We start from the raw sequence: 55,213 nt of genomic DNA on the forward strand, positions 1-55,213 counted from the left end.
AGGCCGTCAGCGGTCAGCTGTCCGAAGTGCTCGCGGCCGCCTGCGGCGAGGTCGAGGACGCGTTCGCGATCTCGGTGCAGCAGGTCGTCGTGGGGGAGGCGACGTTGAACGAGCCGCTGACCGCGCTGGTCCAGGCGGCGCGCGAAGCGATCGTGAACGCCGCCAAGCACGCGGGCGTCGACGAGGTCAGCGTGTACGCCGAGGTCGAGCCGACAGCCGTCACGGTGTTCGTGCGCGACCGGGGCAAGGGGTTCGACCCCGACGTCGTGCCGAGCGACCGGCACGGTCTCGCCGATTCCATCCGGGGGCGGATGGAACGGCACGGCGGGAAGCTGAAACTGCGTACCGCACCGGGTGAAGGAACCGAGGTCCAGCTGGAGATGCCGGTCAAGGCGGGGAAGGGTGCGGCGTGAGGTCGCTATGCTCACGGGACAGGGCGAGCGAGGGAGCATCGTGACGGAGAACCAGCAGACGCGGGAGCCGGTCAAGGTCTTCCTCGTCGACGACCACGCGCTCTTCCGGGCGGGTGTGCGCACCGAACTGGACTCGATCACCGACGACGTCCGCGTGGTCGGTGAGGCGGGCTCGGTGGCCGAGGCGGTCGCGGGTATCGCCCGGACCAAACCGCAGGTCGTGCTGCTCGACGTGCACATGCCGGACGGTGGCGGCGCCGAGGTGCTGCGCCGGGTCCGGCCGGAACTGCCGGACGTCGTGTTCCTCGCGCTGTCGGTCTCCGACGCCGCGGAGGACGTGATCGCCGTGATCCGCGCGGGGGCGCGGGGGTACGTCACGAAGACGATCTCGTCGAAGGAGCTCGTGCGCGCCGTCGTGCGGGTCTCGGACGGGGACGCGGTGTTCTCGCCGCGGCTGGCCGGGTTCGTGCTCGACGCGTTCGCCGACCGGCCGGGTTCCGCGCCGATCAGCGACCCGGATCTCGACCTGCTGACCCCGCGGGAGCGTGACGTGCTGCGGTTGCTGGCGCGCGGGTACGCGTACAAGGAGATCGCGTCGGAGCTGTTCATCTCGGTGAAGACCGTCGAGACCCATGTGTCGAGCGTCCTGCGGAAGACGCAGCTTTCGAATCGGTACGAGCTTTCGCGCTGGGCTTCCGACCGGCGTCTCGTCTAGGTGGCGCCTGTTCTCCTCGGCCTGGTGGCCGTGTTCTTCCTGGGCATGGGACTGCTCGGGCTCGCCGCGCCGAAGCGGCTGATCCGGCCGTTCGGCATCTCGCTGGAGTCGGCGACGGCGCGGACCGAGGTGCGGGCCGTCTACGGCGGCTTCGGGGTGGCTGTCGCGGTGCTGCTCGGGTTCGTGGCTTTCGACGTCGGCGGGATCCAGCGGGGCGTCGCGATCGCGGTGGCCGTCGCGCTCGCCGGGATGGCCTTCGGACGGCTGGTCGCGCGGTTCGCGGAACGGCCCGAGCGGTTCTACCCGAGCTGGCTCTACTTCTGGGTCGAGATCGTCCTCGCCGCCCTGCTCGTCCTCGCGGCCCTGACGCCCTGACTTGCGTTTCGCGGGCTAATCGCGATCCGGCGAGCCCCCAGGCCCCACCGCGTCGCGATCAGCCCGCGAAACGCAGGTCAGCGGAATTCGTGGGTGACCTCGATCTTCCCCACGATGTGCGTGTTGAACTCGGCGAGGTCTTCGGCCGGGACCCAGAGCTCCAGGATCGTCTTCCCGCCCGCCTGCTGGACGGGATACCGTTCGACGAACGACGTCTCGACCTCGAACCGCGTCACGAAGCCCGCGCCGTCGTGGCGCACGTTCCAGTCACGGGCGATCTTGATCGCGTAGTCCTCGTTCAGCACCGGGTAGAAGATCGGCTGCTCCGGCAGTCTCGGCGGCCACTCGCGCCAGCCCGACTCGCGGACGAGGTCGAGCTCGACGGGTCCGGTGGGGCGCCACAGCGTCGTCGTGTCCGTCATGGCGCGACCTTGTCGACGGCGGCCAAAGGGGGCTCGACCTGCGGAGTGGTAGCAAAGGTCCCTTGCTCCCTCGGGCGGAGCCGGGTCAGCGCGACCCCGCCCAGCACGACGACCATCCCCGCGATCACCCGCAGGTTCAGCGGCTCGGCCAGGAACACCGCCCCGAGCAGCACCGAGACCACCGGCAGCAGGTAGCCGACGATCGACGCCGCCACGGCGCCCTCGCTCGCGAGGAGCTGGTAGTTCAGCGCGAACGCGATCCCGGTCGACCCGATCCCCAGGATCACCACCGCGACGATCGCGCCGGCGCTCAGACGCACCGGTTCGAAACCGCCCATCGGCATCGCGAGCAGCAGGAACCCGGTCGCCAGCAGCATCTGCCCGCCGGCCAGCGACATCGGCGAGTCGCCGGTGCCGGTGAGGTACTTGCCCTCGTAGACGAACGCGAAACCGTAGCTCGCGGCCGCCGCGAGGCACGCCAGCGCACCCCAGCTGAGCAGGCCGGACGCCTCCCACGGCGCGAAGATCAGCAGGATCCCGGCGAGCCCGACGACCAGCCCGGTGACCCGCACCGCGGTCATCCTCGTCCGCGCGCCCATCATCGGAGCGGCCAGCAGCACCCACAGCGGCGTCGTCGAGTTCAGCACGCCGGTGATCCCCGAATCGACGGTCAGCTCACCCCACGCGAACAGCAGGAACGGCAGCGCGTTGTGGAAGAACGCCGCGACGGCCAGGTGCCCCCAGATCCGCCGCCCCGACGGCAGCCTGTCCCGGCCGAGATAGCAGAGCCCGATCAGCACCGCCGCGCCGAGCGCCACCCGCGCCAGCACCAGCTGCACCGGCGTGAACGCGCCGAGCCCCAGCTTGATCCAGAAGAAACTCGATCCCCACATGAGCGCCAGCGCGCCGATCCGCAGCAGGGTCTTCGTCTCGCCCACCCCAGTCCTCCTTAAATGCCTGGCCCAGCTTCGCCGGACCGACGCGTAAGGACAAGCGAAAATAACTGCAGGGAGCCTTAAGAAGAACTGTACGATCGGAGCATGCTGGACGTCCGCCGCATGCAGGTCCTCCGAGCCGTGATCAGCAGCGGCTCGATCACCGCCGCCGCCCGGAACCTCGGCTACACACCATCCGCGATCAGCCAGCAATTGTCCACCCTGGAAAGGGAAGCGGGCGTCGAACTGCTCGAACGCGTCGGCCGCGGCGTGCGCCCGACGCCCGCCGGTTCGCTGCTGTCCGAACACGCGGAAACGCTGAGCACGCAGCTCGCCAAGGCCGAAGCCGCGCTAACCGAACTCAAGGAAGGCCGCACGGGCAGGCTCGCGATCCGCTATTTCGCCACCGCCGGCGCGTCACTGGTGCCCTTGGCCGTCGCCGCGCTGCGCCGGGACTTCCCGGGTGTCCGCCTCGACCTCAAACTGGTCGAGCCCGACGATTCGATGCCCGAGATCGAGTCGGGCAAGGCCGACGTCGCGATGATCGTGCTCCCCAGCAGCGCTCCCCGGATCAAGGGCGTCGAGTACATCCACCTCCTCGACGACCCGTACCGCGCGATCCTGCCGAGGAACCACCGGCTCGCCCGCAAACGCGTCCTCGATCTCGCCGAACTCGCGGAGGACCCGTGGGTCGGCGTCGACGGTCTCCCAGGCGCCTGCCGCGACATCCTGCTCGACGCCTGCGGTGCGGCCGGTTTCGCCCCGAACCACGTCGTCGAATCCGAGGATTACCAGACGGCACAAGGGTTCGTGGCCGCCGGGCTCGGCGTCGCGCTGATCCCGGAACTCGGTCTCGGCGCCCCGCATCCCGGTGTCGCCATCCGCAAGGTCCGCCGTCCGGATCCGGTGCGGTCCATCCACGCGGCCGTCGCCGCGCACGCCAGGGAACATCCCGCGGTGCGGCGATTCCTCGGCGCGATCCGCGAAGGGGCCGTACAGACAAGCGGGAATGGCCGAGTGGGCACGAAAACCGGCTGAGCTTGAACAGCCGCGCGGGCGGTCGACAACCTGGCGGGGAAGCCACATTCCCGCCGGCGAAAGGACTTCCGTGCGTCCCCTGATCGTCCTGCACGGCTCATGGCACCAGCCCGCCCATTTCGACGACGTCGTCGAACGCCTCCGCCGGGACGGCGCCGAGGTCACCGTCCCCGACCTCGGCGCGCGCCCGATCGCCGAAACCACCCGGACCGTCCAGGAAATCGTCGACAAGGCGGCCGAGCCGCCGGTGGTGCTCGCGCATTCCTTCGGCGGCCTGACCGCCAGCGGGCTGCGGGGGACCTCGCATCTGATCTATCTGGCCGCGATCGTCAGCGAGCCGGGTGAAACCGCCCAGTACTGGATCGAGCGGACCAGAGAGGAAACCGGCCGCGAACCCCAGCCGCTGCCCTTGATCTTCGACGATGAAGGCTGGACCCATCTCGATCTCGCCGTCGTCCGCGAGGCCATGTACGCCGACTGCACGGACGCCGTCGCCGAGCGCGCCACGACCCTGCTGCGCCCTGAACCCGTCACGATCTTCGACGAGTCGCCGGAAGGCTCGGCGTGGAAGGACACCCCGACCACGTACGTCACCTGCACCGAAGACCGGGCGCTCGTCCCGGAAATGGTCGTCCACTTCGCCGCCCGGTGCGACACGACGGTGACCTGGCGCGCGAGCCACAGCCCGTACCTCAGCCGTCCCGTCGAACTGGCGACGCTGGTCCGCGAGCGGCTCTAAATCAGGAACAGCTCCGCGAACAGCACGCCGATCAGGATCGCCGCCACCACGGCACCCGCCGTGATCAGCCACTTCCGGGTGTCCGGCGACTTCGTGGCCGCCGGCGCGGCGGGAGCGGGAGCGTACTGCCGCGTCGGCGGCGCGTACTGCGGCTGCGGCGGCTGATACTGCTGCGGTTGGTGCTGGGGGAACTGCGGAACCGGCTGCTGCGACGGCTGATGCGTCGGGATCGGCATCGAGGCCGGAACCGTCGGCATCGCCGGGGCGGTCGGCGGGATGAACGCCGTCTGCCGCCCTTCGGTGATCGCGTTCAGCGAGCGGACGGTGTCCGCCATCGTCGGCCGCGCGTCCGGCTCCGCCCGCAGCATCTTGCGCAGCGCGCCGGCCAGTGGCCCGGCGGTCTGCGGCGGCCGTTCCGAGGACTCGCCGTCCTCCCCGAACGGCGGCACCCCCTCGACGGCCGTGTACAGCGTCGCGCCCAGCGAGAACACGTCGGACGCCGAAGTCGCCGGTTCACCGCGCGCCACCTCGGGCGCGCGGTACGCCGGACTCGGCCCGCCACCGGTGATGCCGATGTCGGTGAGCTTCACGCCGCCGTCGTCGGCCAGCAGGACCGTGCCCGGCTCGACCGTCCGGTGCACCACCCCGGCCTCGTGCATCGCGGCCAGCGCGCGGCCGAGCACGATGCCCAGCCCGGCCGCCTGCTCCGCGGTGAGCCTGCCGTGCTCGGCGAGGAAGGTCGCCATCCCGCGGGACGGGATGTACTCCATCACCAGCCACACGTCCGGCCCGTCTGGCAGCACGTCGTACACCTTGATGGCGGTGGCGTGCTCGAACTTGGCCGCGTCCTTGCCTTCCTGGACGACGACGGCCTTGGCCTGCTCCGCCCGGTCCGGCGGCAGGCCGACGGGCAGATACATGCGCTTCATCGCGACCGTGCGCAGCAGACGGGTGTCGAACGCCAGCCACACGATGCCCGCCCGGCCACGCCCGATGGGCTGGTCGAGGCGGTATCGGCCGCCGATGATGGAACCTTCAGAACTCAAGGCAATCCTCGGATCACGCGCCAGCCGGGGTCGAACTCGCTGGAGGAGTCGGCGTGGTGCTCGGTGGTGGGTCGTCTGACGACGTCGGCGGCTTCGGACTCGACGTCTTCGTCGGTTTCGAACTGGTCGGCCGCTCCGGCTCATCCGTCTGGCTCGCCTTGCTCGACGTCTTCTTCGACGAGGTCGGCGTCTCCTTGGGCGGCTCGGCCGACTGCGTCTCCGTCGGCGTTTCCGTCGTCTCCGGAGCCGAAGACGTCGCCGAAGGAGTCGGCTTCGTCGACGAGTTCCCCACCTGCGCGGGCGTCTCCGGGTTGTTCGGGCTCAGCAGCCAGAAGCCCAGCGCGGCCAGCGCCACGACCACGACACCGCCGATGATCGCGGGTTTCTTCCAGGCGCCCGGCTTCTCGTCGTCGTCCTCGTCCACCGGGCTGGTCTGCGCGCGGGTGGGCGGCGGCGGAGGGGGCGGGTCGTCGTAGTCGTCGTCGTACGGATCGTCGTCGTAGTCGCCCGCGGGGATCGGGACGGCGCGCGTGGGCGCGGGGCCGGCGCCCGGGTGGCCGCGTTCGGCCAGCAACGCCGTCTCGTCGTAGTTGTCGTACCCGTCGTAGTCGTCTTCCGGGTATCCCGACGCGGGCGGCTGGTGGTAGTCGTCCTCGTCGTCGTAGTACGAACCGGCCGCGGCCTGATCGTCGAGGAGCGAACCCGAGTGGCCGGCGGCCTCGCTGTCGAGCGCCTGGGTCACGCCGCCACCGGCGAGCGCGCCCGCGATCGGCGCGGCGAGCACGGTGTCGTCGGCGGGGCCGCCCAGCGGCGTTTCACCCCGCGCGACGGCGGCGAGGAGCTCTTCGCACTCTTCGGCGGTGGGCCGGTGCCGCACCTCCGGGTGCAGCAGCACGGCCAGCACGCTGGCGAGCGGGCCGGACTGGCGCGGCGGGATGATCTGCCCGGCCGCGACGGCGTGCAGGAGGCTCAGCGTGTTCTCGCTGAGGCCGAACGGCGGCTGGCCCTCGCAGGCCGCGTAGAGCGTCGAGCCGAGCGAGAAGACGTCGGACTCCGGGCCGGGGTCGCCGCCGATGGCCACCTCGGGCGCCAGATAGGCGGGGGTTCCGGCGATCATCCCGGTCTTCGTGACCGTGACGTCGTCCTTGGCCCGCGAGATGCCGAAGTCGGTGATCTTCACGGTGCCGTTGGGCGCCAGCAGGATGTTGCCGGGTTTGATGTCGCGGTGCACGATGCCGACCGCGTGCGCCTCGGTCAGCGCCGCCGCGACCTGCGCGCCGATCCGCGCGACCTCGGTCGGCGGCAGCGTCCGCTCCTCCTGCAGCACCTGGGCGAGGCTCGTGGAGTTCAGGTACTCCATGATCAGGCAGGGCTGGCCGTTGTCGTCGGTGACGACGTCGAACACCGAGATGGCGTTCGGGTGGTGCAGTCGCGCGGCGATCCGTCCTTCGCGCATCGTGCGCTGGCGGGCGTCTTCGGCGTCGTGAGCCTCAAGACCCGGCTGCAGCAGCAACTGCTTGATCGCCACCGTGCGGCCGAGTACCTCGTCGTGCGCTTGCCACACGGCCCCCATCGCGCCCGTGCCGATCCGCCCGGCGATGCGATATCGACCGGCGACCAGGCGACCCTCGTCGCTCACGCGACCTCCCTTTGGGCTCCGTCTTCACGTCGCGGAGTCGTCCGCGCACGCGGTGCGGCCTTCAGCACGCCACAGCGTTGGAGCGTATGCACATGTAGTGGTCTGTGTGCCGGCTTTTCCGAGACCGACTCGTGACAAGGCTAGGCGCTCACTCTGCGCACACACACGCGGCACACTCTGATCGCCCTGGGTGGAGGGCCGTTACACGCGGGGTGTTCGTCACATGTGCTGCGCGGACAACAGCCGCGCGTCGGTGATCAGGCCGGTCGTCTCGTCGGCGAATTCCAGTACCTGGGTGACCCGGAGCAGGCCGCCGTCCGGGTTGCGCATGGTCACCACGGCGAGGATGGTGCCGTCGGCCTGTTCGCGGATGTCCTGGATCTGGATGGCGTCCATCGAGCTCCAGGCCTCGATCAGCCTGCCGGCTTCGGACTCGGCCAGCACCGGTGTGATCAGCGACATCGCGCCGTACGGATCGGCGTCGACGGTCCGGTAGAACTTCCGGACCGCTTCGATCTTGTCCTCGACCGTGCTGACCGCGGCCGGTTTGGTGGCAGGCTGAGAACTCGTGCTGCCCGCCGGGGAACTCGGCCGGGGGAGCGAGCCCGAACCGGTGCCCGAGGAGGGCTGGGCCTTCGAGCTGGTGCCCGACGTCGACGGCGTCTCCTGCTTCCGCTGCGGCTCCGTGGCGTCCGGGACGGCGAGTCCGCCGAGCGCGGCGGCTCCGCTCATCGTTTCCGGCGCGGTGGCGCGCGGCACCGTGCCTTCCCGCTGGGCGCCCGCGAGCACGCCCGCGGTGACGACGGCGCCTGCGACCAGCAGTCCGGCGGCGACCAGTCCGGCGAGCTTGGCCCGCCGCGCGGCGCGGCTCTCCGGCTCGTCCTCTTCGGGCTCGGGCCGGGGTGCGGGCTCTTCACGGGTGCGCGCGGGCACGAACTTCTGCGGCTCGCGGAAGACCTGCTCGAGATACTCGCGGTCGACGCGGGTGTCGTTCAGGATCTCTTCCGGGATGACGTCCTCGACACGTACGGCGTCCTCACGCCGTATGCGCTGTCGATCAAGCACGAAATTCCTCGCTCTGGTCCGGGGCAGGCACTGGGCCGTTCGGCCGGTGCCTTTGGTCCGCGCGGCCGTCTTCTGAACGGTGCGGACCCTGCAGTCGTCAGGTAACCCTGTGCGGACGGTGCACGGCCAGGCTCTATCGCCGGAATGCCGTCGCGATACGACGAACGGCAGCTTAGGTCACCCACCCGGACCAGGGATGACCGCTCAACGCACCGCACGTGCAGAGGAACAGGACACTTGCACGTGCGTGGTCGCCTACATGCCGTCGTCGACGATCTTGTCGTCGTCACCGAAGGTGAACGTGCGCTGCTCCATGGTCTTCGTACCGTCTTTGTGAGTGACTTCGACGGTGTTGACGGTGACGCCCCGGCGCTGGTCGATGCTGACCTTCTTCACCTCGAAGTAGGCGACATCGGCATAGCGCTCTCGGAGGCCCTGAGCACCTTCTTCGCCCAGGCTGCCCGAGGTCACCGAGGACGCCTGTTGGGGGTCGGTGGTGACGGAGTTGAGGAAGAGCTCGGTGTTGTCGCCCATCGCCTGCGGGTCCGACTGCTCCTTGTACCAAGGGGCCGTGGTCGTGGTCCGGTCGGCGGGCACGACCGGCGGCTTCTGCGGCCGGCCGCTCGACGACGGCGCGGGCCCGGAGGTGACCGGTCCGCCCGAGTCGGGCCGCGACGAGCCGGTCCCGGTGTCGTCGCTGTCCGACGACGTGCCGGAGTTGCTGGAACTCCGGTCGTCTTTTGTGGAGGAGTCGGTCTCGGATTCGGACGGGTTGCCGGCCGCGCCACCCTGCGGCGGGGTGGTCGGATTGCCGGCGAGACCGTCCTGGGACAGCGGGCTGCCGCCGCGGTAGCCGGGCCAGCCGCCCTGACTCTGCTGCTCGGGGAGGGGCTTGCCGACCAGGAACGAACCGGCGAAGAGCAGGCCGACCACGACCAGCGCGGACGCCGCGGCCGCGAACCAGGCGGCCTTGCGCCAGGTCTTGGGCGGGGTCACGGAGGCGGGCACCGAGCCGAGGTCGAAGGTGCTCAGGCCGTCGACGGGCGGGGCGACGTAGACACGGACGTCACTGTCGTCGATCTCCGCCGGCTCGGGACGGCGGGGGGCGGGGGCGGTCAGCGTCACCTTCGTGCGCTGGGCGGCTTTCGCGCGCCGCTCCTCGACGGGCGTCATGGTGGGTTCGGTCAACGAGACCTCGACGCGGGCAGGGCGCTCTACGGGAACTTCGCGAGCGGGCTGGGGGAGCGGCAGCAGGCCGCTCGATGGGGCGTAGCCGGGGCTCGGCGCCCTCCTGTTCCGCGGTGGCGGCAAGGGAAGGGAACCGGTGGAAGGCGGGGCGAACTCGCGGTGCGCGTGATGCCCGTGCCCGGTCGGGCGCTGCCGCCTCGGCGGCACGGGTGGGGTCCAGCTCTCGGTGCCGCCCGCCCGGTGACGACCTGTCTGTGTGGTGCCGTTGCGTCCCTGGTGTTCCGCCCAGCCGTTCATGTCCGAGCGACCCCCTCACAGGCCCGCCCTGACGTCGATGTGACACCGGTTAAGCCGAACGGAGCAGCGGTTTCACGGGATCCCTCGCTTGCAGACTCCCGGGCAGTCTCGTGAGCAAATGCACGCGCATACGACTGGGGGCGCGCGGGGCCGTCGCCCCCGCGCGCCATGCGGGCATCGCCCGACCCAGACGCAAGGGTCCTCACGAGGTCCACACTAAAAGTTCGACACCCGCAAGTCTTCACCCACTCTGCAAGTTGCAGATGTTTCACTCGGTCGGGCGCGGCCGAACGGGCCTCGGTGACGTAACGCTGTGCTATCGGCGCTGGTGGGGTCGCTCAGTTGCCGCTGCGGTACTTCTGCTGGGTCGATTGCAGGGCTTTCGTGGCGGTGATCCCGCTACCCGCTGCAAGCAAAATCGCGATGATGTCGAGCGGCGTTCCCCCACTCGTGAGCAGCCAGGCGAAAAGCGAAGCCGCGGTGGTACCCGCTGCGATCGGCCAGCGCGTCTTGACGTACTGGGCGACGGGAGTGCCACCGGCGCGCTTACCCGCCGCGTTGTTCAGCATGGCGAGATAACCGACATGGCCCAATGCCGCGAGGACACCGGCGATCGCGATGATCACGGCGATGAGGTTAATCATGTGTCCAGTTTGCCTGGTCCCGCGCCGTCGTGGCTCGGGGAACACCCTGAGTTCCGCCTCACGCCGCAGGATCGTGACGTGGCCGGATCGCGTTTAGCGGGCTAAACGCGATCCGGGTGCGTCGTGGGGGAGCAAGGGACCTTTGCTACCACCTACCGCCCCAGCCTGCCCCGCCCCAGGTTGAGCAGCGCCATCGCCAGCTGCCGGCCCTCCGGCCCGAGTTCGCGGTAGCGCGCGAGCACGTCCATCTCGCGGTTGTAGACGATCCTGGTGCCGCCCGCGGCCATCCTGGCCGCACCGATCGTCTTGGAGACTTCGACGCGGCGTTTGACCAGCCGCAGGATCTCGCCGTCGAGGAAGTCGATCTCCTTGCGGAGCTCGCCGATCTCTTCGGCCGTGGCGGTGGGTTCTTCGGCGTCCGGCTTCTGTGTGGTGTTCATCGGGACCTTTCTTCGGTCCGGATTCCCTGCTGGCCCCCGGAACAGCGTAAAGCCCCGGGGTCCGTGGACTCCGGGGCTTCGGGTGATGGCAATGGCGGCACTATGCGATCACGGGAGCCGGAGTCCGGGTCCCGTAAAAAAATCGCGTCGCGTGGTGCCGCATGCCGGTCATTATGCCACAGCGGCGCCGCCCTCCGGCCGGAAGCGACGGCGTGCTCCGCGGACACGCGCGTGCACGAGGACGCTCATGGCCAGCCAGAACATGGGCATCGCCGGCCAGAAGAACGGCACCCCGGAAGCGACCCAGCGGACGGTCAACAGCACCGAAAGCGCGACGGCGATCGCGAGATGGACCCGCACCGCCGGATGGCCGAGGACGATCGGCCGCCGCTTCGGGGCGGGTTTCGGCAGATCCGAGGTGAGCGCGGCGAGGTCGTCCGTGTATTTGGCGGAATACACAGCGCTCAACCGGTCTTCCACCTCTTCGAGAGTGAGCCGTCCTTCACCGCCGGCGGCCTGGATGCGGGTGGCGACCCGCTCACGGTCGGCGTCGGCGGCCCTGAGCCTGGAGGGAATTCCGTTGGTGTCCATGGCATCCGATCCTCCGCCGCGAACACCGTCCGCGCGTCGGACGGCAGGCGGCAACACCGCCTACGCCCGGCGCTGTAGCGTGGACCGGCGATGAACACCCTCTTCGATCTCCCAGCGGACGGTCCGGCCAAGCCCCGGCACTCGGATCTGCTCGACGACCTGAACCCGGCACAGCGCGAAGCCGTGACCCACGCGGGCTCGCCGCTGCTGGTCGTCGCGGGCGCGGGTTCGGGCAAGACCCGGGTGCTGACCCGCCGGATCGCGTACCTGCTGGCCGAACGGGACGTCCACCCCGGCCAGATCATGGCGATCACGTTCACCAACAAGGCGGCCGCGGAGATGCGGGAGCGGGTGAGCGACCTCGTCGGCCGCCGCGCGAACGCCATGTGGGTGTCGACGTTCCACTCCATGTGCGTGCGGATCCTGCGGCGTGAGGCCAAAACGCTGGAGATGTCGTCGAGTTTCTCCATCTACGACTCGGACGACACGAAGCGGCTCATCACCCTCGTCGCCCGGGATCTCGACATCGACCCGAAGCGGTACGCGGCGCGCACGCTGGCCGTGCACATCTCGAACCTCAAGAACGAACTGATCGATCCGGAGACGGCGGTCGCCGACGCGGGCAACGACCTCGAACGCCGCGTCGCCGAGGTGTACGTCGAGTACCAGCGGCGGCTGAACCAGGCCAACGCGTTCGACTTCGACGACCTCATCATGCGGACGGTCGAACTCCTGCAGACCTTCCCGGACGTCGCCGAGTACTACCGGCGGCGCTTCCGGCACGTGCTCGTCGACGAGTACCAGGACACGAACCACGCGCAGTACACGCTGGTCCGCGAACTGGTCGGCACCGAGACGAACGAGGCCGGGATCGAGCCCGCCGAGCTGTGCGTCGTGGGTGACGCGGACCAGTCGATCTACGCCTTCCGCGGCGCGACGATCCGCAACATCGAGGAATTCGAACGCGACTTCCCGAACGCGCGGACGGTGTTGCTGGAACAGAACTACCGCTCGACCCAGACGATCCTGAACGCGGCGAACGCGGTCATCGCGCGAAACCCGAACAGGCGCGCGAAGCGGCTGTGGACCGACTCGGGCGACGGCGAGAAGATCGTCGGCTACGTCGCGGACAACGAGCACGACGAGGCGGCGTTCGTCGCGGGCGAGATCGACGCGCTGGCGGACAAGGGCGAAGCGGACTACTCCGACGTCGCCGTCTTCTACCGCACCAACAACCAGTCCCGTGTCTTCGAAGAGATCTTCATCCGCCTCGGCCTGCCGTACAAGGTCGTCGGCGGGGTGCGGTTCTACGAGCGGCGCGAGGTCCGCGACATGCTCGCGTACCTGAGGGTGCTGGCGAACCCGGAGGACACGGTCAGCCTGCGCCGTATCCTCAACGTCCCCAAACGCGGCATCGGGGATCGCGCCGAAGCCGTCATCGCGACGTACGCCGAACGTGAGCGCATCTCGTTCGCGCAGGCGCTGCGCGGTGCCGTCAGCGGTGAGGTGCCGCTGCTGAACCCGCGTTCCGCCAAGGCGATCACCGGTTTCGTCGAGTTGATGGACGAGCTCGGCGAGGTCGTCGAGAGCGGCGCCGAAGTCGCCGACATCCTCGAAGCGGTCCTGGAACGCACGGGTTACCGCGCGGAACTCGAGGAGTCCGACGACCCGCAGGACGCGTCGCGGGTGGAGAACCTGACGGAACTCGTCACCGTCGCGCGGGAGTTCACCGAATTCACCGCGGAGGTCGCCGGTCCGGACGGTGAGCTGCCGGAGGCGGACCCGGGTGTGCCGGAGCCGGGCTCGCTGCCCGCGTTCCTGGAGCGGGTTTCGCTGGTGGCCGACGCGGATTCGGTCCCGTCGCCCGACGGCGGCGACGACGGCGACGGGCACGACGCGGGCGTGGTCACGTTGATGACCGTGCACACCGCGAAGGGCCTGGAGTACCCGGTCGTCTTCGGAACGGGCTGGGAGGACGGGATCTTCCCGCATATGCGCGCGCTCGGTGACCCGACGGAGCTGGCCGAAGAGCGCCGGCTCGCCTATGTGGCGATCACGCGGGCGAGGAAGCGGCTGTACGTCTCCCGTTCGATGGTGCGCTCGGCCTGGGGCCAGCCGCAGATGAACCCGGCTTCGCGGTTCCTCGACGAGCTTCCCGCCGATCTGGTGGATTGGCGCAGGCTCGCGCCTTCCTCTTCCTCCGGTGGTTTCGGTTCGTCGGGCGGATCGCCGCGTGCCGCGACGACCTGGGGCAGCCGGGGCGGTGGCGGCGGTTCGTCGTCACGGGCGGCGAGCACGAGTCCGTTCGGCAAGGGCTGGAAGGACACCGTCGCGCTCAAACTCGACGTCGGCGACAGGGTCAGCCACGACAAGTACGGGCTCGGCACGGTCGTCGCCTGCGACGGCGCGGGCCCGCGTGCCACGGCGACGATCGATTTCGGCGCCGCCGGCAAGGTCCGGCTGATGCTGATCGGCAGCGTCCCGATGGTCAAACTCTAGCCCTGACCTGCGGTTTTCCCCACGCGCCCGAAAACTGTCGGACCCTTCCCGTATACCTGTGTCGTCGAACACGAGTTCGATGCGCTGGGGTATGCTGGACAAGCCGGTATGCCCCGAACCGGGGAGGGGGCGCACGGTGTGGACGGGGTGCTGTTTCAGGTTCTCTCGAGTGGGGTACTCGAGTACTTGCGGGGTGTTGAAGAAGGGGCGGGACCGGATCGGGGTCCGGAACCGCCGGAAGTGCTCAGGCTGGTCGCGGCCTGGCGCGCGTTACTGCGGACACACGAACCGGACGGGGCCGGACGGTGTGTCGTATGCGGGCACGCGCGGCGATGGCTGTTCGGGCCGCGGCCAGCCGGGTGCCGATCTCCGTCTTGGAGACTTTTCGCCGGATGGCGGCCGATCGAACGGCGCCCGGCCGGTCTCTGCACGGTCTGGCAGATCGCCGTGGGGTACTTCGTCCGGAAACTGCCGGACGGCGTCGCCTGAGGCCTCTGAGGGCCCGGAAAATCACTCGGGCTCCGCGCCGGAGGACCTACGACGCTTCGTGATGCCCGCGATGGGGGAAGCGGAGGTCCTGGAGGCGCGCCTGAGCGTCATTGCCCGGCGCGCCCTCGTCGCGGACGGGATCACCGGTGTGGTGCGGAAAGGTGATGCGGGGAAGGGCGGGGCTCGATCAGCCGACGTTCACGCCACGGGCGGCGAGCCACGGGCGCGGGTCGATCTTCTTCGTGCCGTTCTGCCACACCTCGAAGTGCAGGTGCGGGCCGGTGCTCTGGCCGCGGTTGCCGACCTCGGCGATCTCCTCGCCGCACTTGACCTTCTGGCCTTCGCGGACGGAGAACGAGTTCATGTGGCCGTAGACGTGGACGGTGCCGTCGGCGAGCTGGACCTTGACCCAGAGGCCGAAACCGCTGGCGGGGCCCGCTTCGATGACCGTGCCGTCGGAGGCCGCGACGATCGGCGTGCCGATCGGGGCCGCGAGGTCGATGCCGAGGTGGCTCGTGCCCCACCGGGCACCGAAGCCCGAGGTGAAGGTGCCCTTGGTCGGCATGCAGGTCTTGGGGCGCTTGGCCTCTTCTTCGGCCTTGCGGGCCGCTTCGGCCTCACGCTTCACGCGGGCCTGGGTGATGCTGTTGTTGTCCGAGAGCTTCTGGGCCTCGGCGGAGGCGTTCGTCGACTGGCTCGTCGGCAGCAGTTCGGGGGCGCCACCACCGGCTCCGCCACCGAGGGCGAACGAGGCGCTCGCGTCCTGGGTGCTGGCCAGCGGGGTGACGGCGGCGTCGGAGGATTCCGAAACGGACTTCAGGGTCTGCCCGGCAGCGGCGGCCGCGAAGGCGCCGGCAGCGACGGCTGCGACCACGACACGGCCACGAAGGGCCGAGGACGGGGGCGACAGGCGGTGCGAGCCCCGGACGCGGACGACCGCACCATCGAGTGCGTTCTCGAGCGCCGGGGAAGGAGCTTGGCCGCCGGGGGAGCGGTGTGAAGCCAAGACGGGGCCTTCCATAGTTCGGGGAGTCGGATCAAGAGCCCGGGCGGGGGATCCCGGTGAACGACCTCGGGGGTGGTTCGTTCGGTGCTCTCATTCGTGATCTGACTGTAATGGGGACCCCGGGACAGTAACGAAGCGGCACCCCGGTCAGCAAGATCTGACGGCGCTCTCGGCCGATCGGGCGACGGAGATCTGGCCGTTGTCCAGTGGGGATTACCCAAAGTTAAACCAGGTTTACTCACAACCGTGTGACTTGTGTTACAGGTTCGAAGGGCCGTTCGGGGGTACCGGGCGGCCGGAAAGGGGGCGAACGAGGGAAATAACCGGTTGCCCGACGGTGTTGAAGGCTCCTTGCCCGGAGCCAGGCCAAGCCAGTCACGGCGAGAAGGCGTTCGGCCACGCTGGTGCCCTGCTGCCGGGCCCGGCCGAGCCCGGCTTGCTAGCGTCGCCGTCGATGACTTCGCGCTCACGGCACCCTGGTGACGAAACCACCGGGCAAGCCGTCCCCGGGACCGCGTCCGCCGAACTTCTCCGGAGCGAACCGGGCGCTCGCCCGCGAGCGCTCCTGCTGTCGGCTGGGCTGGTGTCGGCCGGTGCGGTCGCGCTGGCCGCCGGCGCGCTGATGCCCGTCGTCCGGGGTGGTTCGCCCGGGTTCACCGCCGCTCCCTTGCTGGTCGTGCTGGCCTTGGCGCCCGCGGCGGCCGTGCTCTACGCACTGGTCTCCGGGCGTCCGGGGCTCACGGCGGGCCTGGTGCTCGGGCTCACCGCGCTCGCGCCCGGGCGGCTGCTGCTGGATCTGCAGCTGCTCGCGGACGGTTCCCTGGCCGCGCGTCCGGAGTTGTTCCTCGCCGACAGGCTGCTCGCGATGCCGCAGGCCGGGCCGGGACTGTGGCCGCTGGTGGCGGGGCACCTGCTCACCCTCGCGGCCGGGGCCTTCGCCGCCGGGACCGCCCGCGACGAGGCGGAACTGGCGGGTGAACTCGACGGACGGCGCCGCTGGCGGTTGCTCGGGCCCGTGCTCGGCGTGGCGGGCGGGGTCGGTCTGCTGCTCGCTCCGTTCGGTTCGGGCAACGCGTACCTCCTGGCCAAGAACGCCTTCGAAGGCCCGACGGTCGCGATGGCCGGGTACCTGCTGCTCGCGGCCTTGCTTCCGCTGACGGTGCTCGTGGCCGTGAGCTCGCCCTCGGCCGGGGTCGGCAAGGGCGGCTTCGCGGGCGCGGGGCTGGCGGCGCTCGCGGTCGGTGTCCCGCCGGTGGTCGCGGGGCTGGTCGTGGACCGGCTTTCGGTCGCGCCGGGTTCGGTGGTGGTGACCGTCGCCGGTCTGGCGCTGGTCGGGCTGGCCTTCACCCGGTTCGACGTCGCGGAAGAGGACGAGGCCGTCACCGGTGACCTGGCGGGCGAAGCCAGGCTGCCCGGACTGTTCTGGTGGCGGCTGGCCACCGGAGGCCTGGCGTTGCTGGCCGCCGGTGCCGCGGCCGCGGGTGCGCTTGCACCGGTGCTGAAGGCCAACGGTCCGACGCCGGTCCCCGAGACGCCCGCGCGCTGGCTGCTGCTCGGTGCCGCCGTCGTGCTCGCCGTGCCGGCGCTGTTCGTCTTCGTGCCGCGGCTCTCGGCGTTCGCCAGGGGCGTCGTCGCGGCCACGTGGGCGGGCGTCGTCCTCGCGGGCGCGGCGGTGCTGAGCGCGGCCTTGTCCGTGACCGAGGACAAGGCGGTGGACCCGGCATTGTTCGGGGTCGACCTCCCGGTGCCGTTGCCGGACAAGGTCGGCTACTCGGCGGGCGCCGGGGTCACCTGGACGTTCATCGCGCTCGTGCTGGCGGCGCTGGCCGCGCTCGCCGCGGTGATCACCGGCGTCGTGGAACGCGACGACTCCGAAGAAGAGACCGACGAAACGCGCGTGAGCGGGACCGTGCTCACCCCGGTCGTCGCGGCCGCGGTGCTGGCGATCGCCGCGTTCGGCACCCCGGTGTTCGGCGCGCCCGGCTACACCGCCCCGGGACTGTGGTCGAACTTCGGCGCGGCGTCGTGGGGCCTGCTCGGCGCGCTGGCCGTCGTTCTCGGCTTGTACGCACTCGTCCCGCGTTCGCGGCCGGTCGCCGCGGCGTCCGCGCTGGCCGGGGCCGCGCTGGTGCTCGGCCTGCGCGCGGCGGAACTGCCGCTCGTCGGCTCGGAGTACGACGGCTCGTCGGCAGGGGTGGGGTTCTGGCTCGCGCTGGGCGGCGCCGTCGTCACCCTCGTCGCGGCCGGGATGGCCGTCGCGGGTTCACGGCGGGCCGGATGACCCGGCCCCTTCTTCGGGTCGTGCTGGCCGAGTTCGGTGTCGAGGAAGGTTCGGCGGTCGCGCTCGGCAGGTTGCTACGCGATGAAGGTGTCGAGGTCGTCTACGCCGGATGTCTCGACACCGTCGAACAACTCGTCCGGACGGTCGAACAGGAGGATCCGGACATCCTCGGGATCCTGCGTGGCGCGAGCGAACCGGAAGGGCTCGCCGAAACCCTCCCGGGCGTTCTGCTCTTCGCGGTCGGTAACGGCCCGAGCGGGTTCGACAACGCCTTCGAAAGCCAGGAAGACGCGGCGAACTGGGTCTCCGGTGTGCGGTCTCACACCGTGGAAACACCGTCTGACCGCGTACGGTGACCGACTTCACCAGGTGCGGAGTCCCCTGCTTCTGCGCAGGTCGCTAACCTCGACTGGTCCGACAGCGCGGTCCGGCAACGGACCACCACAGTGGCGTGTCGTCAGGAGACTGGAGTAGTGGACCTCTACGAATACCAGGCGAGGGATCTCTTCGCCGCCCACGGAGTACCGGTTCTGCCGGGTGCCGTGGCAAACACCCCCGAAGAAGCCAAGGCCACCGCCGAGAAGATCGGCAACCAGGTCGTCATCAAGGCGCAGGTCAAGACCGGCGGCCGCGGCAAGGCCGGCGGCGTCAAGCTGGCCCAGACGCCGGATGAGGCCGCCGAGAAGGCCGAGGCGATCCTCGGTCTCGACATCAAGGGCCACATCACGCGTCGCGTGCTGGTGGCCGAAGCCTCGGACATCGCCGAGGAGTACTACTTCTCCTTCCTGCTGGACCGTGCGAACCGCACCTTCCTCGCGATGGCTTCGGCCGAAGGTGGCGTGGAGATCGAGCAGCTGGCCGTCGAGCGCCCCGAAGCGCTCGCGAAGATCCCGGTCGACGCGATCGCCGGTGTCGACAAGGCGAAGGCCGTCGAGATCCTGACCGCGGGCAAGTTCCCGGAGAAGGTCGTCGACGAGGCCGCCGACGTCGTCGTGAAGCTCTGGGAGACCTTCGTCTCCGAGGACGCCACGCTGGTCGAGGTCAACCCGCTGGTCCGTGACCCGCAGGACAAGATCATCGCCCTCGACGGCAAGGTCACCCTCGACGAGAACGCCTCGTTCCGTCAGCCGGGCCACGAGGCCCTGGTCGACAAGGACGCGGAGAACCCGCTCGAGGCGAAGGCCAAGGCCAAGGACCTCAACTACGTCAAGCTCGACGGCGAGGTCGGCATCATCGGCAACGGCGCGGGCCTCGTGATGTCCACGCTGGACGTCGTGGCCTACGCGGGCGAGAAGCACGGCGGCGTCAAGCCCGCCAACTTCCTCGACATCGGCGGCGGCGCTTCGGCCGAGGTCATGGCGGCCGGTCTGGACGTCATCCTCAACGACACCGACGTGAAGAGCGTCTTCGTCAACGTCTTCGGTGGCATCACCGCTTGCGACGCGGTCGCGAACGGCATCGTCGAGGCGCTGAAGATCCTGGGCGACGAGGCCACCAAGCCGCTCGTCGTGCGGCTGGACGGCAACAACGTCGTCGAGGGTCGCCAGATCCTGGCCGACGCGAACCACCCGCTGGTCACCGTGGTGGACACAATGGACAACGCGGCCGACAAGGCCGCCGAGCTCGCCGCGGCAGGTGCGTGAGATGTCGATCTTCATCAACGAGAACAGCAAGGTCATCGTCCAGGGGCTCACCGGCTCCGAGGGCATGAAGCACGCGACCAAGATGCTGAAGTCCGGCACGAACATCGTGGGTGGCGTCAACGCCCGCAAGGCAGGCCAGACCGTCACCATCGAGGGCAAGGACCTCACCGTGTTCGGCACGGTCGAGGAGGCCATCAAGGAGACCGGCGCCGACGTTTCGGTCATCTTCGTGCCGCCGAAGTTCGCCAAGGACGCGGTCATCGAGGCGATCGACGCCGAGATCCCGCTCGCCGTGGTGATCACCGAGGGCATCCCGGTGCACGACTCCGCCTACTTCTGGGCGCACGCCGTCGCGACCGGCAACAAGACCCGCGTCATCGGGCCGAACTGCCCCGGCGTGATCAGCCCCGGCAAGTCGAACGCCGGCATCATCCCGGCCGACATCACCGGCGCGGGCCCGATCGGCCTCGTGTCGAAGTCGGGCACGCTGACCTACCAGATGATGTACGAGCTGCGTGACATCGGTTTCTCGACCGGTGTCGGCATCGGCGGCGACCCGGTCATCGGCACGACGCACATCGACGCCCTCGAGGCGTTCGAGGCCGACCCCGAGACCAAGGTCATCGTGATGATCGGCGAGATCGGCGGCGACGCCGAAGAGCGCGCCGCGGCCTACATCAAGGACAACGTGACGAAGCCGGTCGTCGGCTACGTCGCCGGCTTCACCGCGCCCGAGGGCAAGACCATGGGCCACGCCGGCGCCATCGTCTCCGGCTCCTCCGGCACGGCCGCCGCGAAGAAGGAGGCCCTCGAGGCCGCCGGCGTCAAGGTCGGGAAGACCCCGAGCGAGACCGCCGTCCTGGCGCGCGAGCTGTACAACAGCCTCTGATCCTTCGGAGACTGAGCTTCCCCCGGCGGGCCGGGCACCCTCACCGGTGCCCGGCCCGCCTCCTTTCACCTCGGATCACGTTTAGCCCGCGAAACGCACGTCCGCGGCCGACCTGCGTTTCGCGGGCTAATCGCGATCCGACGGTCGGGAAGGGGTTCCGCCGGGAACCTGATCGGGTGTACAGACGTCTCAGAGCCCGAGGCGTGGGGTGTCCGCGTGTGCGCTAGCGTTCGAGCATCACAGCCGCCTCGTTTGTCCCGGGAGTCCCGCGCGCCCCGGGGTGCCGGTCGAACGACAGGAGAGCATTCGGATGTCCTATCCCAGCGGTGGGCCCGGCTACCCCCAGCAGGGTGGCGGCCAGCAACACCCCAACCCCGCCTCGGGGGCCTTCCCTCAGCAGCAGGCGCCGTCACCGGCCGCCCCGCTGAACCTGGCGTTGCTGCTCGCGCTCGCCGTCACCGTCCTCGGCCTGGTGCAGTTCTTCATCGGTTTCTCCGACGAGGCCGACGCCGCCGGGCAGGTCTCGGTCTTCCTCCTGGTCAGCGGTCTGCTCGCGGCCCTGCACGCGCTGCCGCGCGGCCCGAAGACGCTGCCGTTCGCCGCGTTGTTCAGCGTCATCGGCGCTTTCGGCGCGCTGGACCTGGTCATCGGTTACGGAAGCGGTCGTGAGGACGTCTCGGTCCCTGGCATCCTCACCGTGGTGCTGATCCTCGGCATCCTGCAGATGCTGGTCGCGGTCGCCGCGCTGCTCTTCGAACACGACGTCATCAAGCTGCCCGCCGCGAAGCCGCAGCAGCAGGCGCCGCAGGCCCCGTACAGCCAGCAGTTCCCGCAGCAGGGCCCGCAGGGTCCGTTCGGCCAGCAGGGTCAGCAGGGCCCGGCCGCCACGCAGGTCCAGCCGTTCCCCGGCGCTGGCCAGCAGGGGCAGCAGCCGGGCGAGCAGTCCGGTCCGTTCTCGCAGCCGGGCGGGTTCCAGCCGCCGGTGACGCAGCCGCCGGGCCAGCAGGCCACGACGTACGCGCCGCAGCAGGGCCAGTTCTTCCAGCAGCCGCCGTCCTCGTCGTCGGAGCCCGGCCAGAACCCGGGCACGCCGCCCGGTGGTTTCGGCCAGCAGAGCTGACCTGCCGAACGCGAAAACACCCGCTGTGACTCTCCGTGTCACAGCGGGTGTTTTTCTTTCCCGGGGTACCCGACCGGGTGGGTTGGGCCACGTGCCCCGACCGGCGGCGGCGTGCCTCACCCGGACGGCCCAGTCCGGATGTCATGGTGCGGTTCATGAAGCTGCTCACCCGCGACGAACGCCCGCCGGGCGAAGAGCCGGTGAGTGACCTCGTCCCCGAGCTGGAGGTCTCCAGGGCGAAGCGGGTTCGTGTGTTGCTCGCCGCCGCCTGCGCGCCCCTGCTCTTCTCCTATACCGCCATCGCGGCGGTGCTCGCGGTGGTCTCGTTCGCCGCCGACCGGACCCGGTTCTCCGCCACCGGCGCCCTGCTCGCCGCCGGCCCCGGCTGGCTCGCCTCGTGGCAGGTGGAACTCGACCTCGGCGGACATCCGCTCGGCGTGCTGCCGCTGCTGCCGACGCTTGCCGTCGGCTGGCTCGTGGCGAGGGCGGCCGCGCGCGCCGCCCGCCGTGTCGGCGGCCGGACCCCCGCGGACGCCGTCCCGGTGGTGACGGTGATCGCCGGGGCGCACGCGCTGTTCGGCGTGCTGATCGCGCTGGCGGCCGGTGGATCGCCGATCGACGTGAACCCGCTGACCGCTTTCTGCGTGCCGGGACTCCTGGCCGGGCTCGCTGCCGTCGCCGGGGTCGCCAAGGTCTGCGGGCTTCCGGCCGTGGTCCGGGACCGGTTCGACCCGGTGGCCGTCCACGGCCTGCGGGCGGGCGCACTCGGCCTGGCCGCCCTCATCGCCTGCGGCGCCGTCGTCTTCACCGCGGCCACCGCGCTCTCGTGGTCCACTGTGGACAGTCTGTTCGAGCCGGGCTTCGGTGCGAGTTTCGGCCTGTTCGTGCTCTCCGTGGCCTACCTGCCGAACGCGGTCGTCGCCGCGCTGTCGTTCACCACCGGGCCCGGTTTCTCGGTCGGCTCGCTGACCGTCGGCATGTTCGGCTACCAGGAAGGACAGGTGCCCGGGGTGCCGGTGCTGGCGGGGATCCCGTCGCACCACGCCGTCTGGTGGCCCGCGTTGCTGCTCCTGCCCGCGTTGGTCGGTGCGCTGGTCGGCTGGCGGATCCGCGCGATCGACGAGGATCCGATGCTGCGGATGCGGGCGGTCGCCGTCGCGGGCGCGCTGGTCGCGTTCGGCTGCGTCATCCTCGGGACCGTCTCCGGCGGCAGGCTCGGCGACGGGCCGTTCGACCCGGTCAGCGTGCCGGTCGGCGTCGCGTCCGTGATCGCGTTCTGCTGGATCGTCGTCCCCGGCGGGTTCGTCGCGTTCTTCGCCGGAGCGCACGAGGCCCCCGAACCGCCGGGTGAACCCGACGTCGAAGAGATCACCGAAGTCGAAGAAGAAGCCGAACCGGCCGAGGAACCCGAAGCACTCGAAGACGAAGCACTCGACGAAGAGGCCGAAGCGGAACTCGCCGGGGAGCTGGGCGAGGACACCGACGAAGTCCCGGAGGAACCGGAGCCCGAAACCGAGCCCGAGCAGGACGACGCTGTGACCGAGTCCACCGACGGGTCCGGCGACGAAAGCGCCCCCGGCGACGACCGTTAGGGTTGTCGCGACCAGGTGAAGCGCCGTACGCCCGAGTGCGTACCGCCGTGGCAAGGAGCCCGTTCTGGCTAGTCGGTTGGACCTGCCCACTCCGGTGAAGCTCGTCGTCCTCGCGTCCGGTTCCGGCACGCTGCTGCAAGCCGTGCTCGACGCCGTCGAAAAGCCGAACTTCCCGGCGAAGGTGGTCGCCGTCGGGGCGGACCGCACCGGGGTCGCGGCGCTGACCAGGGCCGAACGCGCCGGCGTGCCGTCGTTCACCGTGCGGATGGCCGACCATCCGGATCGCGCGGCTTGGGACAAGGCGATCACCGAAGCCGTCGCCGCCTACCAGCCGGACCTGGTCGTCTCCGCGGGGTTCATGAAGATCCTCGGCGCCGAATTCCTCGCGCGGTTCCCCGGCCGCGTGATCAACACACATCCGGCCCTGCTGCCGTCGTTCCCCGGCGCGCACGCCGTGGCCGACGCGCTGGCGATGGCCGTCAAGGTCACCGGGTCGACGGTCCATTTCGTCGACGCCGGGGTCGACACCGGGCCGATCATCGCGCAGGAGCCGGTGATCGTGGAGCCCGACGACGACGAAAACGTCCTGCACGAGCGGATCAAGGCCGTGGAACGCAGGCTCCTGGTGGAAACGATCGAGAAACTTGGCCGGAGCGGGTGCTCGGTCGAGGGACGAAAGGTGAGGTTTTCGTGAGTACCGCACAGGGACAGCGTCCCGTCCGGCGTGCGCTGATCGGCGTCTCGGACAAGGCCGGCCTGCTCGAACTCGCCACCGGGCTGCACGCGGCGGGTGTCGAGATCGTGTCGACCGGCGGCACGGCGAAGGTCATCGCGAACGCCGGGGTGCCGGTGACGCCGGTCGAGGAGGTCACCGGGTTCCCCGAGTCCCTCGACGGCCGGGTCAAGACGCTGCACCCGCGCGTGCACGCCGGTCTGCTGGCCGACCGTGACCGTCCGGAGCACGTCGAGCAGCTCAAGCAGCTCGACATCGCGCCGTTCGACCTGCTCGTGGTCAACCTGTACCCGTTCACGCAGACCGTCGCCTCGGGCGCGAGCCTCCAGGACTGTGTCGAGAACATCGACATCGGCGGTCCGGCGATGGTGCGTGCCGCGGCGAAGAACCACAACAGCGTCGCCGTCGTGGTCGACCCGTCGCGCTACGAGTGGGTGCTGGAGCGCGTCGCGGCGGGCGGTTTCGAGCTGGCCGACCGCAAGCGGCTCGCCGCGCAGGCCTACGCGCACACGGCGGCGTACGACACCGCCGTCGCCGCGTGGTTCGCCAACGTCTACGCGCCCGCGGACGACTCCGGCTTCCCGGACTTCACCGGCGCTTCGTGGGAGCGCGGCGACGTGCTGCGCTACGGCGAGAACCCGCACCAGAAGGCCGCGCTGTACAAGCACTGGCGGCCCGGCCTCGCGCACGCGGAACAGCTGCACGGCAAGGCCATGTCGTACAACAACTACGTCGACACCGACGCCGCGCGCCGCGCCGCCTACGACTTCGATGCCCCGGCCGTCGCGATCATCAAGCACGCCAACCCGTGCGGGATCGCGGTCGGCGAGGACATCGCCGAGGCGCACCGGAAGGCGCACGCGTGCGACCCGGTTTCGGCGTACGGCGGGGTGATCGCGACCAACCGGCCGGTGAGCCGCGAGGCCGCCGAGCAGATCTCCGAGGTGTTCACCGAGGTCGTGCTGGCGCCGGACTTCGACGCCGAGGCGCTCGAGATCCTGCGGCGCAAGAAGAACGTGCGGCTGCTGAAGCTGCCCGCGATCACGTCGCCGGATCCGATCGAGTTCCGGCCGATCTCGGGCGGCATGCTGGTGCAGACCGTCGACACGATCGCCGCCGAGGGCGACGACCCGGCGAACTGGACCTTGGCGACCGGCGCGCCCGCCGACGAGCGGACGCTGGCCGACCTCGAGTTCGCGTGGCGTTCGCTGCGCGCGGTGAAGTCGAACGCGATCCTGCTGGCGAACGACGGCGCGACCGTCGGCGTCGGCATGGGCCAGGTCAACCGGGTCGACTCCTCGCGGCTCGCGGTCTCGCGGGCCGGGGATCGGGCGAAGGGCTCCGTCGCCGCTTCGGACGCCTTCTTCCCGTTCCCGGACGGGCTCGAGGTCCTGCTGGAGGCCGGCGTCCGCGCCGTGGTCCAGCCGGGCGGCTCGATCCGCGACGCCGAGGTCATCGCCGCCGCCGAGGCCGCCGGGGTCACCCTGTACCTCACCGGCACGCGGCACTTCGCCCACTGAGCCGACCTGCGTTTAGCGGGCTAAACGCGATCCGCGCGCGGACCTGCGTTTAGCCCCCTAATCGCGATCCGGGGGTGCCCGCGGGCGTTCCCGGTGCCCCGGGTCCGGGGGTTCGTGCCATGCTGGCCCCGGATCGCGTTTAGCCCGCGAAACGCAGGTCCGGGCGCATGTCGCCTTTAGCGGGCTAAACGCGACGCGGACGTACGTGAGTCGCCAGGGGAGGATCGGTGCACCAGCCGCCGCAGGGGTACGGCCAGGGGCCGGGTTACGGCCCGCCGCCTGGGCAGGGAGGTCAGCCGGGCTACGGACAGCAGCCGGGTTACGGCCCGCCCGCCGGTCCCGGATACGGTCCGCCGCCCGGCTATGGCCCGCCCGGCTACGGGCAGCCGCCCAAGAAGAAAAAGACCGGGCTGATCGTCGGCGTGATCGTGGGTGTCGTGGTCCTTCTCGGGCTGGGCATCCCCGGCGCCATCTTCGGGTCGGAGTACTACTCCTCGGTCGGCAAGGCGCCGGTCTCACAGCAGCCGCCCGCCGAGTGCGCCGTCTCCCCAGGGCTGTTGAACAAGACGTTCACCACCAGCTTCCAGGGCGTCCGCGACAACGAGATCAAAGCGGGCGAGATCGTCACCAAGCAGCAGGGCTGTTCCTGGCTGCCGCCGGAGAGCGACAACGTCCACGACCGCGCCCTCCAGGTCATGATTTACCGCCACGAGGGCCCGGACGCCGAGAAGCGCGCGGCCGAGTCGTCCACCGGATCGGCCGCGCCGTCCGAGCGCCAGCAGCAGGTGCAGGGCATCGGGGAGAAGGCGGTCCTCGTCTCTCTCGACACCGACAGCGCCTTCAGCGGCGCCGAACTGCGGGTCATCCAGGGCGTGTACGTCGTCCTCGTCACCTACAAGGGCTGGGACAAGGGGTTCTTCACGAACTCGCCGATCCCGCCCGCGGAGTCCGCTGAAGTGGCGAAATCCGTGGGCGCCGAACTCGTGAAGAACCTGCCCCGCTAGGCGTACAGGCCGTTCAGCCAGGCTGTCCACGCCTTCGCGGCCTTGTCCGCGTCGGCGTCTTCGGCGAACAGGTGGTGCCCGATGCCCACAGGCCAGCCCCAGACGTTCCGGCCGTAGAAGCGGTACAGCGCGTCTTCGGTCCGGACGCCGATGAAGGCCGGCGTCAGGTAGTCGACGACACCTTCGACGTCGGCGACTTCGAGATGCACCCGGTCGCCTACAGCTTTCGCGCCTAGAGCCGCCTTCACGGTCCCGAACGCCTCCGGAGCCTTCGACGCGTCGGGCGCATCGGCCTTGAAGTACTTCGCCTGACGCCGGTTGAAGTGCGTCAGGTACTCGCCCAGCGAGTGGTGATAGAACGCCGTGTGCTGCTCGCACGCGTCGTATTCGACGTCCCAGTCGTCGAGGACGGTGGTGTGCTCGTAGCGCAGGTACGTGCCTCCGTCTTTCGGTTCGAGGACGTATTCGAGCGTGTTGAACCAGCCGGTCTCGTCTTCCGCGTACGTGACGAAGCGCCGCGACGGCTTCCAGACGGTCACCATGCCGCCGTTGGGGGTGAGGCCGGACTCGGCGCCGCCGTCGCGGGGTTCGTACTGGATCGGCCAGAGCCAGCCGCCGCTGGCGGTGGTGATCGCGGCCCAGGTGTCGGCGGGAGTGGTGGGCATGAAGCCCTCGAAGCGGACCTCGGATTCCTTCGCCATGACTGTCCTCTCTCTTGTGCCTTCATGAGAGCGACGCCTGGCTAGGGGCGCTTTCGACAACCGGACCGCATTTAGCTCGCTACGACTACCGCCGGGAAGTGATCAGCCTTCGGTGGGGCTGCCTCTTCAGAGGCGTTCGACGCGGTCGGCCTGCGGGCCCCGGTCGCTCTGACGCACCGTGTACCGGACCCGGTCACCCTTCCGCAGCGGCTCCGACCCCATGATCACGGACGCGTGGGCGAAGAGATCGTCGCCGCCCGCGTCCGGGGTGATGAAGCCGAAGCCGCGGTCGTCGTCGTAGCGCGCGACGACGCCCTCGCCGCCTCGCACTGGCACGTCCCGCGCCGCCGCGGCAGGTGCCGACCGCCGCGGCGCCGTCTGGGGCTCGGCGCCCCGGACCAGGTGCACGTCGCGGGCCTGCGGGCCCTTGTCCCCGCTGGTCACCTCGTAGGCGACGCGGTCGCCCTCCGCGAGCCACGTCAGCCCCTCGGCCAGGGCCCGGGCGTGAACGAAGACGTCCCCGGCGCCGGAGTCGGGGTTGATGAAGCCGAAGCCCTTGTCCTCGTCGTACCAGGCCACCGTGCCGTCGGCACCGTCCGCGATACCAGCCGCAGCGGGTGAGCCGGCCCCTGGTCCCAGCGGGATCACGTGCCCGGCCTGCGGGCCGCGCTCGCCTTCGACGATCAGGAAGGCCACCCGCTGCCCCTCGGTGACCACGCCGCCGGTCACGATGGCGGAGCTGTGCACGAAGACGTCGGCGCCGCCGCCGTCCGGCGACGCGAAGCCGTACCCCTTGCCCGGCTCGTACCAGTTGACGGTGCCGAGCAGGCCCACGGCGCTGTCGGCGGCCGCATCGGCGGTGACGCGAACGCGCAGCGCCTGGGGCCCGCGGTCGTTCTCGCCGACCTCGAACACGACGGCCTGACCCTCGCGGAGCACTTTCGCGCCGCCGTCCCCGACGATCTCGGAGGCGTGCACGAACACGTCCGGCGAGCCGTCCTCGGGGGCGAGGAAGCCGAAACCCCGTTCGGCGTCGAACCAGCGGACGGTCCCTTGCGGCATAAAAGGCTCCAGGTCGAGAGGGCGGGCACTGGCCCCCAGTCTCTCTGACCGACCTCCGGTCCGTCGGGCCGGGCCCCGGACGGGCGGTGCGGAGCCAGGGCGGGCCGTTGGTTCGCCGAGTTTGAGATGGAGTGATGCGGGTCACATTTTCGCGATGTCGAAGTGCGGCGGACAGCGGCGTCCCCGGGGTGTCCGCGAAGACGGCGACCCGAGGAGAGAGACATGCAGCAGAGCACGATCGACGAGATCCTGAACCGCCCGTACGCCCAGGAACTCCTGGCCCGCGACATGGCCCGGCTGGCCTACACCGCGCTCGACGGCACGCCGCGGGCGATCCCGATCAGCATCCACTGGAACGGCACGGAGATCGTCATGTGCACTTCGACCAACGCGCCGAAGCTGGCGTCGCTGCGCCGCAACCCGGCCGTCGCGCTGACGATCGACACCGAATCGCACCCGCCGAAGATCCTGCTCCTGCGCGGCACCGTCGAGCTGGACTACGTCGACGGCATCCCCGACGAGTACATGCAGTGGAACGGCACCTACGAGATGACGCCGGAGCAGCGGGCCGAGTGGGAAGTGAACGTGAAATCGCTCTACGACAGCATGGTCCGCATCGTGATGACCCCGACCTGGGTCAAGCTCATCGACTTCGAGGAAACGCTGCCCACCGCCGTCGAAGAGCTCATCCGCCGCCAGAGCGCCTGAACGGAGGCGATCATGAAGCTGGAACACATCGGTGCCGTCGTCCACGATCTCGAAGCGGCCAAGGCGTTCTTCCTCGCGCTCGGTCTCGAATTGGAAGGCGAGGCGTCGCTCGAAGGCGACGCGGTCGATCGCATCACCGGGTTGAAAGGGGTCCGCACGGATATCGCCGTGCTGCGGCCGCCGGACGGCCACGGCGGAGTGGAGCTGATCAAGTACCACACGCCGGAAGGGCCGGAAGGTGATCCGCACGCGCCGATGAACACGCCCGGTATCAGTCACTTCGTGTTCTCGGTGGAGGACATCGACGCGACCCTCGAACGGTTGCGGCCGCACGGCGCCACGCTCGTCGGCGAGCTGGTGCGGTACGAGGACAGCTACCGGCTCTGCTACGTGCGCGGCCCGGCGGGGATCGTCGTCGAGCTGGCGGAAGCGCTCGTACGCCGGGAAGCGTAGGCGAGAAGCCGCGTCTCGACGGATTCCCGCGACGCCCCGCGCTGCCAGCATTTCCGCCATGACACTGACAGGAATCCTGGCCGCCGCGCTGATCGTCACCGGTGCGCCCGCCATCGGCACGGACGACGTCCACGTGCACACCGGAACGATCGAGGGTGCCCGGTACCGGGTCGAGGTGCCGTCGAACTGGAACGGCAAGTTGTTGCTGTACAACCACGGGATCTATCCGCCGGGCTACGTTCCCGAGGAGATCGAACTCGCCAACCGGGCGGAGGCGAAACCCGTCCTCCTCGGCGAGGGATACGCGTTGGCCGCGTCGCTCTACAGCAAGCCGAACGGCTTCTCGGCCCGTGAAGCCGTTCACGATCAGACGGCGCTGCTGTTCTGGTTCGACCGCAACGTCGGCCGCCCGGATCAGGTGCTCACCTGGGGAGCTTCCGGCGGCGGGCTCAACGCGGTCCTGCTGTCCGAGCGGCTCCCGCACCGGATCGACGGCGTGCTGGCGATGTGCGGTCCCGCCGCGGGCGGAGCCGCGTTGTTCGGCCAGGCGCTCGATCTGGGGTTCACGGTCCGGACTCTGCTGGCGCCCGAGCTGGAGATCGTCCGCATCACCGACCCGGGAGCGAATCTCGCGAAAGCCCATCAGGTGATCGCGAACGCGCTGGAATCACCCGATGGACGGGCGCGGCTCGCTCTCGCCAACGCGTTCGCCGACGTCCCCGGCTGGTCGACGGCGCATCATCCCCGTTCCACCGACGTCGCCGAGCAGATCCGTCAGCAGACGAAGTTCGTCCAAGCGGTCTACGACCAGCTGGCCTGGGGTGCGCATCGGGCCGATCTGGAGACGCAGGCCGGCGGGAATCCGACCGGGAACACCGGTGTGGATTACCGCGGCCTGCTCACCCGGTCCAGTGAACGCGGCCTCGTGGACCAGGCCTACCGAGACGCGGGCCTGGACCTCGACGCCGACTTGGCACGGCTCGCGACCGCGCCACGGGTCGAGGCCGACAAAGCCGCCGAACGATGGCTCGGCCGCGTCGGGACCCCGGCCGGGCGCGGTCGTCAGCCCGTCGTCACGCTGCATCCGATCGGCGACGGCGTCGCCCCCGAACACGAGCGGACCTACGGCGACCGCGTCGATCCCGGCCGGATCCGGCAGCTGTTCGTGAACCGCGGCGGGCACTGCCAGCACACCGCCGCGGAAGAACTGACGGCGTTGCGCGTGCTGCGGGACCGCGTCGAAACCGGTCGCTGGCCCTCGACGTCACCGGAACGCTTGAACGCCGAGGCGAACCGGTTCGGCCCGGAGTTCCGCTTCCTCTACGACTGGATGCACGGTGAGCCGGGTACTGCGGCACCCGCTTTCCGGCGGTATCACCCGGATCCGCTTCCCCGTGCCGTCTGAGACCGGTCGCCGACGGGATGGCAGGCTTGGAATGCCAGCCGACCGTCGGCGTCGGCCGCGATCCGGTCGAGGACGTCGTCCAGCCCCAAGAAGATCTCCCACGGCAGCTGTCCGGTCGCGACGGCGAGACGGTCGACGAGGGCCTGTTCGAGGTCGGTGACCCGCTTCGCTTTCCACACCTTGTCCGCGACGCTCACGAGGAGATCTTCGACACCGACGTCCGCCCTCCAAGCGGCGTGTGTCCGCGCGAAACGCGCGCGGTTCTCGGCGATCCCCCGGGAGACAAGGAGTTCGTAACCGGCCTGCTCGTGAGCGGAGCCGGGTCCGGACAACTCTTCACGGTGGATCGTCTTGCCGATGTCGTGGACGGCCGCGCCGAAGAGGGTCGCTTCGCGGTCGAAGACCACTTCCGGGTGTTGCTTCTCCAACCAGTCGGCCAGTGCACACGTCACGTCGTGAACCGCGCGCAGATGCGCGGCCAGCCGCGGGGGCGCGGCCAGCTCTTCCAGCAGTCCGCTCACCTCGTCCGGCAACGGGCGAAGCGGTGGCTCACCGGGATCGGTCAGGGCGCGGCGCAAGGCTGGCGAGGGCATGGCGTCCAGAATGACAGAAACCGCCGTTCATTCCCCCTGGTAGCGCAGGCCGGTGCGCTTCAGGACGACCCAGCGCTCACCGGGCCGGTCCGCCACGACCGGATACCACCGCGGCGCGACCGCGTCGGTCAGCTCGCCACCCCGTTCGATGAGGGAGCTCACCTCGGGTTCACCCACCACGATGAGCGCGGACCAGTCGACGTGCGCCAGCAGGTTGTCCTCGGTGACGCCGAACCGTTCCTCCAGAACCGTGACCAGGTCGTGCCCGCTGTCCGGTCCGGACCGGACTTCGCTGACGTCAGGAACTTCTTCGACGGCGACGGGTTCGTCGTAGTCCTCGTAGTCTTCATCCTCTTCTTCGTCTTCGCGTTCTTCGGACCAGACGTGGTGATCGAGCCGCGAGATGCTGTTGCTCAGGTCGAAGGCCTGTTCGTCGGTCATGACCAGCGTCACGGTGTGCCCTTCGGTCAACGTGAACGTCAGTTCGGCCTCCGGGTGGCCGCTGGTGCCGGGCTCCGCCTCGACCATGCCCGCCACGGTCCCGGCCAGCGCCGTGGGCGCCGGGCTCGTGTGCCAGTCCAGCGACGGCAGGTTCGCGGCCATCTCCAGCACGCACGTCGCGGCGGTCCAGAACGCGTCCTTGTCCCGGAAGTCCTTGCGGCTGCTGGTCAGTGTCCGGCCGCCGCCCAGCGGCTCGGTGCGGGCGTCCACCCGGCCCCGCCCGGTTCCGTTCTCCCACATCGCGGTGACCGTGACCCGGTTGGCCAGGCGTTTGCGGTAGTTCTCGATATGGCCTTCCCTGGCGAGTTCCCAGCCGTTCACCGTCTCGGGCCAAGCGTCGTCCACTGCGGTTTTCCTTTCCTGACGGGAAGACCCCCGGTCTCGGACGTGACAGGTCCGGTGATCGTTCCGGCTAGGGCGACGGATCGCGACAGCTGTCACCGCCGGCAGGGCTGATGGTGTGACGTAGCTTTTCGATCTGATCTGACCAGAGTTGCCGGGTGTCGGTGTCGTGCCACAGCTCTGTGATTTCCGAGCCGTCGGCGAGCACTCGGTCGAGTGCTCGCGTGGCGAGCGCTTGCAGGTCGGCCGGCAGCGGAGGCACGGCTTGCTTGGGTCCGTAGTGTGGGTCGACCGGCTCGCCGGCAGGACACTGAGCGGCGACCAGTGCGGCGGCGGCGACGGCGATTTCCGCGACCGCCGCAGTGAGATACCCGGTTTCCTTCGCGGCCTTGGCAAGCGCGTGCCGGATGACCTCTGGGCGTTGGGCTTCAGCTACGTCATCCAGGTCGCCTGCGAAGTCGGCGGCGGTGTCATTGTCGAACGGTCCGGTGCCCCATGCGCCCATTGTCCGGCTTTCCACTCGTGATGGTCGGTGAACAGTAATGGGACAACGGAAGCGCTCGGCCACACCGCTTGGGTGGCAGGTGACGGACTCCGGTGATCGTTCCGGCTCGCTTGACAACCGCTGCGCCACCCGGTCTACTGGAGGTATCGAACAAGCGTTCGAAGTGCCGCCTTCCCCGTGGCACGCCGGTGCCGTCCACAAAGGACGGTCTAGGTGTCGTGGGGAGGCGAGGTCCGGTGACAGCGGAGGTGGTCGAGGCGCGGGCCTTGCCGTTGGCGAGGCTGGCGGCCTTGCCAGGAGTGAGCACGGCCAGTGGCGTGGCTTCCGTGGCCGAACACGCGAGGACGACGGGAAGGGTGCTCCCGGTGTCCCCGGCGTTGTCCGGTCTGCTGCCCGCCGCGGGGCTCCGGCGCGGGAGCACCGTTTCGGTGCTGGGGTCCACGTCACTGATGCTCACCCTGCTGGCCGCCGCGACCGCCGGCGGTGCGTGGGCGGTCGCGGTCGGCCTGCCCGCGCTCGGGGTGGTCGCCGCCGCGGAACTCGGGGTCGAGGTGGGCAGGCTGGCGCTGGTCCCCCGTCCCGGTGCCGAGTTCCCGGCGGTGACCGCGGCCTTGCTGGACGGTTTCGATCTCGTGGTCGTCGGTCCGGGGCTCGCCCGGCCCGACGTGGCGAGAAGGCTGTCCGCCCGCGCGCGCAACCGCGGTTCGGTGCTGCTTTCGCTGGGTTCCTGGCCCGGCGCGGAGGTCGAGCTGAGCTGTCGTCGTTCGCGCTGGACGGGTTTCACCGGCGGCGGCGCGGGTTATCTGCGCGCCCGTGAGGTGGAAGTGCGGGCAGGCGGCCGGGGTGCGGCCGCCCGGCCGATGTCGGCCTTGCTGCGCTTTCCCGGCGAGGGCGAGGTCGAGCGGGCCGAGTTCCCCACGACCGCATGGGGGACGGCATGAACCCGCCGGTGCGCATGCTCGTCCTGTGGTGCCCGGACTGGCCCGCGGTCGCCGCCGCGGCCGTCGCGGGCGAACCCGTCGGCCGCCCGGCCGCGGTCTTCTCGGCGAACCGCGTGGTCGCCTGCACCGCGGTGGCCAGGGGCTACGGCGTCCGCCGCGGGATGCGGCGGCGCGAGGCCCAGTCCTGCTGTCCGGAGCTGGCGGTCTTCGGGGAGGACGAAGGTCGCGACGCCCGGCTCTTCGAATCCGTCGCACGGGCGGTGGAAGAGCTGGCCGTCGGGGTCGAGGTGGTGCGCCCGGGGATCGTCGCCGTCCCGGTCGACGGCGCGGCCGGTTACTTCGGCGGTGAGCACGGCCTCCTCGAAAGACTGGTGGACGAGGTGTCGGTGGCGGCGGGCGTGGAGAGTCAGGTCGGCGTGGCCGACGGCCTGTTCGCCGCGACGCTCGCCGCCCGCCGGTCGACGCTGGTCGAACCCGGTGGGACGGCGGAATTCCTGGCCCCGCTGCCCATCCGCGAACTCGATCAGCCCGAGGCCGGCCGCGCCGAGCTGGTCACCTTGCTCAAGCAGCTCGGCCTGCAGACGCTGGGCGCTTTCGCGGCGCTCGGTGAAAGTGACGTCTCCGCGCGGTTCGGAATGGAGGGGGTGCTCGCGCATCGGCTGGCACGAGGACGGTCCGAACGTCCGCCGTCGCGCCGCCGTCCGCCACCGGAGCTCTCGCTCGCGAAGGCGTTCGACCCGCCGATCGACCGGGTCGACGCCGCCGCGTTCGTGGCGAAAGGGCTCGGCGAACGCTTCCATGCCGGGCTCGCCGCGTACGGGCTGGCTTGCACCCGGCTCGGCATCTACGCCACCACCGAGACCGGCGAACAGCTCGGCCGGGTGTGGCGTTGCGCCGAACCGCTGACGCCGCTCGGCGTCGCGGACAGGGTGCGCTGGCAGTTCGAAGGCTGGCTGAAAGCCAAGGATCGTCCCCATTCCGGGGTCGTCCGGCTTCGGCTGGAACCGGAGGAGACGGTCGAAGGCCGGTCGCTGCAGCTCGGGTTGTGGCAGGCGGGTGCGGCGGGTGTCCTGCGGCCGTCCATCGAGGACGAGGACCTGTCCGGCGAGCGCGCCGGTCGTGCCCTGGTGCGGGTGCAGGGATTGCTCGGCCCGGAGAGCGTCTTCACCGCGGTGCTCGACGGCGGCCACGGCCCCGCCGAGCGGGTCCGGCTGGTGCCGTGGGGCGACAGGCGGGAGAAGACGGCGCAAGCGGACGCGAACTGGGCCGGAAGGCTTCCGTCGCCCTCCCCGGCGACGGTGTTCGCCCGGCCGGTGCCCGCCCAGGTGCTGGACGAGAACGGGCGCGTCGTGGAGATCACCGCGCGGCGCCGGGTCACCGCCGCGCCGTACCTCGTGAGCTTCGAGGGCGGTGAGCCGCGCGAGGTCCTCGCTTGGGCGGGGCCGTGGTTCGTCGGTGTCCGGGCCGGCGCGGGACACGCCCGGTCGGGGACGCGGATGCGGTTGCAGGTGTTGCTGGCCGACGGGCAGGACGCCGAGGAAGCGGTGCTGCTCCGCTTCGAGCACCACAAGAATCCGATGTGGACACTGGAAGGGAAGTACGACTGAACATGGACGAGGAGTACACGCGGCTGGTGCGGCGATGGCTGGAGGAGCCGGCCATCCCGGTGCAACGTGCCGAGCTGGATTCGGCCTGGGCGGCGTGCGTCCCGCGCGCGGAAGTGTTCGTCCCCGCGCCGAGACGCTCGACCGAGAACCGGTGACCGATGGGCTGGAACAATCCTCCGCGGCCATGGAAGGACCTCGCCCGCGAGCTCGCGGGTGAGGTACCGCCCGGCGACGGCGGTGACAGCCCCGCGTGGAGTGCGAAGCGGCAGGGATACCAGCGGCCCGCGGATCTGACCGGGCTGATCGGTGACGACGACGGCGCCACCGCGCGCCGGGTGCCGTACGCCGAACTGCACTGCCATTCGAACTTCAGCTTCCTCGACGGCGCGAGCCATCCCGAGGAACTGGTGGAGGAAGCCGCGCGGCTGGGCCTGGACGCGATCGCGCTCACCGATCACGACGGCATGTACGGCGTGGTGCGCTTCGCCGAAGCGGCGAGGGAACTGGGCGTGCACACCGTTTTCGGCACGGAGCTCAGTTTCGGGCTGTCCGGCCCGCAGAACGGGTTCGCCGATCCCGAGGGCGAGCATCTGCTCCTGCTGGCCAAGCAGAAGGACGGCTATCTGAGCCTGAACCGGGCGATCACCGCCGGCCAGCTGCACGGCTTCGACCGGCGGTCGTTGTCCCCCAAGGAAAGGGCGGAGAAGGGCAGGCCGGTCTACGACCTGCGCGCGGTCGCCGAAGAGGTGCGCGGGAAGTGCGTCGTGCTCACCGGCTGCCGCAAGGGCGCGGTGCGCAAGGCGCTCGTCACCGAAGGCCCTGCCGCGGCCGTGGTGCGGTTGAAGGAACTCATCGACTGCTTCGGCCGGGAAAACGTCTATGTCGAACTCATCGACCACAGTCTTCCCTTGGACAGCACGCACAACGACCTGCTGAGCGAGATGGCCGACGAGTTCGGCCTGCCGACGGTGGCGACCACGGCCGCGCACTACGCCCGGCCGGAGCGGGCACCGCTCGCCGACGCGCTCAGTGCCATTCGCGCCCGGCGGGGCCTGGAGGACATGGAGGGCTGGCTGCCCGCCGCCGGGACGGCGTTCCTGCGGTCGGGGGAGGAGATGGCCGAGATCTTCGCGCGGTATCCGGGCGCGGTGCAGCGGGCGGCGCTGCTCGGCCGGGAGTGCGCGTTCGAACTCCACCACATCGAACCGAAGCTGCCGCCGTTCGAGGTGCCGGAGGGACACACCGAAGCGTCCTACCTCAGGGAGCTCACCTACGAGGGCGCGAAGGAGCACGAGAAGAACAAAGACGCCGAGTACCGCGAGAAGGCCCGGAAGCTGATCGACCACGAACTGGACATCATCGAAGAACTGGGTTTCCCCGGCTACTTCCTGATCGTCTGGGACATCGTGCGGTTCTGCCGGAAGAACGACATCCTCTGCCAGGGCCGGGGTTCGGCCGCGAACTCGGCGGTCTGTTACGCGCTCGGCATCACCAAGGTCGACGCCGTGCGCTATGGCCTGCTCTTCGAACGGTTCCTCGCCCCGGAACGCGACGGCTACCCGGACATCGACCTCGACATCGAATCCGATCGCCGCGAGGAGGCGATCCAGTACGTCTACCGGAAGTACGGGCGGCTGAACACCGCGCAGGTGGCGAACGTGATCACCTACCGGGCGCGATCCGCGGTCCGCGACGCGGCGCGGGCACTGGGGTACTCGCCCGGCCAGCAGGACGCGTGGAGCAAGCAGATCGACCGCTGGGGTGCGTTGCGGGCCACGGAGAAGGACCACGATCACGACATCCCGGAGGAGGTCGTGGAGCTGGCCTGCGCGCTCGAAGACTTCCCCCGGCATCTGGGCATCCATTCCGGCGGCATGGTGATCTGCGAACAGCCGGTGAGCGAGGTGGTCCCGATCGAATGGGCCCGTATGGAGAATCGCAGTGTCGTGCAGTGGGAGAAGGACGACTGCGCCGCCGCCGGACTGGTCAAATTCGACCTGCTCGGGCTCGGAATGTTGTCGGCCCTGCACTATATGATCGATCTGGTTCGTGACCACAAAGGGGAAGAGGTCGACATCTCCGAATTGGATCTCAAGGATCAGAACATCTACGAAATGCTCTGCCGTGCCGACGCGATCGGCGTCTTCCAGGTGGAGAGCCGCGCGCAGCTGGCCACACTGCCCCGCTTGCGCCCCAAGAAGTTCTACGATCTGGCGGTCGAGGTCGCGCTCATCCGGCCCGGCCCGATCCAGGGTGGTTCGGTGCATCCCTACATCCGGCGGAAGAACGGCCAGGAGAAATGGGATTTCGACCATCCGAAACTGGCCAACGCGCTGGGGAAGACGCTCGGCGTCCCGTTGTTCCAGGAACAGATGATGCAGATCGTCCTCGATATCGCCGATTTCACCCCGGCGGAGGCGGATCAGCTGCGCCACGCCATGGGTGCCAAACGTTCCGAACACCGGATGGAAAGGCTCAAACGGCGTTTCCTCGAAGGTGCCGCGCGGAACGACGTCGACGGGGAGCTGGCGGAGAAGATCTTCGGCAAGCTCAAGGCTTTCGCGAATTTCGGCTTCCCGGAGAGCCATGCGTTGAGTTTCGCCCTGCTGGTGTTCGCGAGTTCGTACTTCAAGTACTACCACCCGGACGCGTTCCTGGCGGGTTTGCTGCGCGCACAACCGATGGGGTTCTACTCGCCGCAGTCGCTGGTCGCCGACGCGCGGCGGCACGGAGTGCGCGTGCTCGGCCCGGACATCAACGCGAGCCTCCCGCACGCGACGCTGGAACCCTTGCCGGACGGGGGAGAACTGCTCGCCGTGCGCGGCGGCCTGTCCACCGTGCGGATGATCGGCGAGAACCTGGCGCGGAAGATCGTCGAGGAGCGGGAACGGGACGGCCCGTTCGCGGATTTGGCGGAGGTCGCCCGGCGGGTGCGGCTGACCAAACCGCAGGTCGAGGCGCTGGCCGCGGCCGGAGCGTTCGGTTGTTTCGGCGAGAGCAGGCGGAGCGCGCTCTGGGCGGCGGGCGCGGTCGCCGACGAAAGCCTGGAGAAGCTGCCGGGGCTGATCACCGGGGCCAAAGCGCCGATGTTGCCGGGCATGGACGAAATCGACATCGCGGCCGCGGACGTCTGGGCCACCGGGGTGTCACCGGACAGCTTCCCGACCCAGTTCATCCGGGAACACCTCGACGAACTCGGCGTCGTCACCGCGGCGGGCCTGCGCGAGATCCCGCACGGCGCCCAGGTGCTGACCGGGGGCGCCGTGACCCATCGCCAGCGGCCGGCGACCGCGGGCGGTGTCACCTTCATGAACCTCGAAGACGAAACGGGGATGATCAACGTCATCTGCACGATGGGTGTGTGGCAGCGCTATCACCGGGTCGCCCGCGGCAGTCCCGCGCTGCTGGTCCGAGGCGTGGTCGAGCGCACCGGTGAGGTGGTGAACGTCCTCGCCGAACAGATCCGGCATCTGCCGTTGCGGATCACCGCCAAGTCCCGTGACTTCCGCTGAACCCTCTTGACGATCACTCGGGGGGTGTGCTGAAGTTGCGCCAGCGTCGCAGTGCACCCGGCAAAGAGACCGTCGCGGGCATGGAGGCGCCGGACCATGGGAAATCATGGAAACCCCTTCTCGGACGAACGGCCGGTTGACGGCGTTCGGAAATCAACTCGTTCAGGTTCACAACTGGCTGCGTAAAGAGCTGGCCCTGCTGCACGACGACCTCGGGTCGGTCGCGGAGGGGCGTGCCGAGCGGCTGCGCGATCTCCGCGCGCATTGCCTGACCTTCTGCTCGGCGCTCACGAGGCATCACACCGGCGAGGACGGTGGCGCTTTCCTTGTGCTGGCGGACAAATTCCCCGAATTGCGGCCTTCGCTCGAAGAGCTCGCGCACGACCACGGGGTGATGACCGGGATCATCGAACGGCTCGAAGAGCTGGTCGCCGGTGTCGGCCCGGGGTCGAGTCAGGACGAGATCCTCGACGTCCAACGGGAACTGGACGGCCTCACGGCGATCATGGAGACGCATTTCCGCTACGAAGAGAAGCGGATCGTCGAGGTGCTCAACTCGCTGGACATGCCGGAGTGGCAGGAATCGCAGCCGCCTTTCCTGCTGAAGACGCATTAGGACACGATCTGTCCTATACGGGTTCTAGCGTTCTTCTCATCGCTTACGACGACTGAGGAGAACTCAGATGAGCAACCCGATTCCCGCCGGCTACCACTCGGTCACCCCGTGGATCATCTCGCGTGACACCGCGGGCGTGATCGACTTCCTCAAACGCGTCTTCGACGCCGAGCCGATCGGTGAACCGGTGTACGTCGAGGGCGGGAAGATCGGGCACGCGGAGGTCCGGATCGGCGACTCGGTCGTCATGTTGTTCGACGCGCAGGACGACTGGGTCGACACTCCGGCTTATCTGAGACTCTACGTCGAGGACAGCGTGGAGACGCAGCGCCGGGCCGTCGAGGCGGGCGCCGAAGAAGTGACGAGGCAGACCGAACTCTTCTTCGGCGACCGTGTCGGCCGGGTCCTCGACCCGTTCGGCAACCTGTGGTGGATCCAGACCCGGCTGGTCGATCTCGACTATCCGGAGATGGAGCGACGGATGAACGATCCGAAGTTCATCGAGGCCATGAACTACGTGGCGAGCTCGAAGATCATCCCCAGTCGCTGAAATCGGTAGGGTGGTGGCAGCGACGCGGAGGTGAGCCGGTGGATCACCACCCACTCCGGGGCAACCCCGGGGAGCACGAAGTCAGTGGGACAAGGCGCCCCGCGCGAGCGCGGCATGCTCCGCGTGCGAGTCCGCGCGGATGACAGGAGAAAGAGTCACCCCCGCGTCGCTCCTCGAACCCATGCCGGTCTGGCGATTCCCGGTGGCCCGCTGGACGACGTTCGACGAGTGCGCCGTCGGCCTCGACCTGACACCGGGCGAACTTTCGTGGTTCGCCGACGCGAAGGGCTGGAACAGGCGCGCCGCCGGGCCGGTCCGGCACTACACCTATCGCTGGATCCCGACCGCATCGGGCGGCGTGCGGCTCATCGAGCGGCCGAAACCGCGGCTCGCCGAACTGCAGCGCCGGATCGTGCGGCACGTCGTCGGCGCGCTGCCGGTGCACGAGGCCGCGCACGGGTTCCGGCGCGGGCGTTCGCCGCTGTCGTGTGCCGCGCCGCACGCGGGCCGGGAGACCGTGGTCAGGATGGACCTCGAAGGGTTCTTCCCGGCGGTGTCCGCGCGCCGGATTTCGGCGCTGCTCGCCCTCGCCGGCTACCCGCCCGCCGTGGCGGAGGCGCTGGCGGGTGTGCTCACCACCGCCGTTCCGCACGATGTCCTCGCCACCGTGCCCGGCGGGCGGCGGGATCCGGCGCGAACGCGGCTGTTGAGCAACCTGGCGGCCACGCATTTGCCGCAGGGCGCGCCATCCTCGCCCTCGGTCGCGAACGCGGTCACGCACCATCTGGACCGTCGGATCGACGGGCTCGCGCGAGTGCTGGGTGCGACGTACACGCGGTACGCCGACGATCTGGCGTTCTCGGGGAATTCCCTGCCGCTGCACCGGTTGCTGCCCGGTGTCCGGCGGATCGTGACCGACGAGGGTTTCCGGCTCCGGGACGACAAGACCTCGATCGCCGGCGCGCACCAGCGGCAACGGGTCGCGGGGCTGGTGGTCAACAGCGCGCCCGCCGCGACGCGTGCCGACTACGACGCCCTGCGTGCCCTGCTCCACAACTGCGTCCGGACCGGCCCGGAAGCGCAGAACCGGGGCGGGCATCCGGACTTCCGCGCCCATCTGCTCGGACGGATCGGCTGGATCGCCGCGTCTTCGCAGGCACGGGCCGCGAAGCTGCGCGCTATGTTCGGCAGGATCACCTGGGGGTGAGCGGGTATGCGATCCTGGACGGGTGATCGAGACTGCCGAGGACTACCGAGAAGCCGTCCTTTCCCGGCAATGGTGGGAAAAACGCAGTTTCGTCGGCTGTGATTTCACCGAAGCCGACCTGCGCGGGCTGCGTACCCAAGGCTGCACCTTCGACCAGTGCGACTTCACCAAGACGGACTTCGAGGGCTCGCGCCACGAGGCGTCGGCGTTCCGCTCGTGCACCTTCGACCGCACCGTACTGGCCGGCACGCGGTGGAGCTCCTGCTCGATGCTCGGATCGTCCTTTGTGGACTGCCGGTTCCAGAAGATCGCCTTCACCGAATGCGATCTTTCGCTGGTCTCGCTCAGCAAGGCTCGTTTGTCCAAAGTGGACTTAGGTGGCCTGCGGCTGCGCGAGGCGAACCTGCTGGACGCGGACCTGACCGGTGCCGATCTGCGCGGCGCGGATCTCACCGGTGCCCGGCTGGCGGGCGCGAAACTCGAGGGCGCGGACCTGCGCGGCGCGCGGCTCGACGCCAACGGCCTGGTGCAGGCGAACCTCTCCGGTGTCCACGTGGACACCGAGACCGCGATCGCCTACGCCGCCGCGCACGGCCTCGTCATCCACTGACCCCGGCCCCTGGATGTCATGAAAGGGTCGTTCCTGACGAAAAACGTCAGGAACGACCCTTTCATGACATTTGAGGGGCTAGTCGATCGGCGGTTCGCCCGGGTCCAGCTCGATGAGGTCGCCCTCGGCGAGCAACTCCTCGATCGACGCGGGCAGCAGGTACGCCGACCCGCCACCCGGCTGGTTGAACCACGGGATCGCGACACCGGCGAGGGCTTCGAGCGGACGCTGCACGCGGTACACGTGGTACGGCCGGTTCACCCACTCCGGCACGAGCGAGCGCTCCTCGAACGGCGTCCCGGCCGCGTAGGTCAGGTTGCCGTTCGGGCCGCCGAAACGGTCCAGTTCGCTGCCGGCGGGCAGCTCACGCAGCTCCTTGCCGCGGAACAGCGTCAGCGGCGGCTCGCCGTTGAGCGGCGAGATCGGCCAGTTCTGCTTGGCGTCGGGCGCCCCGGCGTTCGCCGCGACCGGCGGACGGGCCGGTTCCTCGCGCCGCATCGGCGGCGGAGGCGGCGGCGTCACCGGCGGCTCACGCCGCGGCGGCGCGGGCGGCGGGCTCGCCAGCACCGGGTTCGGCCGCGACGGGGGCGCGGGCGGGACCGGAGCTGGGGCGGGCTCGTCGTCCAAATCGTCCCCGAGCAGCTCCTCGGCCGTCGTGAACGCGGTCTGCTCCTGCGCCGGGATCGACTCCCGCGGCGGCACCGGATGCGAACCGGTCGCGATCTCGGGGGACAGCGTCGCCAGCACGGGAGGCGCCGGAGCGGGCTCCTCGACAGCAGGCGGCTCTTCGGCGGCGGGCGGCTCCTCGGGAGGCGGGGCGCCGTTCGGGTTCAGCAGGACCTTGCCGAGCATGAACGCGGCCGCGTCCTCGGCGTCGCCGAACACCGCCGGATTGGTCAGCTTCCCGTCGTACCAGCCGACCCGCCAGCCGCCGCCGTCGACCTGCTCGACGCTCCAGCCGTGCTCGGCAGGGCCGCCGATGCGGTAGACGTCTTCGGGCACGTCGAGTTCGTCGAACCTGGCCTGCAGCTCGTTCAGCACCGGCACGGGGTGCTCGGCGCGGCGCGGCTGTGCTTCCTCGCGTCGCGGCTCGGGCTCCGGCACGGGGGTGGTAGCAAAGGTCCCCCGCTCCTGCGGTGGGGCGTCGACCTGCGTGACCTCGGAATCCGACGGCGGCGGTGCCACGTTCGGCTCCGCGTCGTGCGTCAGGAGAGGCAGCTCAGGACCGGCGTCGGCCTGCTCGACCGGGGTGTAGCCGGCGGTCGTCTCCTCCTCCGGAGGTGCGTACGGCTGCTCTTCCTCCTGCCGGGCGTACGCGTCCTGCTCCTCCTCGTGAGGAGGCTGCTCGTAGGCATCGGCCTGCGGAGCCCGCGCGTACGTGGTCGCCTCCGGGTCGGCGATCCGCGGTTCCGGCTCGGGCTCGGTGTCCTGCCGGGCCTCGTCGGTGTAGGCGTCCTGTTCGGACGTGTACGGGTCTTCGTAGCCCTCTTCGTACTGCTGCTCGGCGGCGGCCTCGTGGAAGTCCTGCGCCTGGTAGTCCCGGGTGTCGTAGTCGTCTTCGTACCGCTGGGCCTGCTCGGCCTGATCCGGGACGGCCGACTCGGCGGCGGGGACGGCCGCCGCCGCGGCGACCGGTGCCGCGGCCGCGGCGGCCGCCACGGCCGGATCCGGGCCCTGCTGGTGCGGCGGCGGAACGGGCGGCTGAGCGGGCGGCTGGTTCGGCCCCGGACCACCGGGACCGGGCTGTCCGGGAGCGCCCGGGCCTGCCTGCGGCGAAGGCGCCGGGCCATTCTGCGGCGGGCCCTGCGGAGGCGGTCCCGCGGGCACGCCGTTGGGTCCCCCGGGGCCGGGGCGCTGCTGCGGGGGCTGGCTCCCCCGGGTGAGGTACCCCGCGGCGGCCTGCAGCGTCGGCGCGTCGACCTCGGGCAGCGTGAAGTCGTTCTGCCGGACGTGGTCGATCAGGTCGAGCTCCGGCGAAACGCCGTACTCGCGCAGGTAGAAGTTGACGGCGGCGGGCCAGATCCACTGCCCGTCGCTGTGGAAGGCGACCGGGACGGTGGCCTCGGGCGTCTGGGCGAGCCTGTCGATGTCGTAGCCGCGCTCGGTGACCACCAGCGGCGCGTGGTCGAGGTATTCGAGCAGCCGGTCCTGCTCCTCGATCTCCAGGTCGGGCCGGTTGATCACCGGACGCCCGGCCGGGCCGATGGTGTCGAAGATGCGGGCGATGCGGAAATGCGGTCCGGGCTGCTCGGGGCCGAGGCCGGACATACGCCGGATCAGCCATTCGGGCACGTTCTCCTCGGAGCGGGGGAACATGCGCAGTTCGTCGGAGAGCGCCTGCGGAGGCGGCGCGAGGCGCCACTGGGGCTCGTCGCGGTTGTACTCGAGGTTGTAGCTGGACGGGTGGTCGAGCTGGTAACGGGCGTTGAACCAGGTGCCGCGGCCGTCGCGGTACATCCCGGCACGGAGCCTGCCGAACAGCGTCGCGATGTCGTGCGTCGCGACCCACTCGTGCGAGGTGCCGTCCTCGGTGATGATCTCGCCGGTCATCTCGTGGTACCTGCCGACGGCTCGGTACTCGGCGGTCACCTTCCGCCAATCACGCGGAGCGGCCCGCAGCAGGGCGAGGCCGATCTGTTTGACCAGGGTGTCCTGCTCGGTCGCGTTCAACTGAGTCGTCGGTTGTGCCACGGTCACATTTTGACCGTATCCGCGCTCCTGTGCACCCCGCATGTGGGTTTTGCCGCTATTGACTCCCCCGGAAGACGCCCTGACCTGGTGCCCGATCACTCACCCGGGATACTGACGGGGTGAACCGATTTGCCGGCGAGACCCCGAAGGACGAGGACTGATGGCGGTGGCCGGACAGCGGCGTGACCGTGGGGCACTGCTCCATCACCTGCCGTTTCTGCTGGTGATGCTGGTGGTGGCGGTCGCCGCCCTGCGGATCGGCCAGTACCACTGGCGGCAGGGCGCCGCGCTGATCGGCGGCGCGTTGCTGCTCGCCGGCCTGCTCCGGGCGGCGCTGCCCGAAGCGAAGGCCGGGTTGCTGGCGATCAGGGGCAAGCCGGTCGACGTCCTGACCTACGGCGCGCTGTCGGTGTTGATCCTCTTCATCGCGTTCACGATCACCGGCGGGCCCCTGTCCTAAGAGGTCAGGACGCCATCGCGGGCGCCAGGCGTGCTTCGCGGCGGTCCATGCCGCCGGACACGACGGCCAGCGAGAGCCCCAGGACGGCCAGCGACGCACCGACCCAGTTCGGCGCGACCAGGCCGAAGCCGCCCGCGATCACCAGACCGCCCAGGTAGGCGCCGATCGAGTTCGCGATGTTGAACGCCGACTGCACGGCCGCGGAGACCAGCGACGGCGTCCCGCCCGCCTTCTCCATGATCCGCGCCTGCATCATCGGGCCGATCATGAACCCGGCGAGGCCGACGAAGAAGATCGTCACCGCCGCGCCGACCTTGCCGTTCGCGGTGAAGGTGAAGATCGCCAGCACCGTGGCCAGGCCCAACAGCGAGACGTAGAGGCTCGGCATCAGCGCCTTGTCGGCGAGCCTGCCGCCGAGGATGTTGCCGATCGTCATGCCGACCCCGGCCAGCGAGAGCAGCAGGGTGACGTTCGACGGCGAGTAGCCGGTGACGTCGGTCAGCATCGGCGCGATGTAGGACAGGCAGGCGAACACGCCGCCGAGGCCGAAGGTGACGATCGCGAGGGCGAGCCACACCTGCGGACGGCGGAAGGCGCCGAGTTCGCCGCGCAGCGACGGCTCGGCCGGTTTGCCCTGGTGGGGGACCAGTTTCGCGATCGCGGCCATGGCGATCAGGCCGATCACGGCGACGACGCCGAAGGTCGCGCGCCAGCCGACCTTCTGGCCGAGCAAGGTGCCCAGCGGCACGCCGACGACGTTGGCCAGGGTCAGGCCCAGGAACATCATCGAGACGGCCTTCGCGCGTTCGCCCGGCTTGGCCAGGCTGGACGCGACGACCGCTCCGGCGCCGAAGAACGCGCCGTGCGGCAGGCCGGCGAGGAAGCGGAACGCGACACCGAACTCCTGGTTCGGCGAGAGCGCGAAGAGGGTGTTGCCGAGCGTGAACAGCCCCATCATCGCCAGCAACATCGTCTTGCGTGGCAGCCGGACGGCGGCGGCGGTGAGCAGCGGAGCGCCGACCACGACGCCGAGGGCGTAGCCGGAGATGAGGTAACCGGCGGACGGGATCGACACGCCGAAATCGGCGGCGGCTTCGGGCAGCACGCCCATCATGACGAATTCGGTGGTCCCGATGCCGAAGGCACCGATGGCGAGCGCGAGCAGCGCGACGGGCACGGCTCTCCCTTCGAGGGTCGTACGTGAGTAAACGATTACTCGCCCAGCGTCGCGGATGGGGAGCTGAATCGATTTAGGTCTCGGGCACAAAAGAAGACAGCGCGTGCGGCCCCAGCGTCGACGAGCTGTCCTGCGTCCAGTTCAACGGATCGAGGGGGCGTTTGTCATCCCGGTTTCGGGTGAGGCTGACCACCCTCAGCGGCGGGCGGCGAGCACGCCCTGGAGCAGCCCCGGGAAGAGCTCGTCGAGATCGTTGCGACGCAAGGAGTTGTAGCGGGCGGTGCCCTGCTGGCGGCCCATGATGATGCCCGCTTCGCGCAGTGTGCGCAGGTGATGGGTGAGTGTGGACTTGGTCACGGCGACGTCGAAACCGCTGCACGAGATCTCGGAGCCGGCGTCGGCCAGCTGGCGGACCATGTCGAGCCGGACCGGGTCCGCGAGCGCGGCGAGGACCGCCTCGATCCGGATCTCGTCCCGATCGGGATAGACGTACTGCTGCGTCGCGGTCATCCGTCCATAGTACGACGCCCCTCGAACTTCCCGCGTATCCGTAGTACGGTCGCCATCGAACTACGACAACCATCGAACAACGACCCCGTGTCGCCTTTCGCGGGCTGACCGCGATCCGGCGCCGACCTGCGTTTAGCGGGCAAAACGCGATCCGCGGGGTCTGGAGCTGGGGAGTCATGACTTTCGCACCACCCAGGACCGCGGTGCTGGCGCTCGGCACCTTCGCGGTCGGCACCAGCGGCTACGTCGTCGCCGGGCTGCTGCCGGCGCTGACCGGCGAGCTCGCCGTCTCCGAGACGGCCGCCGCCCAGTTGGTCACCGCCTTCGCCATCGCGTACGCGGTCGGTTCGCCACTGTTCGCCGCGGTCACCGGCCGTTGGGAGCGCCGCACGCTCCTGGTCGCCGCGCTCGTCGTCACGGCCATCGGCAACGCGCTCGCCGCCCTCGCGCCCGGCTACGTGACCCTGCTGCTCGCGCGGGTCATCACCGCGATCGGCGCGGCGGTCTTCACCCCGGCCGCGAGCGCCGTCGCCGCCGAACTCACCGCGCCGGAACGCCGGGGCCGCGCGGTCGCGCTCGTCTTCGGCGGGCTCACCGTCGCGACGATCCTGGGCGTCCCGCTCGGCAGCGTCCTTTCGCAGAGCGTCGGCTACCAGGCCGTCTTCGCGCTCGTCGCGGCCTTCTCGCTTCTCGGCGCCTTCGCCGTCCGGCTGGTCCTGCCCGCCGTCCCGGCGCCGCCCCCGGTCCGGCTGGCCGAACGGTTCACCGTCGCCAAGGACCCGCGCGTGCTCGCCATGCTCGGCGCGACCGTGCTCGGCTGCCTCGCCGCGTTCTCCGTCTACACCTTCATCTCGCCGGTCCTGTCGGCCACCGCGGGTATCCACGGCACGACGGTCAGCCTGCTGCTGTTCGTCTACGGCGCGGGCGGCGCGCTCGGCAACGTCCTCGGCGGCCGCGCCACCGACCGCTGGGGCGCCAGGGGACCACTGCTGATCGTGTTCGGCGGGATCACCGTGGTGCTCGCGATGCTGCCGCTGGTGGCGACCACCGTCGCGGGCGCGGCCGTCGTCCTCTTCCTCTGGGGGCTGGCCACCTGGTCGGTCAACCCGCCGATCCAGCACCGGCTGATCGAGCTGTCCAAGCAGAACGCCGGGCTCGTGCTCTCGCTCAACGCGTCCGCGATCTACCTCGGCGTCGGCCTCTCCGGCCTGGTCGGGGGAGCGGTGCTCAGCGGCGGCGGGCCGCTCCTGCTGCCCGAGATCGCGGCGGTGCTGACCGCGCTCGGCGCGGCCGTGGTCGTGGCAGGCTGGCGGAGCCGCGTGAAGCAACCCGCCATGGCCGAGTGACGGCTACTCGGCGCGCGTCTGGACTTCGCAGTCGGGGCCGGGGAAGACCAGCCCTTCGTGTCCGTCCGCGAACCGGACGAGATACGGCGGGGCACCGTGTTCGCCGCGTACCTCGAGGATCTCGCCGCGTTGTTCGGCCGAACCCACCGTGCGTCCGTGCACGTGGATCTCGTCTCCGACGGTCGCCTGCATGAGAATCACCTCCGACGTTTCAAGGTTAGGAGCGTCGGAGGTGATCCCGCTACAGTGTCGGCATGATCCTCGAAATCCTTGGAGGCGCGACGCCTCACGCCCGGTGAGCCCGTCGATCCGGGTCCGCACGCCTTCGGAGCTGCGTGCGGCCAGAAGAAGGAAATCCCATTCCTGCTGGGGGCATCTCGTCGCGGCACCGCTGTGGCCGCTGCACGGCGCGAACCTCGGCACCCTGTTGCGGACCTGCGACGCCGTGGGCGCTTGCCTTGCCGTACCGAGGTTTCCCTGGGTGCCGGAGGCGCTGCGCCGCGGGAACACGTTGCGGCGTCCGGCTTGTGTGCACTGGGTGCACGATCCACCCGGCTGGCTGGCGCGGGAGAAGGTGGCGGGCACGGCGATCGTCGGCGTCGAACTCGCCGACGAAGCCGTGCGCCTCGCCGATCTCCCGCCCGCGCGAGGGCGGACGATCGCCGTGCTCGGCCATGAGCAGCAGGGGATTCCGCCGGAAGCGCTGGACCTTCTCGACACCGTCGTCGAAATCCCGATGGTGGGCACCGGCGCCAGCCTCAACGTGGCCGTCGCGGGCAGTCTGGTGTTGTACAAATTGGCGGGCTTGCTGTGACCGTCGCCGATAGGCTGCCCGGATGACCGACGTACTCGACAAGGTGGCCGGGAAGAGCGGCGAACTGGTGCTCCGCCGGGCGGGCGGCGATTTCGAGGTCATCGCCAACGGCGTCTTCCTGATGGACACCCGTAACGGTGAATCCGAACGGTTGCTCGTCTCGGTGGCCGCGGATCTGGTGCCGGGCAAGGCGCGGATGCTGATCGGCGGCCTCGGGGTCGGCTATTCGCTGCGCGCCGCGCTGGATCACCCCGGTGTCGGCGAGGTCGTGGTCGTCGAGCGCGAGCCCGCCGTGATCGGCTGGAACCGCGAGGGTCCCCTCAAGGACGTCCACGACGACGCCCTGTCCGACGAACGGGTCACCGTGGTCGAGGCCGATCTGGTGAAATGGTTGCGCCGGACGGAAGAGCGGTTCGACGCGCTGTGTCTCGACATCGACAACGGTCCTGAGTGGACGGTCACCGACGGCAACGCGAAGCTGTATTCCGGCGCCGGTCTCGACATGCTCACCGCGCGGTTGCGGCCGGGTGGCGTGCTCGCGGTGTGGAGCGCCGAGTCGGTCCCGTCGTTCGCGAAACGGCTGCGGGCGCGGTTCGGTGAGGTGCGGGAGCTGACGATCCCAGTACCGCAAGGAGAACCGGACGTGCTGTGGTTCGCGCGGGTGTAGCCGACGCCGCGCGCGTCAACGCGCGTTGGTGCGACGTGGTGTGCCGGACGGGCACCTTCACCGCCCGCGTCTGGAAGTCGCCGATCCGGACGCCACCGCTGTACCCCGACGCGGTGACCCTGGCTCCCGACGCGACGGTCGCGGAGGTACTGGACGGGATCGACACTTCGCCTGGCTGCGCGGTGAAGGACAGCTTCGCCTGCCTGGATCTCGCGCGCGAAGGTTTCGAGGTGCTCTTCGAGGCGACGTGGATCGCGCGGACGGCCGACGTGCCGCTCGAACCGGGCTGGACCCGGGTCGACGACCAGTACGACGATCCGTCCGTCGCCGTGTGGTCGAACGGAGTCGCCGGGGTGACGGCCAATCGTGACGGCGGCTTCGCCGGACTGTCCAATTTGTACACTCAAGGCGACCTGGACGAGGCTTGGCGCGGCGCGACGTCGGCCGTCGCGGCGAGCTTCCCCGGCTTGCCGATCACCGGCTACGAACGCGGCGAAGATCTCGACGCCGCCCTTCGCGACGGCTACACGGCGCTGGGGCCGCTGCGGGTCTGGCTGAAATGATCGCCGCATGGAGATCACGACCTGGCACCTCGAACAGACCTCGCCGGACGACTTGAGCGCGGCGAAGCCGCCCGCGGTCCCGGTGACGGTCACCCGCGCCGAGCTGGCCAGCCCGGAGCTGAACCGCTACCTCTACACCGCGGTCGGCGGCGACTGGTTCTGGATCGACCGGCTCGGCTGGTCGTGGGATCAGTGGATCGAGTGGCTGGACAGACCGGGCGTCGAGACCTGGGTGGCGTACGCGCAGGGGACGCCGTGCGGCTACTTCGAGCTCGACGGCACTGTCGAGGGCGAAGTCGAACTCGCGTACTTCGGCCTGATGTCGTCCTTCGTCGGCAAGGGCCTCGGAGGACATCTGCTGACCGTCGCGCTGCGGGAGGCGTGGACGCTCGCGGAGCGCTGGCCGGGCAAGACGCCGGCGCGCCGCGTCACGGTCCACACCTGCACCACCGATGGCCCGGCCGCGCTCAAGAACTACCAGGCACGCGGGTTCCGGCTGTTCCGCACCGAGGTCGAGCAGGCCGAACTGCCCGCCGAGACGCCGGGGCCGTGGCCGGGAGCCGGGAAGAAGTAGCTACTTCGCCGGAGCCTTGGCTGCCGCCTTCGCCGCCTTCTTGAACGCGCGCACCTCGCCGAGGGTCTTCGCGTCGACGACGTCGGCGATCGAACGCCGTGAGCCGCGGTCGCCGTACGCGCCCGCGGCGGCGCGCCAGCCCTTGGGCTGCACGCCGAGCTGCTTGCCGAGCAGCGCGAGGAAGATCGCGGCCTTCTGGTCGCCGTAGCCGGGCAGCGCCTTGAGCCGCTTGAGGACTTCGGGGCCGTCCGGTTTGGGCCGTCCGGCGGTCCAGATCCCGGCCGCGTCGCCGTCGTAGACCTCGACGACGTGCTGGGCGAGATCCTTCACCCGGCGCGCCATCGAGCCGCCGTAGCGGTGGATCGCGGGCGGGACCACGCACAGTTCGACGAAGGTCTCGGTGTCCATCGCGTGGATCTTCTTGATGTCGAAACCGTCCATCCGGTCCGCGATCTTCTGCGGGCCGCGGAACGCGTGTTCCATCGGGAACTGCTGGTCGAGGAGCATCCCGACGAGCAGCGCGAACGGGTCTTCGGTGAGCAGCCGGTCCGCTTCCTCGTCCCCGACCAGGTGCAATGCGCGCGTCATGCGCCCAGGATCTCACGACCGGCCCGGTGCGCGCGTCCTCATCCGTGTGGGTCCACCAGCAGGTCCGCGGCCGCCGTGGTGACGGCGTCCGACACCGCAGCCAGCGCGGGGGAGTCGAGTTTCCACTGTTGCCAGAACAGCGGTACGTCGATCGGGTGATCCGGGTCCAGGCAGGCGAAGGTGCCGTCGCGCAGGCGGTCGCCGATCTGCGCGAGCGGCACCATGCCCCAGCCCATGCCGGCCGCGACGGCGTCGAAGAACCCTTCGGACGACGGTACGTAGTGCCGCAGCGAACTCGCGATCGTGCCGCGCTCGCGCGCGAAGCGGTCCTGAAGGTCGTCACGGCGGTCGAAGACGACGACGGGTGCTTCGGCGAGGTCGAGGTCCGTGCCGAGCTCCGGGCTCACGACGGCCAGGTAGCGCATGTGCCCGAGCCGGTGCACCGAACACCCCGCGACCGGATCGGGTGACGACGTTACGGCGGCCATCACCAGACCCTCCCGCAGCAGGGTCGTGGTGTGGTCCTGGTCCTCGCGATGCAGTTCGAAGCAGATCTTCTGCTCGGGCGGCACCCGTGTGAGCGCGGGCAGGAACCAGGTCGCCAGCGAATCCGCGTTCACCGCGATCGGCAGCCGGACCGGTTCGTCGCCGGCGGTCAGGCCGAGTTCGGCCCGGGTGTCGGCCTCCAGCAGGGCCATCTGACGGCCGAACCGCACCACCGCCTGCCCGGATTCGGTCAGCCGCACCGGTTTCGTGCGGATCAGCAGGACGAGGCCGGTGCGCTGTTCGAGCGCCTTGACGCGCTGGCTGATCGCCGACGGCGTCACGTGCAGTGCCGATGCCGCCGCGTCGAACGTCCCTTCGTCGGCGACCACCAGCAGCGTGCGGACCAGGTCGAGGGGCAGATCTCTCATCACGAACGCTAATCTTACGTAAGAATCTTTAGCTGTACTGTTGACGATCGGCTTCCTAGCCTGGTCCGTATGGGAGACGTTCTGTTCAGCCTGGGTGCCGGATTCGGCGCCACCATGGCCCTCATCGTCGCGATCGGCGCCCAGAACGCTTTCGTGCTGCGCCAGGGCATCCGCCGCGAGGCGGTGCTCGTGGTGGTGCTGATCTGCATCTTCTCGGACGCCATCCTGGTCAGTCTCGGCGTCGGCGGGGTCGGCGCGCTGGTGGGGACGTCACCCGAAGCGCTGACCGTCGTCGCGCTGATCGGCGGCGCCTTCCTGCTTTGCTACGGCGCTCTCGCGGCCCGCCGCGCGTTCAAACCGGCCGCGCTGGAGACCGGCGGCCCGGAGACCGGCGGATCGCTGCGCCGCATCGTGCTGACCACGCTGGCGATCACGTGGCTGAACCCGCACGTCTACCTCGACACCCTCCTCCTGCTCGGCGCGATCGCGGCCGGGCACGGCAGCGACCGATGGGCGTTCGGGGTCGGTGCCGTGTCGGCCAGCGTGCTCTGGTTCGTCGCGCTCGGTTTCGGCGCGCGGCTGCTCAGCGGGTTCTTCCGCAAACCGTCGTCGTGGCGGGTGCTGGACGGCCTGGTCGCCGCGACGATGATCGGCCTGGGCGTGGCGCTGGTGGCCGGCGCCTGATCACGGCAGGCGGGCCAGCTCTTCGGCGGTGAGCACGAGATCGGCCGCGGCCGCCGAATCGCGGATCGTGGCGGGCCTCGTCGAGCCGGGGATCGCGATCATCGACGGCGATTTCGCGAGCAGCCAGGCCAGGCACACCCGCTGGGGGCTGACGCCGCGTTCCCCCGCCACGGCACGGAATTCCGCATCGATCCCGCGGAGCGGGCCCCACGGCAGATACGCGAGCCCGAGTTCGGTGCACAGTGCCAGTTCCGGTTCGTGCACCAGCTGCGCGGGCGCGTGCTCGTTCTGCACCGAAACCAGTGCCTCGCCGAGGATCTCCCGTGCTTCGAGGATCTGTGCCCGGGACACGTTGGAGATCCCGGCGAGCCGGATCTTGCCTTCGTCGGCCAGTTCCTTGATCGCGCCGACGGACTCCGCCCACGGCACGTTCTCGTCGGGCTTGTGCAGCTGGTAGAGCCCGATCGCGTCGACGCCGAGCCGTTTCAGCGAGCCCTCGCAGGCCGCCTTGAGATGCGCGGGAGTCCCGGTGACGGTCCATGAGCCGTCACCGGGACGGCCACGGCCGCCCTTGGTCGCGACGAGCACCGCGTCCGCTCCACTGTGGACGGACAGCGCGGCGGCGATCAGCTCCTCGTTGTGGCCGATCTCGTCCGCGTGCCAGTGGTAGGAGTCGGCCGTGTCGATCAGCGTGACCCCGGCGTCGAGCGCGGCGTGGATGGTGGCGATCGCGCGGTCGCGATCCGGTCGGCCTTCGATCGACAGCGGCATCGCGCCAAGGCCGATCGCGCTCACTTCGACGTCTCCGATGCTGCGGTAACGCATGGGGGTCAAGCCTTTCTGAGTTCTTCGACGGCTTCGCCGAGCCAGTCGGTGGTGGTGGAGAAGGAGAAGCCGAGGCCGGTCGCGCGCGAGGTGTCCAAGACGGCGTAGCGGTCGAAGGAGAACGGCGAAGCGTCCTGCTCGACGACCCGGAACTCCGGCTCCGCGCTGATGGCGGCGGCGAGATCGAGCACCGACAGTTCGCCGTGCGAGCCGGCGTTGACCGGACCGGTGAAGTCCGCGAGCGTGGCCCAGGTCAGGAAGTCCGCGATTTCACGCGCGTGAATGAACGTCGAAGGGCGCGGATCCGCGTGGATGTCCACGGCGTCCCCGGCGTCCAGCCGTTCGACGTAATGCCGCAGCCGCCCGGTGAAGTCTTCGCCACCGAGGACGTGCGCGACGCGTACCGGGACGAACGGTGTGTCTCCCGTCGAGAAGACCGCTTCGGCCTGCCGTTTGCCTTCGCCGTACTCGTACTCGGAAAGCCCGAGATCGACGGTCGCCGGGGTGACCAGCGATTCGGCCATCGGGGTCTCCGTCCGCACCTGGTCGTAGACCTCGATCGTGGACGTCATCACGTAGCGGTCCGCGCGCAGGACGCGGCGCGCGATCTCCGCCTGGACCGGCGTGTAGCAGACCTGGTCGAGCACGACGTCGAACGAACGGGAACCCACCGCGGCCTTGAGCCCGGCTTCGTCGTCGCGGTCGGCGATCAACTGCGCGACGCCGGACGGCGCGGGGGTGGAGCCGCGGTTGAGGACGGTGACGTCCAGCCCGGCATCGCGCAGCCGCTCGACCACCCCGCGGCCGAAGTACCGGCTTCCGCCGAGAACGAGCACTTTCTTCATGCGTACCAGTGTTACGGTGGTGATCCTGGTGCTTGAAGGGGAAAACATGGGTGAAACGACGGAATCGCAGAAAGATTCTCGGTCGAATCGAGGATCCACTGAAAGCTCACTGGACGTGATCGATCGACGACTTCTCGAACTCCTCCAGGAGGAAGGCCGCATCACCCTGAGTGAACTCGGGCGCCGTGTCTCGCTGAGCCCCGCGGCCGTCGGCGAACGCGTCAAACGCCTCGAAGCCGACGGCGCGATCACCGGCTACGCGGCACTCGTTTCGCCGTCCGGGCTCGGTCTCGGGCTGCGGGCGTTCGTGCGGATGGCGCCGCACAGCGGGTTCACCGTCCGGCATCCGCGGACGCGGAAGATCATGGACCGCCCCGAAATCCTCGAACTGCACCATGTGGTGGGCGAGGACTGCTGGATCCTGAAGATCGCCGTGCGGGACACGGGCCACCTGGAAGAACTGCTGGAGGACCTGTCCGCGCTCGGCGCCACGACGACGTCGATCGTCATGTCCAGCCCGATCGAAAGGCGCGTGTTGCTGCCCTTGTGATCCGTCACAAGAGACGCCGCGTAAGTCTGGTCGTTCTCCCGGTTCCGCTCGTCGATTTGTGACGCATGATGACTCGCATCACATACTGACGAGTAACCGGAGGCAGGGATGCGGGCTCGGATCCTCACCACGCTTGTCGCGGCCTTGACGTTCACGATCGCCGTCCCGGCGGCGGCGAGCGCGGCGCCGTCGAGCGGTTGGAACGACTGGTCGTGCCGGCCGAGCGCGAGTCATCCCGAGCCTGTCGTGCTGGTGCACGGCCTCGGCGGCAACGCGACGACCAACTGGTTCTACCACGCGCCGAAGCTCAAGGACGCCGGTTACTGCGTCTATTCGCTGACCTACGGATCGACCGTCCTGGGTGGGCAG

At 69.8% G+C, this 55,213-nt stretch carries 58 protein-coding genes and 1 pseudogene (2 of these 59 only partly in view); 35 read left to right on the top strand and 24 right to left on the bottom strand.

From position 1 onward, the window contains the following. The 3 genes in view from DMC64_RS04790 to DMC64_RS04800 are tightly spaced (at most 7 nt apart) and all read left to right on the top strand, a layout consistent with a single transcriptional unit that may run on beyond the window. Positions 1-413 carry the final stretch of an ATP-binding protein gene (locus DMC64_RS04790; RefSeq protein ID WP_125732235.1) on the top strand. The gene continues 943 nt to the left of window position 1, outside the view, so the window shows 413 of its 1,356 coding nt (coding positions 944-1,356); its start codon lies beyond the left edge, outside the window; its stop codon occupies positions 411-413. Between the two features lie 7 nt (positions 414-420). Then, a complete protein-coding gene (locus DMC64_RS04795; protein WP_085939730.1) occupies positions 421-1,128 on the top strand; it encodes a response regulator transcription factor in 708 nt (235 codons plus the stop codon). After that, positions 1,129-1,503: a DUF4345 domain-containing protein gene (locus tag DMC64_RS04800; RefSeq protein WP_125732237.1), complete on the top strand. Its 375-nt coding sequence runs from the start codon at positions 1,129-1,131 to the stop codon at positions 1,501-1,503. A gap of 77 nt (positions 1,504-1,580) precedes the next feature. Here DMC64_RS04800 and DMC64_RS04805 read toward each other — a convergent pair whose 3' ends face one another. Next, complete coding sequence (locus tag DMC64_RS04805) at positions 1,581-1,925, bottom strand: hypothetical protein (protein ID WP_037332532.1); 345 nt, start codon at positions 1,923-1,925, stop codon at positions 1,581-1,583. Further along, positions 1,922-2,863 (bottom strand): DMT family transporter, encoded by a 942-nt coding sequence (locus DMC64_RS04810; protein ID WP_125732239.1) that lies wholly within the window; start codon positions 2,861-2,863, stop codon positions 1,922-1,924. The genes DMC64_RS04805 and DMC64_RS04810 overlap by 4 nt, the downstream gene beginning before the upstream one ends. A 102-nt stretch (positions 2,864-2,965) precedes the next feature. On the opposite strand from DMC64_RS04810, the gene DMC64_RS04815 reads away from it, so the two are divergent. After that, the gene (locus DMC64_RS04815) at positions 2,966-3,898 is read left to right on the top strand and encodes a LysR family transcriptional regulator (protein ID WP_125732241.1); all 933 of its coding nucleotides are present in this window, start codon (positions 2,966-2,968) and stop codon (positions 3,896-3,898) included. A gap of 70 nt (positions 3,899-3,968) precedes the next feature. Next, positions 3,969-4,637: an alpha/beta hydrolase gene (locus tag DMC64_RS04820; RefSeq protein WP_125732243.1), complete on the top strand. Its 669-nt coding sequence runs from the start codon at positions 3,969-3,971 to the stop codon at positions 4,635-4,637. On the opposite strand, the gene DMC64_RS04825 is transcribed toward DMC64_RS04820, so the two are convergent. The 7 genes from DMC64_RS04825 to DMC64_RS04855 form a co-directional block, all read right to left on the bottom strand. Further along, complete coding sequence (locus tag DMC64_RS04825; protein ID WP_125732245.1) at positions 4,634-5,683, bottom strand: serine/threonine-protein kinase; 1,050 nt, start codon at positions 5,681-5,683, stop codon at positions 4,634-4,636. The two genes, DMC64_RS04820 and DMC64_RS04825, sit on opposite strands and share 4 nt — an antisense overlap. Positions 5,684-5,696: 13 nt before the next feature. Continuing rightward, complete coding sequence (locus tag DMC64_RS04830; protein ID WP_125732247.1) at positions 5,697-7,322, bottom strand: serine/threonine-protein kinase; 1,626 nt, start codon at positions 7,320-7,322, stop codon at positions 5,697-5,699. 219 nt (positions 7,323-7,541) lie between these two features. Beyond that, positions 7,542-8,387, bottom strand: coding sequence for a hypothetical protein (locus tag DMC64_RS04835; protein ID WP_125732249.1), 846 nt, complete (start codon positions 8,385-8,387; stop codon positions 7,542-7,544). A 255-nt stretch (positions 8,388-8,642) separates the two neighbouring features. After that, entirely contained in the window at positions 8,643-9,872 is a 1,230-nt protein-coding gene (locus DMC64_RS04840; RefSeq protein ID WP_233629564.1) for a hypothetical protein, read from the bottom strand. Between the two features lie 338 nt (positions 9,873-10,210). After that, complete coding sequence (locus DMC64_RS04845; protein WP_037332522.1) at positions 10,211-10,516, bottom strand: hypothetical protein; 306 nt, start codon at positions 10,514-10,516, stop codon at positions 10,211-10,213. Between the two features lie 152 nt (positions 10,517-10,668). Continuing rightward, on the bottom strand, positions 10,669-10,956 hold the full coding sequence (locus DMC64_RS04850; protein ID WP_016331191.1) for a chorismate mutase: 288 nt from the start codon (positions 10,954-10,956) through the stop codon (positions 10,669-10,671). Between the two features lie 171 nt (positions 10,957-11,127). Beyond that, entirely contained in the window at positions 11,128-11,547 is a 420-nt protein-coding gene (locus tag DMC64_RS04855; protein WP_125732251.1) for a DUF1707 domain-containing protein, read from the bottom strand. Positions 11,548-11,637: 90 nt separating this feature from the next. Here DMC64_RS04855 and pcrA point away from each other — a divergent pair, with 90 nt between their 5' ends. Further along, positions 11,638-14,046 (top strand): DNA helicase PcrA, encoded by a 2,409-nt coding sequence (pcrA, locus tag DMC64_RS04860; protein ID WP_125732253.1) that lies wholly within the window; start codon positions 11,638-11,640, stop codon positions 14,044-14,046. Positions 14,047-14,722: 676 nt separating this feature from the next. On the opposite strand, the gene DMC64_RS04865 is transcribed toward pcrA, so the two are convergent. Then, on the bottom strand, positions 14,723-15,409 hold the full coding sequence (locus DMC64_RS04865) for a M23 family metallopeptidase (RefSeq protein ID WP_037332518.1): 687 nt from the start codon (positions 15,407-15,409) through the stop codon (positions 14,723-14,725). 586 nt (positions 15,410-15,995) lie between these two features. On the opposite strand from DMC64_RS04865, the gene DMC64_RS04870 reads away from it, so the two are divergent. From DMC64_RS04870 to DMC64_RS04910, 9 genes are all read left to right on the top strand, one after another. After that, positions 15,996-17,822, top strand: coding sequence for a hypothetical protein (locus tag DMC64_RS04870; RefSeq protein WP_125732255.1), 1,827 nt, complete (start codon positions 15,996-15,998; stop codon positions 17,820-17,822). After that, positions 17,819-18,178 (top strand): hypothetical protein, encoded by a 360-nt coding sequence (locus tag DMC64_RS04875; protein WP_125732257.1) that lies wholly within the window; start codon positions 17,819-17,821, stop codon positions 18,176-18,178. The genes DMC64_RS04870 and DMC64_RS04875 overlap by 4 nt, the downstream gene beginning before the upstream one ends. A 117-nt stretch (positions 18,179-18,295) precedes the next feature. After that, complete coding sequence (gene sucC / locus DMC64_RS04880) at positions 18,296-19,465, top strand: ADP-forming succinate--CoA ligase subunit beta (RefSeq protein WP_016331197.1); 1,170 nt, start codon at positions 18,296-18,298, stop codon at positions 19,463-19,465. A gap of 1 nt (position 19,466) precedes the next feature. After that, positions 19,467-20,354: a succinate--CoA ligase subunit alpha gene (gene sucD / locus DMC64_RS04885; protein ID WP_125732259.1), complete on the top strand. Its 888-nt coding sequence runs from the start codon at positions 19,467-19,469 to the stop codon at positions 20,352-20,354. 310 nt (positions 20,355-20,664) lie between these two features. After that, the gene (locus DMC64_RS04890; protein ID WP_037332514.1) at positions 20,665-21,474 is read left to right on the top strand and encodes a DUF5336 domain-containing protein; all 810 of its coding nucleotides are present in this window, start codon (positions 20,665-20,667) and stop codon (positions 21,472-21,474) included. A gap of 143 nt (positions 21,475-21,617) precedes the next feature. Next, complete coding sequence (locus DMC64_RS04895) at positions 21,618-23,066, top strand: DUF6350 family protein (protein WP_125732261.1); 1,449 nt, start codon at positions 21,618-21,620, stop codon at positions 23,064-23,066. A gap of 76 nt (positions 23,067-23,142) precedes the next feature. Further along, a complete protein-coding gene (gene purN, locus DMC64_RS04900; protein ID WP_037332511.1) occupies positions 23,143-23,760 on the top strand; it encodes a phosphoribosylglycinamide formyltransferase in 618 nt (205 codons plus the stop codon). After that, complete coding sequence (gene purH, locus DMC64_RS04905) at positions 23,757-25,319, top strand: bifunctional phosphoribosylaminoimidazolecarboxamide formyltransferase/IMP cyclohydrolase (RefSeq protein WP_125732263.1); 1,563 nt, start codon at positions 23,757-23,759, stop codon at positions 25,317-25,319. The genes purN and purH overlap by 4 nt, the downstream gene beginning before the upstream one ends. Before the next feature lie 227 nt (positions 25,320-25,546). After that, entirely contained in the window at positions 25,547-26,323 is a 777-nt protein-coding gene (locus DMC64_RS04910; RefSeq protein WP_125732265.1) for a hypothetical protein, read from the top strand. Here the strand turns inward: DMC64_RS04910 and DMC64_RS04915 are convergent. From DMC64_RS04915 to DMC64_RS43190, 3 genes and pseudogenes are all read right to left on the bottom strand, one after another. After that, positions 26,320-27,024 (bottom strand): SRPBCC domain-containing protein, encoded by a 705-nt coding sequence (locus DMC64_RS04915; protein WP_125732267.1) that lies wholly within the window; start codon positions 27,022-27,024, stop codon positions 26,320-26,322. The genes DMC64_RS04910 and DMC64_RS04915 overlap by 4 nt on opposite strands. A gap of 126 nt (positions 27,025-27,150) precedes the next feature. After that, positions 27,151-27,858, bottom strand: a complete 708-nt coding sequence (locus tag DMC64_RS43615) for a cold-shock protein (protein ID WP_370323667.1) — start codon at positions 27,856-27,858, stop codon at positions 27,151-27,153. Between the two features lie 30 nt (positions 27,859-27,888). After that, positions 27,889-28,086, bottom strand: a pseudogene (locus DMC64_RS43190) (cold-shock protein); the annotation flags it as partial. Positions 28,087-28,308: 222 nt separating this feature from the next. On the opposite strand from DMC64_RS43190, the gene DMC64_RS04925 reads away from it, so the two are divergent. The 3 genes from DMC64_RS04925 to DMC64_RS04935 are packed head-to-tail and all read left to right on the top strand — an operon-like array spanning position 28,309 to position 30,652. Next, positions 28,309-28,794, top strand: a complete 486-nt coding sequence (locus DMC64_RS04925) for a pyridoxamine 5'-phosphate oxidase family protein (RefSeq protein WP_037332505.1) — start codon at positions 28,309-28,311, stop codon at positions 28,792-28,794. Between the two features lie 12 nt (positions 28,795-28,806). Beyond that, positions 28,807-29,247 carry a VOC family protein gene (locus DMC64_RS04930; RefSeq protein WP_125732271.1) on the top strand — a complete coding sequence of 147 codons (441 nt, stop codon included), beginning with the start codon at positions 28,807-28,809 and terminating at the stop codon, positions 29,245-29,247. Between the two features lie 58 nt (positions 29,248-29,305). Further along, the gene (locus DMC64_RS04935) at positions 29,306-30,652 is read left to right on the top strand and encodes a hypothetical protein (RefSeq protein WP_125732273.1); all 1,347 of its coding nucleotides are present in this window, start codon (positions 29,306-29,308) and stop codon (positions 30,650-30,652) included. Here DMC64_RS04935 and DMC64_RS04940 read toward each other — a convergent pair. The 3 genes from DMC64_RS04940 to DMC64_RS04950 all read right to left on the bottom strand — a co-directional run bounded on the left by DMC64_RS04940 (position 30,622) and on the right by DMC64_RS04950 (position 32,656). Next, positions 30,622-31,245 (bottom strand): HD domain-containing protein, encoded by a 624-nt coding sequence (locus DMC64_RS04940; protein WP_125732274.1) that lies wholly within the window; start codon positions 31,243-31,245, stop codon positions 30,622-30,624. The two genes, DMC64_RS04935 and DMC64_RS04940, sit on opposite strands and share 31 nt — an antisense overlap. A gap of 27 nt (positions 31,246-31,272) precedes the next feature. Next, positions 31,273-32,091, bottom strand: coding sequence for a hypothetical protein (locus tag DMC64_RS04945; RefSeq protein ID WP_125732276.1), 819 nt, complete (start codon positions 32,089-32,091; stop codon positions 31,273-31,275). A gap of 67 nt (positions 32,092-32,158) precedes the next feature. Then, positions 32,159-32,656 carry a DUF4259 domain-containing protein gene (locus DMC64_RS04950; protein WP_233629565.1) on the bottom strand — a complete coding sequence of 166 codons (498 nt, stop codon included), beginning with the start codon at positions 32,654-32,656 and terminating at the stop codon, positions 32,159-32,161. 203 nt (positions 32,657-32,859) lie between these two features. On the opposite strand from DMC64_RS04950, the gene DMC64_RS04955 reads away from it, so the two are divergent. From DMC64_RS04955 to DMC64_RS04985, 8 genes are all read left to right on the top strand, one after another. Further along, entirely contained in the window at positions 32,860-33,534 is a 675-nt protein-coding gene (locus tag DMC64_RS04955) for a hypothetical protein (RefSeq protein WP_199754920.1), read from the top strand. Continuing rightward, positions 33,531-35,141 (top strand): DNA polymerase Y family protein, encoded by a 1,611-nt coding sequence (locus tag DMC64_RS04960; RefSeq protein ID WP_233629567.1) that lies wholly within the window; start codon positions 33,531-33,533, stop codon positions 35,139-35,141. Before DMC64_RS04955 ends, DMC64_RS04960 begins: the two co-directional genes overlap by 4 nt. 2 nt (positions 35,142-35,143) lie before the next feature. Further along, positions 35,144-35,296, top strand: a complete 153-nt coding sequence (locus tag DMC64_RS42935; protein ID WP_199754879.1) for a hypothetical protein — start codon at positions 35,144-35,146, stop codon at positions 35,294-35,296. Positions 35,297-35,299: 3 nt separating this feature from the next. Beyond that, positions 35,300-38,653, top strand: a complete 3,354-nt coding sequence (locus DMC64_RS04965) for an error-prone DNA polymerase (RefSeq protein ID WP_125732278.1) — start codon at positions 35,300-35,302, stop codon at positions 38,651-38,653. Positions 38,654-38,759: 106 nt separating this feature from the next. Then, complete coding sequence (locus DMC64_RS04970) at positions 38,760-39,269, top strand: hemerythrin domain-containing protein (RefSeq protein ID WP_037332496.1); 510 nt, start codon at positions 38,760-38,762, stop codon at positions 39,267-39,269. Positions 39,270-39,336: 67 nt separating this feature from the next. Further along, positions 39,337-39,819 carry a VOC family protein gene (locus DMC64_RS04975; RefSeq protein ID WP_125732280.1) on the top strand — a complete coding sequence of 161 codons (483 nt, stop codon included), beginning with the start codon at positions 39,337-39,339 and terminating at the stop codon, positions 39,817-39,819. A 139-nt stretch (positions 39,820-39,958) separates the two neighbouring features. Continuing rightward, positions 39,959-41,026, top strand: coding sequence for a reverse transcriptase family protein (locus DMC64_RS04980; protein WP_255432426.1), 1,068 nt, complete (start codon positions 39,959-39,961; stop codon positions 41,024-41,026). A 22-nt stretch (positions 41,027-41,048) separates the two neighbouring features. Further along, the gene (locus tag DMC64_RS04985) at positions 41,049-41,636 is read left to right on the top strand and encodes a pentapeptide repeat-containing protein (RefSeq protein WP_037332493.1); all 588 of its coding nucleotides are present in this window, start codon (positions 41,049-41,051) and stop codon (positions 41,634-41,636) included. A gap of 78 nt (positions 41,637-41,714) precedes the next feature. On the opposite strand, the gene DMC64_RS04990 is transcribed toward DMC64_RS04985, so the two are convergent. Further along, positions 41,715-44,369: a glycohydrolase toxin TNT-related protein gene (locus tag DMC64_RS04990; RefSeq protein ID WP_370323659.1), complete on the bottom strand. Its 2,655-nt coding sequence runs from the start codon at positions 44,367-44,369 to the stop codon at positions 41,715-41,717. A 118-nt stretch (positions 44,370-44,487) separates the two neighbouring features. Here DMC64_RS04990 and DMC64_RS04995 point away from each other — a divergent pair, with 118 nt between their 5' ends. Further along, complete coding sequence (locus DMC64_RS04995) at positions 44,488-44,787, top strand: DUF3017 domain-containing protein (protein WP_007032100.1); 300 nt, start codon at positions 44,488-44,490, stop codon at positions 44,785-44,787. Positions 44,788-44,791: 4 nt separating this feature from the next. On the opposite strand, the gene DMC64_RS05000 is transcribed toward DMC64_RS04995, so the two are convergent. Beyond that, a complete protein-coding gene (locus DMC64_RS05000) occupies positions 44,792-45,964 on the bottom strand; it encodes an MFS transporter (RefSeq protein WP_125732282.1) in 1,173 nt (390 codons plus the stop codon). Positions 45,965-46,159: 195 nt separating this feature from the next. Further along, positions 46,160-46,474, bottom strand: coding sequence for a helix-turn-helix transcriptional regulator (locus DMC64_RS05005; RefSeq protein ID WP_125732284.1), 315 nt, complete (start codon positions 46,472-46,474; stop codon positions 46,160-46,162). Positions 46,475-46,650: 176 nt separating this feature from the next. Between DMC64_RS05005 and DMC64_RS05010 the strand changes: the two genes are divergently transcribed. Then, positions 46,651-47,820: an MFS transporter gene (locus tag DMC64_RS05010; RefSeq protein ID WP_125732286.1), complete on the top strand. Its 1,170-nt coding sequence runs from the start codon at positions 46,651-46,653 to the stop codon at positions 47,818-47,820. A 3-nt stretch (positions 47,821-47,823) separates the two neighbouring features. On the opposite strand, the gene DMC64_RS05015 is transcribed toward DMC64_RS05010, so the two are convergent. Then, positions 47,824-48,012, bottom strand: coding sequence for a DUF1918 domain-containing protein (locus DMC64_RS05015; RefSeq protein ID WP_037332488.1), 189 nt, complete (start codon positions 48,010-48,012; stop codon positions 47,824-47,826). A 103-nt stretch (positions 48,013-48,115) separates the two neighbouring features. Here DMC64_RS05015 and DMC64_RS05020 point away from each other — a divergent pair, with 103 nt between their 5' ends. The 4 genes from DMC64_RS05020 to DMC64_RS05035 are packed head-to-tail and all read left to right on the top strand — an operon-like array spanning position 48,116 to position 50,438. Beyond that, positions 48,116-48,634: a TrmH family RNA methyltransferase gene (locus DMC64_RS05020; RefSeq protein WP_233629568.1), complete on the top strand. Its 519-nt coding sequence runs from the start codon at positions 48,116-48,118 to the stop codon at positions 48,632-48,634. Between the two features lie 22 nt (positions 48,635-48,656). Next, positions 48,657-49,301 (top strand): spermidine synthase, encoded by a 645-nt coding sequence (locus DMC64_RS05025; RefSeq protein WP_125732288.1) that lies wholly within the window; start codon positions 48,657-48,659, stop codon positions 49,299-49,301. Then, entirely contained in the window at positions 49,283-49,864 is a 582-nt protein-coding gene (locus DMC64_RS05030) for a hypothetical protein (RefSeq protein WP_125732290.1), read from the top strand. The genes DMC64_RS05025 and DMC64_RS05030 overlap by 19 nt, the downstream gene beginning before the upstream one ends. A gap of 7 nt (positions 49,865-49,871) precedes the next feature. Continuing rightward, positions 49,872-50,438: a GNAT family N-acetyltransferase gene (locus DMC64_RS05035; RefSeq protein WP_125732292.1), complete on the top strand. Its 567-nt coding sequence runs from the start codon at positions 49,872-49,874 to the stop codon at positions 50,436-50,438. Here the strand turns inward: DMC64_RS05035 and DMC64_RS05040 are convergent, their stop codons facing one another. Both DMC64_RS05040 and DMC64_RS05045 read right to left on the bottom strand, forming a co-directional pair. Further along, positions 50,439-51,026 carry an HhH-GPD-type base excision DNA repair protein gene (locus DMC64_RS05040; protein WP_016331228.1) on the bottom strand — a complete coding sequence of 196 codons (588 nt, stop codon included), beginning with the start codon at positions 51,024-51,026 and terminating at the stop codon, positions 50,439-50,441. A 38-nt stretch (positions 51,027-51,064) separates the two neighbouring features. Beyond that, positions 51,065-51,943, bottom strand: coding sequence for a LysR family transcriptional regulator ArgP (locus DMC64_RS05045; protein WP_125732294.1), 879 nt, complete (start codon positions 51,941-51,943; stop codon positions 51,065-51,067). 66 nt (positions 51,944-52,009) lie between these two features. On the opposite strand from DMC64_RS05045, the gene DMC64_RS05050 reads away from it, so the two are divergent. Then, a complete protein-coding gene (locus tag DMC64_RS05050; RefSeq protein ID WP_125732296.1) occupies positions 52,010-52,624 on the top strand; it encodes a LysE/ArgO family amino acid transporter in 615 nt (204 codons plus the stop codon). Here the strand turns inward: DMC64_RS05050 and DMC64_RS05055 are convergent, their stop codons facing one another. Together DMC64_RS05055 and DMC64_RS05060 are read right to left on the bottom strand one after the other, a co-directional pair. Further along, entirely contained in the window at positions 52,625-53,449 is an 825-nt protein-coding gene (locus tag DMC64_RS05055) for an aldo/keto reductase (RefSeq protein ID WP_125732298.1), read from the bottom strand. Between the two features lie 5 nt (positions 53,450-53,454). Then, positions 53,455-54,294 carry an NAD-dependent epimerase/dehydratase family protein gene (locus DMC64_RS05060; RefSeq protein WP_125732300.1) on the bottom strand — a complete coding sequence of 280 codons (840 nt, stop codon included), beginning with the start codon at positions 54,292-54,294 and terminating at the stop codon, positions 53,455-53,457. A gap of 115 nt (positions 54,295-54,409) precedes the next feature. On the opposite strand from DMC64_RS05060, the gene DMC64_RS05065 reads away from it, so the two are divergent. Together DMC64_RS05065 and DMC64_RS05070 are read left to right on the top strand one after the other, a co-directional pair. Further along, positions 54,410-54,844, top strand: coding sequence for an Lrp/AsnC family transcriptional regulator (locus DMC64_RS05065; RefSeq protein WP_199754882.1), 435 nt, complete (start codon positions 54,410-54,412; stop codon positions 54,842-54,844). A gap of 108 nt (positions 54,845-54,952) precedes the next feature. Further along, positions 54,953-55,213 carry the 5' portion of a triacylglycerol lipase gene (locus tag DMC64_RS05070; RefSeq protein WP_125732304.1) on the top strand. It continues 594 nt past the right edge of the window, so 261 of the gene's 855 nt are visible here — the first part of the coding sequence; the start codon lies at positions 54,953-54,955; its stop codon lies beyond the right edge, outside the window.

The organism is Amycolatopsis sp. WAC 04197 (genome assembly GCF_003947475.1).
GTDB classification, from domain to species: Bacteria; Actinomycetota; Actinomycetes; order Mycobacteriales; family Pseudonocardiaceae; genus Amycolatopsis; species Amycolatopsis japonica.

Coding starts and splice junctions, on each gene's coding strand:
- DMC64_RS04990 (WP_370323659.1), bottom strand. CDS start 44,369: ATGCGGGGTGCACAGGAGCGCGGATACGGTCAAAATGTGACCGTGGCA.
- DMC64_RS04840 (WP_233629564.1), bottom strand. CDS start 9,872: ATGAACGGCTGGGCGGAACACCAGGGACGCAACGGCACCACACAGACA.
- DMC64_RS04935 (WP_125732273.1), top strand. CDS start 29,306: ATGACACTGACAGGAATCCTGGCCGCCGCGCTGATCGTCACCGGTGCG.
- DMC64_RS04925 (WP_037332505.1), top strand. CDS start 28,309: ATGCAGCAGAGCACGATCGACGAGATCCTGAACCGCCCGTACGCCCAG.
- DMC64_RS04895 (WP_125732261.1), top strand. CDS start 21,618: ATGGTGCGGTTCATGAAGCTGCTCACCCGCGACGAACGCCCGCCGGGC.
- DMC64_RS04890 (WP_037332514.1), top strand. CDS start 20,665: ATGTCCTATCCCAGCGGTGGGCCCGGCTACCCCCAGCAGGGTGGCGGC.
- DMC64_RS04855 (WP_125732251.1), bottom strand. CDS start 11,547: ATGGACACCAACGGAATTCCCTCCAGGCTCAGGGCCGCCGACGCCGAC.
- DMC64_RS05025 (WP_125732288.1), top strand. CDS start 48,657: ATGACCGACGTACTCGACAAGGTGGCCGGGAAGAGCGGCGAACTGGTG.
- DMC64_RS04815 (WP_125732241.1), top strand. CDS start 2,966: ATGCTGGACGTCCGCCGCATGCAGGTCCTCCGAGCCGTGATCAGCAGC.
- DMC64_RS04970 (WP_037332496.1), top strand. CDS start 38,760: ATGGAAACCCCTTCTCGGACGAACGGCCGGTTGACGGCGTTCGGAAAT.
- DMC64_RS05005 (WP_125732284.1), bottom strand. CDS start 46,474: ATGACCGCGACGCAGCAGTACGTCTATCCCGATCGGGACGAGATCCGG.
- DMC64_RS05055 (WP_125732298.1), bottom strand. CDS start 53,449: ATGCGTTACCGCAGCATCGGAGACGTCGAAGTGAGCGCGATCGGCCTT.
- DMC64_RS04875 (WP_125732257.1), top strand. CDS start 17,819: ATGACCCGGCCCCTTCTTCGGGTCGTGCTGGCCGAGTTCGGTGTCGAG.
- DMC64_RS04795 (WP_085939730.1), top strand. CDS start 421: ATGCTCACGGGACAGGGCGAGCGAGGGAGCATCGTGACGGAGAACCAG.
- DMC64_RS05060 (WP_125732300.1), bottom strand. CDS start 54,294: ATGAAGAAAGTGCTCGTTCTCGGCGGAAGCCGGTACTTCGGCCGCGGG.
- DMC64_RS04845 (WP_037332522.1), bottom strand. CDS start 10,516: ATGATTAACCTCATCGCCGTGATCATCGCGATCGCCGGTGTCCTCGCG.
- DMC64_RS04975 (WP_125732280.1), top strand. CDS start 39,337: ATGAGCAACCCGATTCCCGCCGGCTACCACTCGGTCACCCCGTGGATC.
- DMC64_RS05040 (WP_016331228.1), bottom strand. CDS start 51,026: ATGACGCGCGCATTGCACCTGGTCGGGGACGAGGAAGCGGACCGGCTG.
- DMC64_RS04960 (WP_233629567.1), top strand. CDS start 33,531: ATGAACCCGCCGGTGCGCATGCTCGTCCTGTGGTGCCCGGACTGGCCC.
- DMC64_RS04850 (WP_016331191.1), bottom strand. CDS start 10,956: ATGAACACCACACAGAAGCCGGACGCCGAAGAACCCACCGCCACGGCC.
- DMC64_RS05010 (WP_125732286.1), top strand. CDS start 46,651: ATGACTTTCGCACCACCCAGGACCGCGGTGCTGGCGCTCGGCACCTTC.
- pcrA (WP_125732253.1), top strand. CDS start 11,638: ATGAACACCCTCTTCGATCTCCCAGCGGACGGTCCGGCCAAGCCCCGG.
- sucD (WP_125732259.1), top strand. CDS start 19,467: ATGTCGATCTTCATCAACGAGAACAGCAAGGTCATCGTCCAGGGGCTC.
- DMC64_RS04965 (WP_125732278.1), top strand. CDS start 35,300: ATGGGCTGGAACAATCCTCCGCGGCCATGGAAGGACCTCGCCCGCGAG.
- DMC64_RS05050 (WP_125732296.1), top strand. CDS start 52,010: ATGGGAGACGTTCTGTTCAGCCTGGGTGCCGGATTCGGCGCCACCATG.
- DMC64_RS42935 (WP_199754879.1), top strand. CDS start 35,144: ATGGACGAGGAGTACACGCGGCTGGTGCGGCGATGGCTGGAGGAGCCG.
- DMC64_RS04940 (WP_125732274.1), bottom strand. CDS start 31,245: ATGCCCTCGCCAGCCTTGCGCCGCGCCCTGACCGATCCCGGTGAGCCA.
- DMC64_RS04930 (WP_125732271.1), top strand. CDS start 28,807: ATGAAGCTGGAACACATCGGTGCCGTCGTCCACGATCTCGAAGCGGCC.
- DMC64_RS05015 (WP_037332488.1), bottom strand. CDS start 48,012: ATGCAGGCGACCGTCGGAGACGAGATCCACGTGCACGGACGCACGGTG.
- DMC64_RS05035 (WP_125732292.1), top strand. CDS start 49,872: ATGGAGATCACGACCTGGCACCTCGAACAGACCTCGCCGGACGACTTG.
- DMC64_RS04915 (WP_125732267.1), bottom strand. CDS start 27,024: ATGGCGAAGGAATCCGAGGTCCGCTTCGAGGGCTTCATGCCCACCACT.
- DMC64_RS04870 (WP_125732255.1), top strand. CDS start 15,996: ATGACTTCGCGCTCACGGCACCCTGGTGACGAAACCACCGGGCAAGCC.
- DMC64_RS04980 (WP_255432426.1), top strand. CDS start 39,959: ATGACAGGAGAAAGAGTCACCCCCGCGTCGCTCCTCGAACCCATGCCG.
- DMC64_RS04805 (WP_037332532.1), bottom strand. CDS start 1,925: ATGACGGACACGACGACGCTGTGGCGCCCCACCGGACCCGTCGAGCTC.
- DMC64_RS04995 (WP_007032100.1), top strand. CDS start 44,488: ATGGCGGTGGCCGGACAGCGGCGTGACCGTGGGGCACTGCTCCATCAC.